This is a genomic window from Klebsiella sp. PK18 (assembly GCF_057784655.1).
In genome coordinates this window covers 1,884,200-1,940,107 of sequence record NZ_CM173493.1, presented here as the reverse complement: position 1 = coordinate 1,940,107, position 55,908 = coordinate 1,884,200, and the positions used below count along the sequence as shown (strand labels likewise).

Here is a 55,908-nt window from a genome sequence, read left to right as displayed (position 1 = left end):
CTTCCAGGACGTCCAGCGGCGTCACCAGCCCCTGTACCATGCCAAACTCGTTGGTCACGATGACAAAGCTGCCGCGCGCACGGCGCAGAACGCCGAGCAGATTGATCGGGTCCAGCGTTTCCGGGACGACAATCGCCGGGGAGGCAGAGGCCAGCGCCGCAACGTTTTCGCCCGCCTCAAGGGCCACCAGCAACTCTTTCGCCCGCACGATACCGATGATTTCATCCAGCTCTCCGCGGCAGACCGGGAACAGACTGTGCGGCGACGAGAGCAGCTGACGACGAATTTCGTCATCACTCTGTTCGGCGTCGACCCAGCTGATTTCACCGCGCGGGGTCATAATACCGCGCAGGGAGCGCTGGGCCAGCGTCAGCACGCCGTTAATCATGTAACGTTCTTCTTCGGCAAACGCCCCTTCCGGCACCGGTATGGCTGCCGGGCTGTCGGCGTCATGGCTGACGGAGGTCTGTTTCCGGCCGCCCATCAGGCGCAGGATCGCATCCGCGGTACGGGCACGCAGCGGCAGCGTCGACTGATGTCGGACAAAGTTGCGTCGCGCCACCTGGTTAAAGAACTCGATGATGATCGAGAAACCGATCGCCGCGTACAGATACCCTTTCGGAATATGGAAGCCAAACCCTTCCGCCACCAGGCTCAGGCCGATCATCAACAGGAAGCTCAGACAGAGCACCACCACCGTCGGGTGCTGGTTGACAAAGCGCGTCAATGGCTTCGACGCCAGCAGCATCATGATCATGGCGATCACCACCGCCGCCATCATCACCGGCAGATGGTTAACCATCCCGACCGCCGTGATCACCGCATCCAGAGAGAAGACGGCGTCCAGCACCACGATCTGCAGTACCACCACCCAGAAACTGGCATACCCTTTACCGTGACCGCTATCGTGCTGGCGGTTTTCCAGCCGCTCATGCAGTTCAGTCGTCGCCTTAAACAGCAAGAAGATCCCGCCGAGCAGCATGATAAGGTCGCGCCCGGAAAAGGAGAAATCAGCGATAGTAATCAGCGGCTTCGTCAGGGTCACCATCCAGGAGATCACCGACAGCAGCCCCAGGCGCATCACCAGCGCCAGCGACAGGCCGATCAGTCGCGCTTTATCGCGCTGCTTCGGCGGCAGTTTGTCCGCCAGGATGGCAATAAACACCAGGTTGTCGATACCGAGCACAATCTCCAGAACGATAAGCGTCAACAGGCCAGCCCAGATTGAGGGATCCATTAACAATTCCATGTACGACTCCGGTTAGCGGCAAGCTGAGTCATCGCCATGTCATGCATGGGCGCGACAATAGGTGCTGAGAGAAAAGCGTGATGCGTGGAGGTGGCAACCAGGTGCCAGAAAGTGAAAAGACGTCGATGACGGTCCATACTGCGGGCTATGCCCTATACTCCTGAGTAATTAAACGGAAGTTAAACATAGCAAAATATAGATCGAAATTGGAAAAAATTTACCTGAATTTGCAATAACTAAGGCTATTTTTTGCGCTGCAAAATTATTACCAGGCGATGCCTGATTAACGGATCTTCATCACATTAATTATTTTTTCACTGTCTAAAATAATTCGCGGTAGTAACTATTTTCTATCTTACACCCTAACTGAATCGATTTTGTCCTCAAGAGTGATTCAGGATGTATCAAAGCAGATGATGCATTCACGATAATAAAGGAGGTAGCAAGTGACGATTGCTATTGTAATAGGCACACATGGTTGGGCTGCAGAACAGCTGCTGAAAACAGCAGAGATGCTGTTGGGCGAGCAGGAAAACGTTGGCTGGATCGATTTCGTTCCGGGTGAAAACGCCGAAACGCTGATCGAGAAATACAATGCCCAGTTGGCAAAACTGGATACCAGTAAAGGCGTGCTATTTCTCGTCGATACATGGGGAGGCAGCCCGTTCAACGCTGCGAGCCGCATTGTCGTCGATAAAGAGCATTACGAAGTTATCGCTGGCGTCAACATCCCGATGCTGGTGGAAACCTTCATGGCCCGCGATGATGACCCTTCGTTTGATGAACTGGTCGCCTTAGCGGTGGAGACCGGTAGCGAAGGCGTGAAAGCGCTGAAGGCCAAACCGGTGGAAAAAGCGGCTCCCGCGCCAGCCCCTGCCGCGGCGCCAAAAGCCGCCGCGCCGGCCAAACCGATGGGCCCGAACGACTACATGGTGATTGGCCTCGCGCGCATTGACGACCGCCTGATCCATGGTCAGGTCGCCACCCGCTGGACCAAAGAGACCAACGTCACCCGCATCATCGTCGTCAGCGACGAAGTGGCCGCGGATACGGTGCGCAAAACCCTGCTGACCCAGGTTGCACCACCGGGCGTCACCGCCCACGTGGTGGACGTCGCCAAAATGATCCGCGTTTACAACAACCCGATGTACGCCGGGCAGCGCGTCATGCTGCTGTTTACTAACCCGACCGACGTTGAGCGTATCGTCGAGGGCGGCGTGAAAATCACCAGCGTCAACATCGGTGGTATGGCGTTCCGCCAGGGCAAAACCCAGGTTAACAACGCGATTTCGGTCGATGCCAAAGATATTGAGGCGTTTAACAAGCTGAACGCACGCGGTATCGAGCTGGAGGCACGTAAAGTGTCCACCGACCCGAAACTGAAAATGATGGATCTGATCGCCAAGGTTGATAAATAACCGGGCCGATCGCGCCCCAGTTTTCACTTTAAGACTTAATCAACAGGAGAAGTACAATGGAGATTACCCTTCTTCAGATTGTGCTGGTGTTCATCGTCGCGTGTATTGCGGGTATGGAGTCGGTGCTTGATGAATTTCAGTTCCACCGTCCTCTGGTCGCTTGTACGCTGATCGGTGCCGTTCTCGGCGATATGAAAACCGGTATTATCATCGGCGGTACGCTGGAAATGATCGCTCTGGGTTGGATGAACATCGGTGCGGCGGTTGCCCCTGATGCCGCGCTGGCGTCCATTATTTCCACCGTTCTGGTTATTGCCGGCCATCAGAGCATCGGTGCCGGTATCGCGCTGGCTATCCCGCTGGCGGCGGCAGGCCAGGTGCTGACCATTATCGTTCGTACCATCACCGTAGCCTTCCAGCACGCGGCAGATAAAGCGGCGGAGAATGGCAACCTGACCGCCCTGTCGTGGTTGCACGTCTCGTCCTTGTTCCTGCAGGCGATGCGTATCGCTATCCCGGCCGTCATCGTCGCCATTTCCGTCGGTACCAGCGAAGTCCAGGGCCTGCTGAACGCGATCCCTGAAGTGGTCACCAGCGGTCTGAACATCGCCGGCGGTATGATCGTGGTTGTCGGTTATGCGATGGTCATCAACATGATGCGCGCAGGCTACCTGATGCCGTTCTTCTACCTCGGCTTCGTCACCGCCGCCTTCACCAACTTCAACCTGGTAGCCCTGGGTGTGATTGGTGCGGTCATGGCTATCCTCTACATCCAGCTGAGCCCGAAATATAACCGCGTCGCCGGTGCGCCGGCTCAGGCGGCTGGTAACAACGATCTCGATAACGAACTGGACTAACAGGTGAGCGAAATGGTTGATATGACTAAAAATACCACCGAGAAAAAACTCACTCAGAGTGATATTCGTGGCGTGTTCATTCGTTCTAACCTGTTCCAGGGGTCATGGAACTTCGAACGTATGCAGGCGCTGGGCTTCTGCTTCTCTATGGTTCCGGCAATCCGTCGCCTGTACCCGGAGAACAATGATGCGCGTAAGCAGGCGATTAAACGTCACCTTGAGTTCTTCAACACCCATCCTTACGTTGCCGCTCCGGTACTGGGCGTAACCCTGGCGATGGAAGAGCAGCGCGCCAATGGCGCAGAGATTGACGATGGCGCCATCAACGGCATCAAAGTCGGTCTGATGGGGCCGCTGGCCGGCGTCGGCGACCCGATCTTCTGGGGTACCGTGCGTCCTGTGTTCGCGGCCTTAGGCGCTGGGATCGCGATGAGCGGTAGCCTGCTCGGTCCTCTGCTGTTCTTTATCCTGTTCAACGCAGTGCGTCTGCTGACCCGTTACTATGGCGTCGCCTATGGTTACCGCAAAGGCGTGGACATCGTTAAAGATATGGGCGGCGGTTTCCTGCAGAAACTGACTGAGGGGGCGTCAATCCTCGGCCTGTTTGTCATGGGGGCGCTGGTTAACAAGTGGACGCACGTGAATATTCCGATGGTGGTGTCAAAAATCACCGGTTCTGACGGACAGGTTCACGTCACCACGGTGCAAACCATCCTCGACCAGTTGATGCCGGGCCTGGTACCGCTGCTGTTGACCTTCGCCTGTATGTGGCTGCTGCGCAAGAAAGTTAACCCACTGTGGATCATCGTTGGCTTCTTCGTCATCGGTATCGCGGGCTACGCTGTCGGCCTGCTGGGTCTGTAATTTCCAGGTTGTACGCCGGGGGCTTGCCCCCGGCTTTTTTTTATCAGGAGGAACGCAAAGCAATGACATTCACGGACCTGGTGATCATCCTGTTTATCCTTGCGCTACTGGCCTACGCGGTGTATGACCAGTTCATTATGCCGAGGCGGAACGGCCCGGTGCTGCTGGCCATCCCCCTGCTTCGCCGCAGCCGCGTTGACGGTCTGATCTTTGTCGGCCTCACCGCCATTCTGATCTATAACAACATTACCCAGCACGGCACCCCGATCACCACCTGGCTATTATCTGCCCTGGCGCTGATGGGTCTCTATTTATTCTGGATCCGTACGCCGAAAATCATTTTTAAACCGCGCGGTTTTTTCTTCGCCAACGTGTGGATAGAATATCAGCGAATTAAAGAGATGAATTTATCCGAGGATGGCGTGCTGGTGATGCAATTAGAGCAACGGCGGCTGCTTATTCGCGTACGAAATATCGACGACCTGGAGAAAATCTACAAACTTCTCGTTTCAACTCAATGAGTTATAAATATAGCCAGCGCTATAATTTCCAGTTTTTTCTGGAAAAACATATAGCCATGGCTATATTTCCCCTGCCTCCTCTTCCCTTTTTTATTAACTATTTATTTACTTATAAATTCAAATGAAAATCGTTATCATTTGGTTATTAAAATAGCCGTCTTCTGTTATTGTTTTATATTCTAAAAATATGTTAAGGTTGCGCCCGTCGTTGGGGAGTAGCCGATTTCCTGTTTGCCAGGAAATGTACGTGTCAACATACTCGTTGCAAAACGTGGCACGTACGGGTTGAAGTGATTCAATCAGGCGAGACCATAGATACATCACTGCTGTACGTATTGCTCAGCCATTGAGCGGCTCCGCGTATATTTACTGGGGGCAGCGATGTGTCATATGGATTATCCCCGGTCAGGACACGCACATGAATTTATCCGCTACCATTCTTCTCGCCTTCGGCATGTCTATGGACGCCTTTGCAGCCTCTATCGGCAAGGGTGCCACCCTGCACAAACCTAAATTCTCAGAAGCCGTCCGCACCGGGCTGATTTTTGGCGTGATTGAAACCCTGACCCCGCTGGTCGGCTGGGGACTCGGCATGTTGGCCAGCCAGTTTGTCCTCGAGTGGAACCACTGGATTGCCTTTATTCTGCTGGTGTTTCTCGGCGGGCGAATGATCGTGGAAGGTGTTCGCGGCGACAGCGACGAGGCGTGTGACGCGCCTCGCCGTCATGGTTTCTGGCTGCTGGTCACCACCGCCTTCGCCACCAGCCTTGACGCGATGGCCGTTGGTGTGGGTCTGGCCTTCCTGCAGGTCAGCATTGTGACCACCGCACTGGCGATCGGCTGCGCGACGTTTCTTATGTCGACGCTGGGGATCATGGTCGGTCGCTTTATTGGCCCGCTATTGGGCAAACGGGCCGAAATCCTCGGCGGTATTGTGCTGATTGGCATCGGCAGCGAAATCCTCTGGAGCCATTTCGCCGGTTAAGCCTTACGCCTCGCGCTGCCAGCAATGGATCATGAAGTCGGTCTGGCAGCCAAACGTCGCCTGCTGACGCAGCGCGGCGTGCACCTCAGGCTTAGCCCGCCACGCGAACGGCGTCATCTGCAGCAGCGCCTGCGCTTCACTTCCCGTCAGGGTCATCGGATAGGCCAGCTGCTGCTGAGCGTCCAGGCGGAATCCCGGCATCGCTTCCGTCTTCAGCTCATGCAGGCGTACCTCATCGTAAATCAGCCCTTTTAGCTCCAGCAGATGGCGGGGTCCCGGCGTGGCGGTGATCACCCATCCGCCAGGCCGCACCACCCGCGCCAGCTCTTCGGCGTTGCAGGGGGCGTAAATGCGCACTACCGCATCGAAGCTGTTATCAGAGAACGGCAGACGCTGGCTGGAGGCGACGCAAAAACTGACCTGCGGGTAGCGTTTTGCCGCCGCGCGGATCGCTGGCTTCGACACGTCCAGCCCCCAGCTATGGCTGGCGATGGTGGCAAACGCGTGGGTGTAATACCCTTCGCCACAGCCGATATCCAGTAAATCCGCAGGGGCGTGGTGCCGCAGCCGTTCGGCGATCGCCTCCCGTAGCGGCTGATAATGACCCGCATCCAGAAACGCCCGCCGGGCCTGCATCATCTCAGCGCTATCGCCGGGATCGCGCGACCGCTTGAACTGCACCGGTAGCAGATTGACGTACCCCTCTTTCGCCAGATCGAACTGGTGCCGCTGCGGGCAGGAATAGTGGTTGTCGCCGCGGCTTAACGGCGCGTGGCAAAGGGGGCAACTGTATGACATGACGGCTCCGGTGTTGCTAAAGGGCGAAAGTGTAGCGCTATTCGCCCCTGCAGACCACTGTTACAGCGCCGGCGCCAGCGGATGGCTGTCGTGCATCACGATCAGATTCTCCGCCCCTTGCGGCATGCCGTCCGGCATGACGTTCTCCAGCCGCAGGACATCCCCCATGATCTGGCTGAAGACCGGCGCGGACACCGCCCCGCCGTAATAGGAGCCATTACTCGGATCGTTCATCACCACCACCAGCGCAAACTGTGGACGACTGGCGGGCGCCACGCCGGCGGTGTAGGCCACATATTTATCGATATATTTGCCGTCCGGACCGATTTTCTTCGCCGTCCCGGTTTTTACCGCCACCCGGTAGTCGCGCACTGCCGCTTTGGTCCCGCCCCCGCCCGGGAGCGCCACGCTCTCCATCATATGCTCTACGCTGTGCACGATGTTCTCCGGCATCACCCGCGTACCTATCACCGGCGGATCGATGCGGGTTATCGATAACGGTCGTTCAATACCGAAACCGCCGATAGTCGCGTAGACGTGCGCCAGCTGGAGCGGCGTCACCATTAACCCATAGCCGAAAGCGAAGGTAGCGCGATCCAGCTGCCCCCAGTAGCGACGATGCGGCATCAGCCCGGCGCTTTCCCCGGTCAATCCCAATCCGGTCGGCTCGCCGAACCCAAATGCCTGATAGGTATCAAGCAGATGCTGCACCGGCATAGCGAGCGAGAGATGCGACACGCCGGTATCACTGGATTTTTGCAGGATCCCGGTCAGACTCAGCTCCGGATAATAGCCCACATCGCGGATGCGGTGGCCGTCGAGGACAAACGGATGGGTGTCCACCACGCTATCCGGCTGGACAATCCCCTGCTGGAGCGCGGTCATGATCACCAGCGGTTTGACGGTCGACCCGGGTTCGAAGGTGTCGCTGATGGCGCGGTTGCGGAAATCATCCAGCGTCGCGCTGTCGCGATTGTTCGGATTGAAGTCCGGGTAGCTGGCCATCGCCAGAATCTCACCGGTATCAATTTTGATCAATACCGCCGCCCCGGATTCCGCCTTATTCCAGCGAACGGCATTATCCAGCGCATCTTCGGTCACCGTCTGCAGACGTTCATCAATACTCAGCTGCAGATTATGCGCCGGGACTGGCGGCACTTCGGTAATATTTTCAATAACATTGCCATGTTTATCTTTGCGCACCAGGCGTCGTCCGGGTTTGCCGGTCAGCTGGGCATTAAAGCTTTTCTCCACCCCTTCGATGCCCTGATTATCGACGTTGGTAAAGCCCAGCAGATTGGCAGCCACATGACCAGCCGGATAGAAACGTCGCGATTCATCGCGCAGATAGACGCCCGGGAGATGCAGTTTATCAATCCACTCCGCCTGCTCCGGATTGATCTGACGCGCCAGATAGAGAAAACGGGCGTGAGGATGACTTTGTACCCGTTGGGCCAGCTCCCCGAGGTTGAGATGCAGTGCTTCGGCCATTGCCTGCCAGCGAGGACCATAACCAACCCCACCCTTCTCCATGGTGGTCTGCGGGTCGATCCAGATAGCGCTGACCGGTACGCTCACCGCCAGCGGTCGTCCTTCGCGGTCGCTAATCATGCCGCGCTCCACCGCCACGGGCTCTTCGCGCAGAGAACGCATGTCTTCTTGTTTTACCAGGTTATCGGGAGAGACAATTTGCAGCCAGCCCACGCGGGCCAACAGCAGTCCCAGACAACCAAGAATGGCCACACAGAGTAACCCGAAGCGAATCGGGGTAAAGCTGGCGGCGGACTTCATTTTTTTCTTTAGCACCATAGCTCCGGCATCATTTTGCAACCATCTGATTTAACAGAAAATTAGCAAAACAGACTGCTACACAATGCTAATAAAGTTGACTATTTGCAACAAGACGCGACGGAAGGGGGTAAAATGACATGCTTTGCAATAAAAACGCAAAAGCCCCGCGCAGGCGAGGCTTTTATACAAGAAGAGTGGTCTTGTATCAGATAGCAGTTACGTTAACTGCAGCCGGACCTTTCTGGCCGTCCTGAATTTCGAACTCAACGTTCTGGCCTTCAGCCAGAGTTTTGAAGCCGTTACCCTGGATAGCGGAGAAGTGTACGAACACGTCTTTGCTGCCATCAGCCGGAGTAATGAAACCAAAACCTTTAGACTCGTTGAACCACTTAACTTGACCTTTAATCTTTGCCATTTGCAAAATTCCTTAGACTGTTTTCTTCGCCTGCTGGCGTTTACATAGATAAAACTGACACATAACTGCATGAGGCACTAATTTAAGGTTCGGCAGAGAAGCGGTATTCAACGACAACGTGTTTACTCAGGACTTCTTTACTGAAAATGCCACACATAAACAGAACTGTACCTCGTTTAACCCGAAACGTGTTATCACATACTACGTAAATAATGGCAAGCCATTTTTAAACGTGTCACGATCGTTCGCACAAATTATAAGGTAATCATTTGATCGCCTGCACATTTATGCGTCTTTGCCGCTCCTGGCAAGGCGTTATAGCATTCGCTAATATCACCTGGTTGCTGCCTCATTACTGCAACTTTTTTACCATAGCTCAACAACTTCGCTTCGTCCAGGTATGTACGTATACGAACCGCCATGCTGACGGCGCTTCGCTGAAGGCGATGAATATTGATGCGCATAATTACTCATAACAGCAGACGAAAAATCGCTAAAGCCGTACCAGTGTAGTGATAATAAAACCTGTTAGTCGTCACGCTAAAAATAGAGCTAATTCTGCACCTTAATAATGAAAAAATGATGACAGTGTCACATTCCAGGGCAATAAACGCGGCGGGAATGACTTTATTTACAGCGTGTAAAAAAGGGAATAATGCGCGGGGAAAGGAATAATGGAATAAGAATAAGCTATTACTGCCAGCTATCATGCAGGTGCGCATCTTATGATGCACACCTGTGGAGGTACTTAGCGCTCTGCCACCAGGCGGATAAACTCATCCTCTCCTTTCGCCTTGCCTGCGACGGTCGACTCGGCCACGTCCTCTTTTTCCGGCGCATTAGCTTCGCAAAGGCGACGTAACAGCGCATTCTGCCGCTTTTGCTGATCCAGCAGCGCTTGCAGCAGTTCTATCTGCTCGTTCGCCCGCGAACTGGCGCGGTTGACGAAGAACCATAACAACAGACCGACAAGCAGCAACGCGACGGATACAGCCAGCGAAGCCAGATTTAAGATCCCAGGATTTAGTAACTCACTCATTTCACCACCTCAAAGAGAAGGCGTTCATTCTACCACCCACACCGCAGAAGGAAATCAGTCGTCAGAAAAATGTCTTACCACGGGATGAATTTATTGATAGTGCAAATGCCGCTGAAAAACTGAACATCCTGGTCGCACATTACGTTAAGCATCTGAGTCCACAGCAACAGGCAGCCTGCTATGATGACTATCAGTAAAACCCACCGTAATTTTTTCACTCCACTCTCCGCATTAGTACTTTATCTCACCAGGATAACACGGCCTTCTTAAACCGCGGCTAACTGTAATACGAACGGCAAGTTTAGGAATCATCGACTTGTTTCAAAACGTGTTCGTGTCAAAATCACGGCAAGGATCATACAAATAATGAGGCATCAATGCGATTAATCATTCGTACTATTGTCGTCGTGGCTATCTTATGGATTGGCGTATTATTAAGCGGCTATGGCGTATTATTCCACAGTGAAGAAAACGTCGGTGGTCTGGGTCTTAAGTGTCAGTATCTCACCGCCCGCGGGGTCAGTACCGCACTTTATGTGCATTCCAATAGCGGTGTGATCGGCGTCAGTAACTGTCCCATTCTGCGCAAAAGCGCAACCGTGGTTGATAACGGTTAAAATCACTCCGGCGAGCGCGACAATAGCACCGCGCTCGCCGGATGTTTCAGCTACCGCGTCAGAACGGGTAGTCGTTGTATCCCATTTGCTCAGAAATCTTGCGCGCCGCCTGATGCAGCATCGCCACATATTCATGCAAACGTTCTTCTGAGAAACGTAGCGTCGGGAAAGAGATGCTCAGTCCGGCGATAACCACGCCGAAACGATCGAACACCGGTACCCCGATGCAGCGTAGTCCCTCTTCCTGCTCTTCGTTATCTTCGCCATATCCCTGCTCGCGTACGCCATCCAGCACCTTCAGCAGCGCTTCCGTGCTGGTGATGGTCCGCTCGGTGCTGCGTTTATACTCCACGCCCTCGAGGATCTGCTCCACTTCGCTGCGATCGCGCCACGCCAGCAGTACCTTACCAATCGCGGTACTGTACAGCGGATTGCGACGGCCGATACGCGAGTACATCCGCAGATTGTACATCGAGTCAATCTTGTGGATGTAGACGATGCTGTCTTCATCCAGCGCCCCGAGGTGAATAGTCTCTTTCGTCAGCCGGGAGAGTTCGCGCATCTGAATATCGGCGCTGCGTACCAGGTCGACGTTCTGCAGCGCACGAGCGCCCAGCTCGAACAGCTTGAGCGTGAGGGAGTATTTCTCTGACTCGCCTTCCTGCGCCACATAGCCCAGTGATTTCATGGTCTGTAAAAAGCGATAAACGGTGCTTTTCGACATCATGACGCGCTGGGACAGTTCGGTAATGCCAATTTCACGCTCTTCACCCAGCGCCTGTAAGATGCCAAAAACCTTCAATACCGAAGAGACAGAATCTGGCTGTTTATCCAAATCTGCACCTGCCATTTATCACCTCGCCGTAACTGTTTTATAAAATTTAGAACCGGTTTTTATTATAAATTCGCCGCCTCTGCGCCGCAATCATTCTTCTGCCACTTCGTTACAAATCTGCGACATACTGCGGAATAATCAATGCTAAACTCATCATTCAAAAAACCGTTTCATTTAAGACTTATATTGACCATGGATAAAAATTCTTCCGATGGCGTGCCGCTGCCGCAACGCTATGGCGCCATTCTGACCATCGTGCTGGGGCTGACCATGGCCGTGCTCGACGGGGCTATCGCCAACGTCGCGCTCCCGACCATCGCCAGCGATCTTAACGCCTCGCCGGCGGCGTCAATCTGGATCGTTAACGCCTACCAAATCGCCATTGTCATCGCCCTGCTACCGCTCTCTTTCCTCGGCGATATGGTCGGCTATCGCCGCATCTATAAGATAGGCCTGATGGTGTTTATCTTTACCTCGCTGGCCTGCGCCCTGTCGCGCAGTCTCGACATGCTGACCTTCGCCCGCGTCGCCCAGGGGCTGGGCGGCGCCGCGCTGATGAGCGTGAACACCGCGTTGATCCGCCTGATTTATCCGCAGCGCTTTCTCGGCCGCGGCATGGGCATCAACTCCTTTGTCGTCGCCGTCTCTTCGGCGGCAGGCCCGACGATCGCCGCGGCGATCCTCTCCCTCGCCTCATGGCAATGGCTGTTTTTAATTAATGTTCCCCTCGGGATCGTCGCTTTTGTTCTGGCCATGCGCTTTCTGCCACCCAACAGCGCGCGCAGCAAAATTATCCGCTTCGATCTGCCGAGCGCCATCATGAACGCCCTCACCTTCGGGCTGCTGATCACTGCGCTCAGCGGGTTCGCCCAGGGACAGTCTGTTCAGCTGGTGCTGGCGGAAGTGGCCGCCATGCTGGTGGTGGGCTTTTTCTTCGTTCGCCGCCAGCTCAGCATGCCCGTCCCCCTGCTGCCGGTCGACCTGCTGCGCATCCCGCTCTTCTCACTCTCTATCTGCACCTCCATCTGCTCCTTCTGTGCGCAGATGCTGGCGATGGTCTCCTTGCCCTTCTTCCTGCAGACGATGATGGGGCGCAGCGAAGTGGAGACCGGCCTGCTGCTGACGCCGTGGCCGCTGGCGACCATGGTGATGGCGCCGCTGGCCGGTTATTTGATTGAGAAATGCCATGCGGGACTGCTGGGGGCCATTGGGCTGCTGGTTATGGCCTGCGGCCTGTTCGGCCTGGCGCTGCTGCCCGCGTCGCCTTCCGATCTGGATATTATCTGGCGTATGGCGCTGTGCGGCGCCGGTTTCGGGCTGTTTCAGTCGCCGAATAACCACACTATTGTCGCCTCGGCTCCGAGCCATCGTAGCGGTGGCGCCAGCGGGATGCTGGGTACCGCTCGCCTGCTCGGTCAGAGCACTGGCGCGGCGCTGGTCGCCCTGCTGTTCAACCTGCTCGGCAACAGCGGCACCCATACCGCCCTGCTGCTGGCCGGCATTCTGGCGACCGTTGCCGCACTGATTAGCGGTCTGCGCGTCACCCAGCCGCGCGCGGCCTGATAAACGGCGGCAAAAAAAATCCGCAGCTTTCGGGCTGCGGATTTTTTATTTTTAGCGTCGAACCGACGGATTACTTCAGATACTCACCGCTACGCAGGGCTTCAATACGTTTATCCAGCGGCGGGTGAGTCATAAACAGCTCGCTCATGGATTTCGCTTTACCATTGATGCAGAACGCCATCATGCTGCTGGCTTCCTGTGGCTCATAGCTGGTTTTCAGACGCTGCAGGGCAGCAATCATCTTCTCGCGGCCCACCAGTCGCGCCGAGCCGGCGTCAGCGTGGAACTCGCGATGACGAGAGAACCACATGGTAATAATGCTGGCCAGAATACCGAACACCAGCTCCAGCACCGTGGCGACAGCGAAGTAGATCAGCGGGTTACCATTGCTGCTCTCCCCTTCATCTTCCCGGTTGCCGCCGAGGAAACCGGCCGCAATCTGGGCAATCACGCGCGAGATAAAGATAACGAAGGTGTTCACCACCCCCTGAATCAGCGTCATGGTCACCATATCGCCATTAGCGATGTGGCTGATTTCATGGGCAATGACCGCTTCCGCTTCATCACGGCTCATGTTTTGTAGCAGCCCGGTGCTGACGGCGACCAGCGAGGCGTCGCGACGCGCGCCGGTAGCAAAAGCGTTAATATCAGGCGCGTGATAGATAGCCACCTGCGGCATGGCAATGCCCGCCTGCTGCGCCTGTTGGGCGACGGTGTGCATCAGCCAGCGTTCCGTTTCGTTGCGCGGCTGCTCGATCACTTCCCCACCCACAGACTTCAGGGCCATCCATTTCGACATCATCAGCGAAACGATAGAACCACCGAAGCCGAACAGCAGGGCCATAATCAACAGACCGGTCATGCTGCTGGATTGGATCCCCGTGAGGCTTAACACCAGCCCGAACACGACCATTACTGCCAGGTTCGTCAGCAGGAAAAGCGCGATTCGCATCATAATTTTCTTTTTACCTCAATTTAACAAAACGCACTAAGCGATTACCCACATCGTATGGGTCAGGCTGCAATTTTCAACCATCAACCCCCGCTAAGTCACGATAAAAACACAACTTTACATTTTGTAGCATCTTGCTGACAGCGGCCGGACAGGTTGACATTTTGTTAGTTGAGCTGAAAGGTGATGACAAAAGCACAAAATAAAACGGGCACCCTCTGAGGTGCCCGTTTGTTATTTATTTACTGGCTGGCGGTTCCACCGCCGGGCGCGCTTTTTCAAGATGCGCCAGGTCTACCGCGATATGGACCGTTTCATCAAGATACGGATCCGGCTCCTGGTAATCCTTCGGCAGGTCATCCAGTTTTTTCAGCAGCGGTTTGCCTTCGCGTTTCAGGCGATCGTTAATCCGCGCCAGACGAATCGCATCATCCTCTTCGTTCTCTTTCTCACGCTGGGCGTAGTTCAGAGAGACGATGTTACGCTTGTCCTTCATCGCGTTATAACGGGCAATATCCTTCATGATGTACTGGAACTCTGGATCCTGCGCGATACGCTCATCATGGCGCTTGAGCAGTTCCGGTCCAAACGGGGTCAGATCCCCGGACTTCACGTAGGTGGCTGCGTTGATGCTATCCCACGGCAGCGCGTTGTCTTCATACTGCTCGCCGGTCTCACGATCTTCATTACCGGTTGGCATCATGATATCCGGCGTCACGCCTTTACGCTGCGTACTGCCGCCGTTAATACGGTAGAACTTCTGGATGGTGTACTGGACGGAACCTAACGCCGGCCAGTCCGGACGCAGCATCTGATCGTAGATACGATTCAACGAGCGATACTGCTGTACCGTCCCTTTACCGAAGGTCGGCTCGCCAACGATCAGCGCGCGGCCATAATCCTGCATCGCCGCGGCGAAGATTTCAGACGCCGAGGCGCTAAAGCGGTCAACCAGCACCACCAGCGGCCCTTTGTAATAGACCACGCCATCGTTGTCGCTGTCTTCGCGGACCTTGCCATTGTTATCACGAACCTGCACTACCGGGCCGGACGGAATAAACAGACCCGAGAGCGATACCGCCTCGGTCAGCGCCCCGCCGCCGTTGCTGCGCAGATCAATGACGATGCTGCTGACGTTCTGTTTTTCCAGCTTCTGCAGTTGCACCTTCACATCATCGGTGAGACCAACGTAAAAGCCCGGAATATCCAGCACGCCGACTCTTTCTTTACCAACGGTTTTCACCGACATCTTCACCGCACGGTCTTCCAGACGGATCCGCTCGCGGGTCAGGGTCACGATACGCGTCTTGGCCCCTTTGCCTGCCGGCAGGATCTCAAGGCGCACTTTGCTGCCCTTCGGTCCTTTAATCAGCGCGACCACGTCATCCAGACGCCAGCCGATGACATCAACCATCGGCTTCCCGGTCTGGCCAACGCCAACGATACGGTCGCCGACGCTGATCGCTTTGCTCTTCGCGGCCGGGCCGCCCGCCACCAGCGAATTGATGACGGTGTAGTCATCATCCATTTGCAGGACAGCGCCGATCCCCTCAAGAGAGAGGCTCATCTCAGTGTTGAACTGCTCGGTATTACGTGGAGACAGGTAGTTGGTGTGCGGGTCGATTTCGCGAGCGAAGGCGGTCATCGCCAGCGAGAAGACATCTTCGCTGTTGGTTTGCGCCAGACGACGGATCGCGAACTTATAGCGACGCGTTAAGGTGTCGCGGATCTCTTTATCGTCTTTACCCGCCAGCTTCAGGCTTAACTGGTCAAACTTCACCTTGGCGTCCCACAGCGTGTTCAGCTCGGCCTCATCTTTTGGCCACGGCGCTTTGGAGCGATCAAGGTTAAAATTATCGTTGCCGGTAAAGTCCATCGGACGTTCCAGCACCTTCAGCGCATACTGATAGCGCTCAAAGCGACGCTGCTGCGCCAGGTTGTAGAGGTCGTAGAAGACGTCCAGTTTCCCGGTGCGCAGTTCGTCGCCGATTTGGTCTTTTTTGGCCGCGAACTTCGCCACATCGCTGGCCAACAGCACATTGTGGCTGTAGTCCAGCAGGTTCAGATAACGGTCAAAAATCTTTGCCGAGAAGGCGTTGTCGAGATCAAACTGACGGTAGTGAGAACGGGTAAAGCGCGACGTCACGCGCTCGCTCACCGTCGCGTGCTGCGGCTCTTCTTTCAGCACGGGTATTTGATCTGCACGGGTTATTTCATCAACAGCGAAAGCATGGCCTGCTATTGCCAGCAGGCCCGCAAGCGCGGTGATTTTAAAAAATGTGTTCATGCCTGGCCCGGCCTCCGTTTCAGAACACCAGGTGTTCTGCGCGTACAATCATTGACATACCAGAAGTCAGCTGTACACGAACGCCATCTTTGGTGATTTCCAGAACGGTGGCGTCCATTGCGTTATTGCCTGCTTTTACCTTCAGCGCCTGGCCGACGGTCAGAACGGAAACATCCGAAACCGGAGTATGACGCTCTTCACGCGGGGCTTTGGCCGCAACAGGACGCGGTTTACGCTGTTCAGCGCCTTCTTTACGACGCGGCTGCTGAGGACGTGGTTTACGCTCGCGGCGAACCCCTTCATCCTGCTGACCTGCGGCGGCGGCGGCTTCGCGTTTTTTCGCCTGCTGGGCAGCGCGCTGCGTCTGAACGCGAGCTTTCGCTTCTTCCAGCTGCTGGCGCGCATGGGCAATGTGCTGTTCTTCCAGTTCGCCGCACGGGTTGCCGTCCAGGTCAACGCGGATAGCGCCGGCTTTCACGCCGTACAGATAACGCCAGCTGGACGTGTAGAGACGTAATGCAGCGCGAAGCTGGGTTTTGCTGAGATTCATCTCACCACCCACTCGCTCAACGAGATCCTGAAAAATACCAATTTTCAGGGGGCGCGCTTCGCCTTCAGCGCTAAAGCACTGCGGGAAACGTTCGGCCAGAAAGGCGATAACTTCTTTACTGCTATTCAACTTAGGTTGATTTTCCATGAAATTTCCTGATTACAACGGACGTAGCCAACAAGCCGCAGGCATGAACAGGCGACATTATAATGACGTCCTCGCTAAATGCTACGTTATCCGTTGATTATCCCACGACACGGGTAAAGATTTTTTGATAATCAGTGGCCGCGATAAGTTTTTCCAGTTGCTCGACCAGCGTGCGCAACCCCTGCTCATCTTCAGCTGTGAAGCGGCCATACGCCGTGCTGTCGATATCCAGCACGCCGATAATCTGGTCGTTCACGCGCAGGGGAAAGACAATTTCTGAATTACTGGCCGCATCGCAGGCAATGTGACCATCAAACGCATGCACGTCCTCTACGCGCTGGACCTGGGCTTGCGCCACCGCGGCGCCGCAGACGCCGCGGCCAACCGGAATGCGCACACAGGCCAGTTTGCCCTGGAACGGCCCCAGTACCAGGGTATCGCCTTCCAGAAGATAGAAACCGGCCCAGTTGACCTCGCTCAGCCGCTCGAACAGCAGCGCGCTGGTATTGGCGATCATCGCCAGAAAACTGGTTTCACCTGCCATTAATGCCTGGAAATCGCGGTTCAGATCCGCGTAAAATTCTGTTTTGCTCATTATATCTTCACTTGGTTGTCTTACTGCCTGATACGTACAGCCTACTAAAATAAGCATTAAATGCGCTTAGGCTCAAGATGAATTCATTCATGGGTTAAGATAGTGGGATACATTCATTCCTGTACGTAATAAATGCCGATAAAAACACCAACGATTAAACCTGCGAAGAAGTTGGTCGTGCATGCCGTCAGCACACCGCTTCCCTATGCGCATTATCAGCGCTGTACGCAGTGTGACATGCTCTTTCGCTTACCGGTGCTTAAACGCAACCAAAGCGCCTGGTGCCCACGCTGCAACGCCAAGGTGCGCGATGGGCGCGACTGGTCGCTGACGCGTTTGGGCAGCATGGCCGTTGCGATGCTGCTGCTCATGCCTTTTGCCTGGTCGGAGCCTCTGCTGCGCCTGCACCTGCTGGGCGTGCGCATCGACGCCAACGTCCTGCAAGGGATCTGGCAGATGACCGCGCAGGGTGACCCGCTTACCGCCGCCATGGTGCTGTTTTGCGCGGTGGTCGCCCCGGTGCTGCTGGTGGTCTCGATTAGCTATCTCTGGCTGGGCAACGTGCTGGGGATGAACCTGCGCCCGGTGCTGCTGATGCTCGGCAAGCTCAAAGAGTGGGTGATGCTGGATATCTATCTGGTGGGTATTGGCGTCGCCTCCATCAAGGTGCAGGATTACGCCTTTCTGCAGCCCGGCATCGGCCTGGTGGCGTTTATCTCGCTGACGCTGCTGAGCATCCTGACGCTTATTCACATGAACGTCGAAGAGCTGTGGGAGCGTTTCTATCCTGAACGGCCAGCGACCCGCGCCGATAACAATTTACAGGTGTGCACCGGCTGCCACTACACCGGCTACCGCGACGCGCGTGGCCGCTGCCGACGCTGCCACTCCCCGCTGCATCATCGCCGGCCGCAGAGCCTGCAGCGCAGCTGGGCGGCGCTGATTGCCTCGCTGATATTTCTCTTACCAGCCAACCTGCTGCCGATCTCGATCATCTATGTTAACGGTGCGCGCCAGGACGATACGATCCTTTCCGGGATCATCTCCCTTGCCAGCAGCAATATCGCCATCGCCGGAGTGGTATTTATCGCCAGTATTTTGGTGCCATTCACCAAAGTTATAGTGTTATTTACCCTATTGGTCAGCATACAATTCAAGTGCGAGCAAGGCTTGCGCACCCGCATCCTGCTGCTGCGGCTGATAACCTGGATTGGCCGCTGGTCGATGTTGGATCTGTTTGTTATTTCACTCACCATGTCGCTAATCAATCGCGATCAGCTCCTCGCTTTCACCATGGGGCCGGCGGCGGTTTACTTCGGCGGTGCGGTAATTTTAACTATTCTTGCAGTTGAATGGCTGGACAGCCGCTTACTTTGGGACGCACATGAGTCAGGAATCGCCCGCTTCGCAGACTGAAGCCAGAATAAAAACTAAACGCCGTATTTCGCCATTCTGGCTGTTGCCGGTCATCGCGCTGCTGATTGCCGCCTGGCTCATCTGGACCAGCTTTGACGACCGCGGATCGACGATTACCATCGATTTCCAGTCCGCTAACGGCATTGTGCCGGGGCGGACGCCTATCCGTTATCAGGGGGTCGAGGTCGGCACCGTCCAGGATATTAGCCTCAGTAAAGATCTGAGTAAGATTGAGGTTTCCGCCAGCATCAAACGCGATATGAAAGATGCGCTGCGCAAAGAGACCCAGTTCTGGCTGGTCACCCCAAAAGCCTCTCTGGCGGGGGTCTCCGGGCTGGATGCGCTGGTGGGCGGGAACTACATTGGCATGATGCCTGGCAAGGGTGAGCCCGAAGATCACTTCGTGGCCCTCGACACTCAGCCGAAATACCGCATCAACAACGGCGAGCTGATGATCCACCTGCAGGCGCCGGACCTTGGCTCCCTGAACAGCGGCTCGCTGGTCTATTTCCGCAAGATCCCGGTCGGGCGCGTGTATGATTTCACCCTGAATGCCAATAATCAGGGGGTCACCATCGATGTCCTGATCGAGCGCCGGTTTACCAACCTGGTGAAAAAAGGCAGCCGATTCTGGAACGTCTCCGGGATCAAAGCCGACGTCGGCCTGAGTGGGGCAAAAGTGCAGCTGGAGAACCTATCTGCGCTGGTGAACGGCGCTATCGCCTTCGATTCACCTGCCGATTCGCAGGTTGCGGCGCAAAACGATGACTATCATCTGTACGAAGATCTGGCGCATAGCCAGCGCGGTGTGCTGGTCACCCTCGACCTGCCGGACGGCGATGGGCTGAAAGCAGGCTCGACGCCGCTGATGTATCAGGGGCTGGAAGTGGGTCAGTTAAGTAAGCTGAATCTTAACCCCGGCGGCAAAGTGACCGGCGAGATGACCGTCGACCCGAGCGTGGTGACGCTGCTGCGTGAGAAGACGCTGATTCAGATGAAGAAGCCGAAAATTTCCCTCGATAACCCCAGCGTCAGCGCCCTGCTCACCGGCAATACCTTTGAACTGGTACCCGGTGAAGGCGAGCCGCGCAACCACTTCTCCGTCATGCCAGCAGATAAAGCGCTGCTGGAGGAGCCCAACGTCGCCACCGTCACGCTCTCGGCGCCGGAAAGCTACGGGATTGACGGCGGCCAACCGCTGGTGCTGCACGGAGTAAAAGTCGGCCAGGTGCTGGAGCGCAAACTGACGGCCAAAGGGGTGACCTTCCAGGTCGCGATTGCCCCCGAATACCGCGATCTCATTCGCGGTGACAGTAAGTTTGTGGTTAACAGCCGTCTGGATGTCAAAGTCGGACTCGATGGCGTGCAGGTGCTGGGGGCCAGCGCCAGCGAATGGGTTAATGGCGGGATCCGGGTCATTCCGGGAGAAAAAGGCGAAATGCAGAGCAGCTACCCGCTGTACGCCAACCTCGAAAAGGCCCAGGAAAACAGCCTGAGCGAAGTGCCGACCACGACCTTAAGCCTCTCAGCCGAGACCCTGCCTGACGTTCAGGCCGGCTCGGTGGTGCTGTATCGTAAATTCGCCGTCGGCGAGATCATCGCCGTCAAACCGCGCAAAGACGCTTTCGATATCGATTTGCATATCAAGCCGGAGTACCGCTACCTGCTGAGCAACAACAGCGTCTTCTGGGCCGAAGGGGGGGCGAAGGTCAAACTTGACGGCAACGGACTCACCGTTCAGGCCTCGCCGCTGGCGCGCGCCATTAAAGGGGCGATCAGTTTCGATAACCTCAATGGCAGCAGCGCCAACGCGCGGCTGAATAACAAACGTATCCTTTACGCTTCGGAAACGGCGGCGCGCGCCGTGGGCGGCCAGATCACCCTGCACGCGTTTGACGCCGGGAAGATGGCGGCCGGGATGCCGATTCGTTATCTCGGCATCGATATCGGTCAGATCCAGTCCCTGGAGCTGATCACCGCCAAAAACGAAGTGCAGGCGAAAGCGGTGCTCTACCCGGAATACGTCGGTACCTTCGCCCGGGCCGGGACCCGCTTCTCGGTGATCACCCCGCAAATCTCCGCCGCGGGCGTCGAGCATCTCGACACCCTGTTCCAGTCCTATATTAACGTTGAGCCGGGACGCGGGCCGGCGCGCCGCGACTTTGAGATCCAGGATACGACGATCAGCGACTCACGTTATATCGACGGCCTGAACATCGTGGTGGAAGCGCCGGAGGCGGGGTCGCTTGGCATCGGTACGCCGGTCCTGTTCCGCGGCCTTGAGGTGGGGACGGTCACTGGCCTGTCGCTGGGGTCAATGTCCGATCGGGTGATGGTGAAACTGCGTATCAGCAAGCGCTACCAGTATCTGGTACGCAATAACTCGGTGTTCTGGCTGGCCTCAGGTTACAGCCTCGACTTCGGCCTGATTGGCGGCGTGGTGAAAACCGGGACCTTCAACCAGTTTATCCGCGGCGGGATCGCCTTTGCCACGCCACCGGGGACACCGCTGGCGCCGAAGGCCCAGGATGGCAAGCACTTCCTGCTGCAGGAGAGCGAGCCGAAAGAGTGGCGGGAATGGGGCACCGCCCTGCCGCAATAACCCTCACAACGCTTTTCCCGCACCGGCCAACGCCGGGACGGGAAGATGACCCACCGCACGCCCCGGTGTCCTGCACCGGGGCGTTTGTGCTAAACTGCGCACCCTTTTTTTCTGTGGTGCGCTGCCTGTGGCTGAAAATACTGTCTATTTCCCTGAAGCGTTTCTCGCTCAAATGCGTGCGGCAATGCCCGCGCATCTCTCTTTCGACGACTTTATCGCCGCCTGCCAGCGCCCGCTACGCCGCAGTATTCGCGTCAACACGCTGAAAATCAGTGTGGCCGATTTTCTGTCTCTGGTCGCCCCGTATGGCTGGCAGCTGACGCCGGTCCCCTGGTGTGAAGAGGGATTCTGGATCGAGCGGGACGGCGACGATGCCCTGCCGCTGGGCAGCACCGCCGAACATCTCAGCGGGCTGTTCTATATTCAGGAGGCAAGCTCGATGCTGCCGGTCGCCGCTCTGTTCGCCGATAACCCGCAGCCTGAACGGGTGATGGATGTTGCCGCCGCGCCGGGGTCTAAGACCACCCAGATTGCCGCCCGAATGGGTAACGCGGGCGGCATTCTGGCCAATGAGTTCTCCGCCAGCCGGGTGAAGGTGCTGCATGCCAACATTAGCCGCTGCGGCATCAGTAACGTCGCCCTGACTCACTTCGACGGCCGGGTTTTCGGCGCGGCGCTACCCGAAGCTTTCGATGCCATCCTGCTTGATGCCCCCTGTTCGGGCGAAGGCGTGGTGCGTAAAGATGCTGACGCACTGAAAAACTGGTCGCCGGAGAGCAACCTCGACATTGCCGCCACCCAGCGCGAACTTATCGACAGCGCCTTCCATGCCCTGCGTCCTGGCGGGACTTTGGTGTATTCGACCTGTACCCTGAATCGCGAGGAAAACCAGTCGGTTGTTCAGTGGCTGCTGTCCCGTTATCCACAGGCGGTGGAGATCCTGCCGCTGGGAGATCTGTTTTCCGGCGCGGCCGATGCCTTAACCGCAGAAGGATTTTTGCACGTGTTCCCGCAGATCTACGATTGCGAAGGCTTCTTTGTCGCTCGCCTGCGCAAGACCGCGGCGATCGATCCGCTCCCGGCGCCAGGCTATAAGGTCGGCAAATTCCCGTTTACGCCGCTGAAGAGCCGGGAGGCCGCCGCGGTAACTGCCGCCGCCAGCGCTGTTGGCCTGGTGTGGGACGCAGGTCATACGCTGTGGCAGCGGGATAAAGAGCTGTGGCTGTTCCCGCAGGCTATGGAGCCCCTGTTTGGTCAGGTGCGTTTTTCACGCATCGGCGTACGCCTGGCAGAGGTGCACAATAAGGGGTACCGCTGGCAGCATGAGGCGGTTATCGCCTTTGCCGCGCCGCAGCGCGCCTTCGAGCTGACCCAGGAGGAAGCGGAGGAATGGTATCGCGGACGCGACGTCTATCCGCAGACCGCGCCGCAGCAGGATGAGGCCATCGTGACCTTCCAGGGTGTCCCGCTGGGTCTGACCAAGCGCGTCGGCTCCCGTCTGAAGAATAGCTACCCGCGCGAACTGGTGCGCGATGGGAAACTTTTTGCCGGCAAGGTGTGACGCCGCGCAAAAAATGCGCACTTTTTGACTGGCGGTTTTCACCCCATTGACTACGCTGAAAAATGACGGCCTCAACTGGTCGTACCACAACTCAGCTGAAAAATGGGGTGAAGCGATGAGTAAAACCAATGTCCGCATCGGCGCGTTTGAGATAGACGATGCCGAACTGCACGGTGAACATCAGGGAGAGCGAACGTTAAGTATTCCCTGCAAATCCGATCCAGATTTATGTATGCAGCTTGACGCCTGGGATGCCGATACCAGCGTGCCCGCTATTCTCAATGGCGAACATTCCGTGCTCTACCGTAAACATTACGACCGCCAGTCTGATGCCTGGGTCATGCGCCTTGCCTGACTCAAATGAACCCGTCGCCTGAGACGGGTTATTTATTTCCCCGTCCCGCCGTCATCCCCTACACTAAAGAGTATGTGAACCCGAGCATGAGGCCAGGATGTTTGCCTTGGTGTTGTTTATTTGCTATCTGGATGGCGGCTGCGAGGACATTGTGGTTGACGTCTACCGCGAGGAAACGCAGTGCTTAGTGGCGATGGAGGATCAGCGGATCCGCCACGGCGGCTGCTATCCGATAGAAGATTTTATTGATGGCTTCTGGCAACCCGCCAGCGAATACAGCGATTTTTAACCTGCCGATTGTAGCGCCACCAGCGTCAGCGTTCCGCCAAACACGGCGCCCGTATCAATATAGTGTTGATTATCGCGTTCATAAGGCGTGCGAAGCGGCGTATGGCCAAACCAGAAATGGTCTGCTCCGGCGATGGCGCCATGACGTCCCGCCAGATGTTCGCTCAGGCGATGACGGCTCCATAACACCCGCTGGGGATCCACCGGCTGCTGCCAGCGATAGACTGGCGCCGGATAATCGGCATGGGCGATCACATGCCGGGCATCTGCACACCCAACTTCAATAATCAACGGTAGCCGCTGACAACGCGCTAACAGCCGGTCGGCCTCGGCGCGCTGCTGCGCGGTGCCCCGGCCATACCAGTCGCCGCCATTCATCTGCCAGAGTGCCATATCCCCGCTCTCCAGCGCCTCCAGCGCCATCTGTTCATGATTCCCCCGAACGGCCCTGAACCAGCGGCAGCGCAGCAGGCCGAGGCAGTCAGCGCTCTGCGGTCCGCGATCGATCAGATCGCCCACGGAAATGAGCAGATCGGCCCAGGGATCAAAGCGCAGCTGACGCAGGCGGCCCATCAGTAGCGCAAAGCAACCATGCAGATCGCCCATCAGCCAGATATTACGCCAGTCGCTACCATTAATACGTTGATACATATAATTACCTCTCTGCTGTAATTATAGGTAATTGCGCCGAATCCCCGGTGATTTTTATTTACACCTCAATCGATTTTAAACAAACGGGAAATATAGTCGGCCAGAGGATTAAGCTTATCAGAAGCTCGCTTTAAAATAGGAGGAAATAACAACGAGGTGTTTATCGTGACAGACAATAGCCTGCATTCAACCAGCGTGCTTGCGCCGCGCTCGCATCTTATTGCCGATCTGGTGATGGGCAGACTAATACCTGCACCTATCTGGCGGCAGAAAAACTTTCGCCTTAAATTTCTGCTGCGTACGGCGTTATTTTATAGCCCCACCAAAGCAATGCTTGAGTCGCTTAGCGCCCGTGATGATTTTAATCAGCTTCTGACCGCGCAGGCGACCTTGCCGGGGAAAGTGCACCGTCAGTACCTGACGCGCGATCTTAACGCCTGGCAGCGGGCGATGGCGGTGATAAGTCATTATCGCTACATCGATACCCTGCAGGGGTCGCTGCTGGCGCATGCCATGACCGCGGTGAGCGAGGTCCCGCTGCTGACGCTGAACGGAAAAGACGACAGCCCGTTCACTCTCTCCGCCTCCTCAGCCGGGAAGGCTGAGCGCGAGGGCGAAACCACATTATGGCTACGCGACGGCGATCACACCCTGTTGGCCAGCGCAACCTTTAGCGTGACCTGGGACGGTGAAGCCTGGCAACTGGTCATCGGCGGCCTGCAGGGGCCACGGCGCCACGTTTCCCATGAGGTGATTAAGCAGGCCACTCGCGCCTGCTTCGGCCTGTTCCCGAAGCGCCTGCTGCTGGAGTTCATTTGGCTACTGGCCGCTCGCAGCGCTATCGAGTCGATTTATGGCGTCAGCGATAACGGCCATGTGTTCCGTGCCCTGCGCTATCGTCTGAGCAAGGGCCGCCATTTCCACGCCAGCTACGACGAGTTCTGGCAGTCCATCGATGGTAAGCCGGAAAGCGCGTGGCGCTGGCGGCTGCCGCAGCGTCTGGAACGAAAATCACTGGAGAGTATCGCCAGCAAAAAACGGGCCGAATACCGGCGTCGGTTCCAGCTGCTGGATCAGCTGGCTGAGCAGGTGGACATCCTGACGCAACCGCGCCATGGTGCGTAAATGTCGCTGCGGATAGCGCCGCGCTGACACGCGGCGTTTGCTTATTCGGTCGTTATTTCGCTACTATCATGGCCCCTGGCGCCATTGGATAGTGGTTGGCATGATGAGTAAAACCGAAATTTTCCTGCTGATTATTCTTGCGGTCATTCTGCTGGGCTGCGTATGGTTTGTTTTTAGTGATGAAATTTGGCTTTTGCTCTGCTATCTCGAAAGTAAAATATATCCCACCTTTAGCGTCCCTGAATAATTTTAGCCGCTGTAAATAGCGGCGCATTCGCTTATTATTTTTAGCGATACGGTCGTTCATTGATAGCTAATCGCATGAATTGCCAAACCTATTAGACTTTGCTTATTTTATTTGTCATACAAATGTGTATACTAGCAGCCTTCCGATGTTGGCCCGCCAGTTAACCTGCACGCCGGGCCTGGTTAGGTGCAGGTTTTTTCTTTTCTCTTTCCACCCCAACTTCAGATCTCTCCTTCCCGACGCAACCCTTCCTCAGGATGCGATTTGTGTGTAAATGGATTGTGTATGCTAAAAACGGTGTGCTATAACGGGACATCCAGAGGCCAGCCTGGGGTTTGACTGACATGATGTCGCTGGCTATTGCGAAAGCAGAAGGTTACCGATAAAAAGAGACCGAATACGATTCCTGTATTCGGTCCAGGGAAATGGCTCTTGGGAGAGAGCCGTGCGCTAAAAGTTGGCATTAATGCAGGCTAAGTCGCCTTGCACTATAAGAATAGTTTAACGCGTCAGCTTTTCCAGTCCGTGGCCAATGTGGTCGTATAATTCCTGGGAAACGGCTGTCAGCCAGTAAAAAACCGCCACTGCCGTTATCCGGCAAGGGCGGTTTTTTTTATGCTATTACAGTAAGATAACGCGGAACGCTAGCAGAGCTTCTGCGCTCGCTCGATAAATGGCGCAAGGCTCATTTTTTGTCCCGGGTGCTGCGGATCGTCGATCTGGATCACCGAGATCGGCTGCGCGGTCGTCTTGCCGGCTTTAACCTGCTGTTCCGCGACGTCATTGAGCGGATACTGGACCAGCGTACTCGGGTTGATGGCGTAAAGCGCGTTACCCGGACGGCAGGTCAACATCACCTCTTCACGGTTGAACGCCCAACTCTCCTTCCCCACTTCAAAGCGGCTCACGGTGATAATTTGCGGCGCCGCCAGAGCAGCCCCGGAGCTTGCCAGTAACAACATGGTCAGAACAATTTTTTTCATGATTTTGCCAGTTAATTCAATAAGGTTCCCAGGTGGCAAACAGACTGACGGCCAGCAGCGCCAGCGCGCCAAGCCCTATCTCAGCCTGCGTGGTTCGCAGGATCAGGCTTTCCGCCCGCGAACCGCTTGCCGACATGCGCGGTACCAGAACATACCTGTTCACTAAGGCAATTACCACCATCCCGGCGACCAGCGCACATTTGATCAACAGCATGCGCCCCCAGGGCGAGGTTCCGATCACCGCCCCCTGGATCAACAGCGCATTGACCACGCCGCTGGCAAGGGTGCCGGCCACCGCCAGATGTCCATAACGCGAAAAGCGCGCCATGGTATAGACCGCAGCCTGACGCCAGCGCCCCTGCGCCAGACGCAGGCAGTAGATGAAGGGCAACAGGCCGCCGAACCAGCTGGCGACGCAGAAGAGGTGGACGGCATGATTAGTGCGCTGCAGGGCGCCGAGTAAGCCATCGTGCATAGCAGCATGCCCAACCCCGGCGGAAAGCAGCAGCTGGGCCGCCAGCAGGGCCATCAGTTGCCTGGCGCCGTGATGGGGGCGGATCCACACCACGGCGAGAGCAGTCAACGCCAGCAGGATCTGCCAGATCCACACCCCGCCGAAGCGGGTACCCGCTACCGCCTGCCAAACGGCGGGCTGCCAGACATCCGCCCAGCCGTCGCCCATTATCCCCCCCTGCAGCAGATACAGCGCCACGGTTGAGAGCGCGCCAATCAACATCAGGGGGCGCAATAGCGGATAAAAGCGGTGCATCAGCACGCGCCTCAGCGGTACCGGCGCCCACCAGGCGCCATACAGCACGCAGCCAAAAGCCAACATCAGGGTGATAAAGTGCCCAAAACGCAGCGTGATATAGAGCCCGGTCAACATCGATCACTTCACGCTAAAAGTGTATTGCCCTTTGGTTTTATGGCCGTCAACCGAGACCACATGCCATGCTACGGTGTACTCCCCCGAAGGCAACGTTTCCGCCAGGGGTAAGGTGACCTGAGCGGGGTTGTCAGCGCTGCGGGTCAGTTTACCGGCGGCTACCGCGTGCTGCTGCGGACCGGTGACGGTCACGCCGCTGAAGGCCGGTTCGATCCCTTCGGAGAAACTGAGCGTCAGCGTCTGAGGGGGCGCGGTCAGTTGGGCACCCGCGGCGGGGATCTGCTGTTGCAGGTGAGCATGGGCGAAGGCGCCTGCCGCGGTTAATATACCGGCAAACGCAACGGAGAGGCGCAACGCGCGTCCAGCGAGGAGTCGCATATTCGTCATTCCCTTTTGTTATGTCTGTAGGACAGAGAATAACCCTGTATAATGGCAGAGTCGAGCTAAGCGTCAGCGCCTCGACCGGGTTTACCAGCACACTGGAGTTAATAATGGAAAGAAATCTGGCCAAAATTTCGCAAGCTGAGATGGATAAGGTCAACGTCGATCTCGCCGCCGCCGGCGTCGCCTTTAAGGAGCGATACAACATGCCGGTGGTCGCTGATTTGGTCGAGCGTGAGCAGCCCGCCCATCTGCGCGACTGGTTCCGCGAACGACTGATCGCCCATCGGCTGGCCTCTGTCTCGCTTTCCCGACTGCCCTGGGAGCCGAAGCAGAAATAATGCGCGCCCGCCTGCTCCCCATCGGTTGGCAAGACCACCCAATTCCTTTACGCTTGTTGTTTTGCTCTGGAGCGAGCCATGCTGCGCGTCATTGATACCGAAACCTGCGGCCTGCAGGGGGGCATCGTCGAAATCGCCTCGGTCGATATTGTCGACGGGCGAATCACTAACCCGATGAGCCATCTGGTGCGTCCTGATCGGCCCATCACGCCGCAGGCGATGGCTATCCACCGTATAACGGAAGAGATGGTCGCCGATAAGCCGTGGATTGAAGAGATTATTCCGTATTATCTTGGCAGCCCCTGGTATGTCGCGCACAACGCCAGCTTTGACCGCCGGGTGCTACCGGAGATGAGCGGCGAGTGGATTTGTACCATGAAGCTGGCCCGCCGCCTGTGGCCGGGGATCAAATACAGCAATATGGGGTTATATAAATCACGTAAGCTGAATGTGGCGACCCCGCCGGGGCTGCATCACCACCGCGCGCTGTATGACTGCTATATCACCGCCGCGCTGCTGCTGGATATCATTAACGTTTCCGGCTGGACGCCTGACGAAATGGCCGATATCACCGGCCGCCCGGCGCTGCTCACCACCTTTACCTTCGGCAAATACCGGGGTAAAGCGGTGGCCGAAATTGCTGAAAACGACCCCGGCTACCTGCGCTGGTTATTCAACAATCTCGACCGGATGAGCCCCGAACTGCGTCTGACCCTCAAACACTACCTCGGGGAATAGTCGTCACACTACCGCTTTTCCCGGCAGTGTCCCCTGCGCCAGGGCAATGAAAAAGGCATACTCCAGGGCCACCCCTTCATAGCTTTTAAAGCGCCCGGATTTGCCGCCATGGCCGGAATCCATATCGGTACAGAGCAGCAGCAGGTTATCGTCGGTTTTCAGTTCCCGCAGTTTGGCCACCCATTTCGCCGGCTCCCAGTATTGCACCTGGGAATCGTGCAGTCCGGTGGTGACCAGCATATGCGGATAAGCCTGCGCCCGGACGCCGTCGTAGGGACTGTAGCTTTTCATGTAGTGGTAATAGGTTTCATCCTGTGGATTCCCCCACTCTTCAAATTCCCCGGTGGTCAGTGGAATAGATTCGTCCAGCATGGTAGTCACCACATCGACGAACGGCACCTGGGCTATCACGCCATGAAACAGCTCAGGACGTTCGTTAACGGCCACGCCCATCAGCATCCCGCCGGCGCTGCCCCCCATGCCATAGCAGAGCTGCGGATCGCCGTACCCCTGGGCCAGCAGCGCGTCACAGACGTCCAGATAGTCGTTGAAGGTATTTTTCTTACTCAGAAATTTGCCGTCCTCATACCACTGCTGCCCCAGCTCGCCCCCGCCGCGGACATGGGCGATGGCGTAGACAAAGCCGCGGTTGAGCAGGCTCAGCCGGCTGGCGCTGAAATCGGCATCGATACTCTCGCCATACGAGCCGTAGCCATAGACCAGCAGCGGATTGCTCCCTTTACGGAAATGGTCGCGATGGTAGACCAGCGATACCGGAACCTCGACGCCATCGCGGGCGGTCACCCACAGGTGTTCGCTCTGGTAGCAGCTCGTGTCCAACCCCTTCACCTCCTGCTGCTTGATAACCCGCCGCTCGCCGGTATCCATGTCCAGTTCAAACAGGGTGTCTGGCGTAGTCATGGAGGAATACCCGTAGCGCAGGCGCGACGTTTCAGGTTCCGGATTATAGGCAAGCCAGGTGACATAGGCCGGATCGTCAAAGGCGATCCCTACCACCTCCCGGGTCTTGCGGTTAATTTGCCGCAGGCTGGTCAGGCCGCGCTGGCGCTCCTCGACGACCAGCCAGTCAGTAAACAGGGTAAATCCTTCGAGCATCACGTCGTGACGCGGCGGGATCAGCGTGGTCCACTGATCTTCATCGCGCAGCACAGTACGGTAGAGGCCAAAATTCTTCCCCTCGCGGTTGGATCGCAGATAGAACGCGTGCTGATAGTGATCGAGGCTGTATTCGTGATCTTTCCGCCGCGGCAGGAAGCAGACCGGCTCGGCGTCAGTGAGTTCGGCGTTGAGCAGTAATGCTTCACTGGTGGTGGCGCTGGAGAGATAAATCACCACGAACTGCTGGGAAGTGGTCTTATGTACGCTGACGTAGAAGGTCTCATCTTTTTCTTCATAGACCAGCACATCACTCTGCGCCGCGGTACCCACCGTGTGGCGCCAGACCTGATAAGGCAGCAGTGTGGTGGGATGTTTACGCACGTACCACACAAAGCGGGAATCATTGCTCCAGGCAAACCCGGAGGTAACATTTTCCAGGATCTCCGGGTACCATTCACCGCTGCTAAGGTTGCAGAAGCGCAGGCCATACTGGCGGCGGGAAAGATAATCCTCCGCCACCGCCATCAATTGGTTATTCGGCGCGACGCCCAGTCCGCCAAGGGTGTAGAACTCACTCTTCGCCGCCCGCTGGTTGCCGTCGAGCAGGATCTCCCACTCGTCCCACTCCTCTTTGAGCACCGACTGGCGCTGATAGATGGCGTATTCACAGCCCGGCTCGTAAACCTGACGGTAGCGAAAACCATTTTTACTGTAAGGGGCGGAGACTTCCCGTTGCGGAATGCGGTCGATAATTTCTTTCAGCAGACGTTCCTGCAGGCTGAGCTGCGAATCCATCACCCGCTTGCCATAGGCGTTCTCCGCGTGCAGGTACTCCAGCACGTCAGGTCGCGCGCGCTCATCGTCGCGCAGCCAGTAATAGTTATCGATGCGTGTATCGCCATGCAAGGTCATGGCGTGAGGGATCCGTTTGGCTTTAGGTGGCATGTTGTTCTTCTGCTGCTTTATCGTGACACAAGAGCATTCAGGTCACACGGCGGCGCCTGAATGATGACGTGTCTATAAGGGTGGCAAAAGACGCGGGCGATGCAAGCGAAACGTGATAATTTAGACGCTTAGCGCTTGTTTTTGTGACTGGATATCCTGTTCTATATCGGCCCGGACATCCTTTGGCAGTGACAAAGCGTCTCCCAGCGCGTTCAGATAACTGCGTTCCATAAAGTGGTCGATATCAATGACCGCGCAGCTGACGTAGTAGATCTCCAGTGCCTCCTGCGGATCAACGATGCCCTCCGCCAGACGCTGAGGATCCAGCGGTTGGGCCAGCGCCTGGTCGATCAGCACCCGGGCCTGAACGTCGATATTGGCCGCCCGCAGCTGGGCTTCAATATTAGCCCGTTCGTGGTCATCTATATGACCATCGCTCCTGGCGGCAAAAACCAGCGCGGTGATCAGTCGCACGCTGCGCGGATCAACGTCCGCCGGCACGGCAGCCGGCGTGTTCGCCCCGGGGACAGGCGCGTTTTGAGCGCGCATCTTCTGCTGATACTTGTTCCATAACACCGTACCCGCCACCGCCCCACCGCCAGCCAGCAGCGCGCTGGTGCCGTACTTCGCCAGCAGTTTGCGTGAGGATTTACTGGCCACCAGCAACCCGGCCAGCCCGCCAATCGCGCCGGGCAGCAGTGCGCTCCCTTTTGACGACTCGCCTGTCGATGACGCGCCCTGCTGCCCGAGCAGCGACTGCAGTTGATTAAGCCAGTTAGCCATGGTTTTCCTCTCAGGTGATAAAACACTGCTATCAGCCTAAACGACGCGATGTCAGGAAATGTTAGATCTGGCTAAAGATGCGCAAAGGTGGGCGCGGCAGACAAATCCCTGCCCAGCCAGGCCATAGCTGGCTGCCGCCAGTCAGGCCACTTTCGCCTTACGCGCTTTGGTCGCTGGCGCCGCGGCGTCTTCCGCTGAAGAAGCCTCTTCTGCCGCCGACGGCGCGGGTGAGTCGTGCGCGGACGCATCCTGCTCCGGCAATCGGCCGACGCGCAGGATATGCTGCAGCGCCTCTTTTCGCTCTGCCAGCCACATCGCCATGGTGTCACGCTGGGCGTCATCCATCTCCAGCGGCGATGCCACCAGCCAGTCATTCAGCACCTCTGCCAGATCGAGCATTTTGTCGTAAGCGTCGGCCTCTTTTTTGCTGGCAAAAGACATTTTTTCCTCACCTTCGCGGATCACAACATATTTAATTTCAACCGCCATGCTGCAGCCTCTCAATACTGTATTTTTATACAGTATAACAAATTTCCTCTCCGGACTCAACTCACGCGCGTAAAGACAGACGCAAACGTTTTCGTTTATAATCGGCAGCATCTTTTTTTACTGCGGAAGAGAGTTATGACTGTATTAGGCACCGCGCTGCGCCCGGCAGCCACCAAAGTAATGCTGTTAGGTTCCGGCGAGCTGGGCAAAGAAGTCGCTATTGAATGTCAGCGTCTGGGCATTGAAACTATCGCCGTCGACCGCTACCCCGATGCCCCGGCGATGCAGGTCGCCCACCGCGCCCATGTCATCAATATGCTGCACGGCGAGAGCCTGCGCGCTCTGATTGAACAGGAAAAACCCGATTACATCGTGCCGGAGATCGAAGCTATTGCTACCGATACCCTGGTTGAACTGGAACAGGCCGGGCAGAAAGTAGTCCCCACGGCGCGGGCGGCTAAGCTCACCATGAACCGCGAAGGCATTCGCCGCCTGGCGGCAGAAGAGCTGCAGCTCCCCACCTCCAGCTATCGCTTTGCCGACAGCGAAGAAGGCTTCCGCGCGGCGGTCACCGACATCGGTTTGCCGTGCATCGTCAAACCAGTGATGAGCTCCTCCGGCAAAGGTCAGAGCTTTATCCGCTCGGCTGACCAGCTCAGCGAAGCCTGGCGCTATGCGCAGCAGGGCGGCCGCGCCGGCGCCGGGCGGGTGATCGTCGAGGGGGTGGTGAATTTCGATTTCGAAATCACCCTGCTCACCGTCAGCGCCGTCGACGGCGTGCATTTCTGCGCCCCGGTTGGCCATCGCCAGGAAGACGGCGATTACCGTGAGTCCTGGCAACCGCAGCAGATGAGCGACCTGGCCCTCGAACGTGCCCAGGCCATCGCCCGCAAGGTAGTGCTGGCGCTGGGGGGTCATGGCCTGTTTGGCGTGGAACTGTTCGTATGCGGCGACGAGGTGATCTTCAGCGAAGTTTCCCCGCGCCCACACGACACCGGCATGGTAACGCTGATCTCGCAGGATCTCTCGGAATTCGCCCTGCACGTTCGTGCCTTTCTTGGACTGCCCGTCGGCGCTATCCGCCAGTATGGTCCCGCCGCTTCCGCAGTGATCCTTCCGCAACTGACCAGTCAGAACGTCAGCTTTGGCCAGCTGCAATCGGCCGTCGGGGCTGGCCTGCAGCTGCGTCTGTTCGGCAAGCCCGAGATTGACGGTACCCGCCGCCTGGGGGTGACCCTCGCCGTTGCCGATTCGGTTGAAGAGGCCGTAGCGCGGGCTAAAACCGCCGCCGCGGCGGTCATCGTCGAAGGCTAAAGACAAAAAAACCCGGTCGCGTTGCCGCTGACCGGGTTGTCGACCCTGAGGCGCGGTTTACTTCGCGCCTTCCACCGCTTCACGCGCCAGGGTGGTGATGCGATCGTAGTCGCCGGCCTCCAGCGCGTCGGCTGGCACCAGCCAGGAACCGCCGATGCACAGCACGCTATTCAGCGCCAGGTAGTCACGGTAGTTGGCCGGAGAAATACCGCCGGTCGGGCAGAAACGAATGTGGCCGAACGGACCCGCAATCGCCTGCAGGGCTTTCACGCCGCCGTTGGCTTCCGCCGGGAAGAATTTAAACTCTTTCAGACCATACTGCATACCCAGCATCAGCTCGGAAACCGTGCTGATCCCCGGGATCAGCGGAATGGTGCCGTCTTCGGTCGCCGCTTTCAGCAGGGATTCGGTCAGTCCCGGGCTGATAGCGAACTGCGCGCCAGCTTCCGTTACCGCTTTCAGTTGCTCGACGTTGGTGACCGTGCCCGCGCCGACAATCGCGTCCGGCACTTCTTTAGCAATCGCGCGGATCGCTTCCAGGGCGCACTCGGTGCGCAGGGTGACTTCCAGCACGCGCACGCCGCCCGCGACCAGCGCTTTCGCCATCGGTACCGCATGCTCCAGCTTTTTCACCACGATAACCGGGACAACCGGACCGGAGGTGAGGATTGCTTCTGCTGTTGTTTTCCAGTTTTTCATCAGGATTTTCTCTCGCCAGATCTAGAAATAAAATCGTCTTAAAAAGTGATGCAGGTTGCGCCCTGCTCCGCGCCAGAGAGCTTCTCACGCAGCGCCCCAAACATCTCCCTACCGGTTCCCACGCGCGACGCGCTGAGGTCAGGGATATGCGGCTGACGCGCCGCCAGTTCGGCATCGTCCACCAGCAGCGTCAGTTCTCCCGTCTGCCCGTTCACGCGAATCACATCGCCATCGCGCACCTTCGCCAGCAACCCACCATCATAGGCTTCAGGCGTGACATGGATTGCTGACGGGACTTTACCGGAGGCGCCAGAGAGTCGGCCATCGGTCACCAGCGCTATTTTGAAACGGCGGTCCAATAATACACCAAGTGGCGGCATAAGTTTATGTAATTCTGGCATCCCGTTCGCTTTTGGCCCCTGATGACGGACCACCACCACACAATCTTTATCCAGCAGGCCCGCTTCAAAGGCCGGCAATACGTCGTGTTGGCTCTCGAACACCACCGCCGGCGCTTCGATCACCTGATTCTCCACCGGGACAGCCGAGGTTTTCATTACCGCGCGCCCCAGGTTGCCGCTCAGCACCTTGGTGCCGCCGTGACGGGAGAACGGTTTCTCGAAGGTCGCGATGACCTGATCGTCAAGCGGCGCTGTCGCCCCTTCACGCCAGTCCAGCTCGCCGTTGTTGAGCCACGGCTCCAGGGTATAACGCGACAGACCAAAGCCAGCGACGGTGTGAACATCCTCATGCAGCAGGCCGCCTTTCAGCAGCTCGCGCACCAGTACCGGAACGCCGCCCGCCGCCTGGAAGTGGTTGATATCCGCCGGGCCGTTGGGATAGAGGCGCGCCAGCAGCGGCACCACGTCTGACAGGTCGGAGAAATCGTCCCAGTTAATGATGATCCCCGCCGCGCGGGCCATCGCCACCAGGTGCATGGTATGGTTGGTGGAGCCACCGGTCGCCAGCAGCGCCACGATGCCGTTGACCACCACTTTTTCGTCGAACATTTTCCCCAGCGGCATCCACTCGTTGCCATTGCCGGTCATGCGGGTGACCTGGCGTGCGGCAGCGGCGGTCAGTGCGTCCCGCAGCGGGGCATCCGGATGGACGAAGGACGAGCCTGGCAGTTGCATGCCCATAAACTCGACCACCATCTGGTTGGTGTTCGCCGTCCCGTAGAAAGTACAGGTCCCCGGCGCGTGATACGAGGCAGCTTCAGACTCCAGCAGCGCCATACGATCCACTTTACCTTCCGCGTACAGCTGGCGAATGCGGACCTTCTCTTTATTAGCCAGGCCGCTGGCCATTGGGCCGGAGGGAATAAAGACCGACGGCAGATGGCCGAAAGAGAGTGCCGCCATGGTCAGGCCAGGAACAATTTTATCGCATACCCCGAGGTATAGCGCGCCGTCGAACATGTTATGCGACAGGCCGATTGCGGCGGACATGGCGATCACTTCGCGGCTCAGCAATGAGAGCTCCATACCATCCTGCCCCTGGGTTACGCCGTCGCACATTGCCGGCACGCCGCCGGCCACCTGGCCGACCGCATTGGCGCTATGCAGTGCTTTACGGATGATGTCCGGATAGTGTTCATAGGGCTGGTGAGCGGACAACATATCGTTGTAGGAGGTGATGATGGCGATGTTGTTGCGCAACATGCTTTTCAGAGAGGCTTTGTCGTCAGCCTGACAGGCCGCGAAACCGTGAGCCAGATTGCCGCAGGCCAGTTGCGCACGATGCACGGTGTCGGTTTTGGCCTGGTTAATCCTTGCGAGGTAAGCCGCGCGGGTGTCACGCGACCGTTCGATAATGCGATTTGTTACCCGTAACATTGTCGAATTCATAAAGGCTCCTCAAATTTGTATCTGTCCGGCCGCTGCGTGATGACGTATTTTTGTGCTAAAGGCCAACAACACCAGCGCTCAGGGGCAAAATGTCTGAAAGCAGTGTAATAAAAAAAGCCCCGTGGGTGAATCCTCACGGGGCTTAAAAGATTAAAAAGCGTGCGACTTTCTGCGTCAGATCATGTTACCGGTAAAATAACCCTGACGGATTAGGCGGCGAGCTTACTCGAACTCGTTCCATGAGCGGCCGTCACGGGTGATCATCGCCACCGACGCAACCGGTCCCCAGGTCCCTGCCTGATACGGTTTCGGCGCATCGCGGTCGGCAGCCCAGGCTTCGGTGATGGAATCCACCCATTTCCACGCCTCTTCCACTTCATCACGGCGCACGAACAGCGCCTGGATACCGCGCATGGTCTCCAGCAGCAGACGCTCATAAGCATCGGCCAGGTGCGTCTGGTTGAAGGTCTCGGAGTAGCTCAGATCCAGCTTGGTGATCTGCAGATTATGCTTATGGTCGAGGCCCGGCACTTTGTTCAGCACCTGGATATCCACCCCTTCGTCCGGCTGCAGACGAATGGTCAGCTTGTTCTGCGGCAGCTCCTGCCAGGTCTCTTTAAACAGGTTCAGTTCCGGGGTTTTGAAGTAAACCACTACCTCAGAGCATTTGGTCGGCAGACGTTTGCCGGTGCGCAGATAGAACGGTACGCCGGCCCAGCGCCAGTTATCGATATCGACGCGGATCGCCACGAAGGTTTCGGTGTTACTGGTTTTGTTGGCGCCCTCTTCTTCCAGGTAACCCGGGACTTTTTTGCCCTGGGCAAAGCCGGCGGTGTACTGGCCGCGAACGGTTTTCTCACGCACGTTGGAGCGATCAATGCGGCGCAGGGATTTCAGGACCTTGACCTTTTCATCACGGATGCTGTCGGCGCTGAGATCGGACGGCGGTGACATGGCAATCATGCAGAGGATCTGCAGCAGGTGGTTCTGGATCATGTCGCGCATCTGCCCGGCCTGGTCGAAGTAACCCCAGCGCCCTTCAATACCCACCTCTTCCGCGACGGTGATTTCGACATGATCGATAGTGCGGCAGTCCCAGTTATTGACGAACAGAGAGTTGGCAAAGCGCAGCGCCAGCAGGTTGAGGACCGTCTCTTTACCGAGGTAGTGGTCGATACGGTAGACCTGGCACTCTTCAAAAAACTCGCCGACCTGGTCGTTGATTTCACGCGAGGTTTCCAGAGAGGTACCCAGCGGTTTTTCCATCACCACGCGCGCAGGCTTGGCATTGAGCTTCGCTTCGCCCAGACCTTTGCAGATCGCGCCAAAGGTGCTCGGCGGCATGGCGAAATAGTTGATGGTGACACGGTTCTGTTGATCCAGCATCTCACCCAGACGCGTGAAGCCGCTGGTGTCATTGACGTCAAGATTACAGAACTCCAGGCGTCCGCTCAGGGAATCCCACAAACCCTCATCAATTTTTTCCTTCATGAAGGTTTCCAGCGCTTCGCGCACGACTTTGGTGTAAGCCGCTTTATCCCAATCGGCACGGCCGACGCCAATGATGCGGGTGTCGGCGTGGATCTGGCCCGCTTTTTCAAGCTGATACAGGGAAGGCAACAATTTACGTCGCGCCAGGTCGCCCTTCGCGCCGAAAATGACCAGGTCGCATGCCTGGGCCGTTTGCGTTACCGCCATGTCATTCTCCTCAGTTGATAGTCTGGTGCTTCTGCCAGGCTATATTTGTAATTTTCTTACACTGCACTGTACTGTGTTTACGTATTTCCCGAAAGCCTTCCCCTTCGTTTGCGGCGGTAAAACCGCACAGGGTGAAAACATTCGGCGATGATTTGGGCATCTGGCTGATATTGTTCGTTGTTTGTACCTGTTTTAGGTCAGTAAAATACGACTCTGATCATGTAATGAAAAAAAACAACATTATTTCACGTCATTCCTCACCGCTTGCGCTTGCGGAGGGGTATATTCTTGCTAAAACGCCCGATGATTTCACCCATTAATGAAATCGTTTCCATTGATGAGCGCCCTGTTACTAATGAACATGCTGGAAAAAATCCAGTCCCGACTGGAACACCTTAGCAAATCTGAACGCAAAGTGGCGGAAGTGATCCTCGCCACCCCCGCGCAGGCCATTCATTCGAGCATCGCCGCCCTCGCCCTTGAGGCCGGGGTGAGCGAACCGACCGTCAATCGCTTCTGCCGCAGTCTCGAAACCCGCGGGTTTCCTGATTTTAAACTGCACCTTGCCCAGAGCCTCGCGCACGGCACGCTCTATGTTAACCGGAATGTTGATGAAGACGACAGCGTTGAGTCATACACGGGAAAAATATTCGAATCGGCCATGGCGAGTTTAGATCAGGTCCACCATTCTCTCGACATGTCGGCGGTGAATCGCGCGGTGGATCTGCTGACTCAGGCCAAAAAAATCGCCTTTTTCGGCCTCGGTTCCTCGGCGGCGGTCGCCCATGATGCGATGAACAAATTTTTCCGCTTTAACGTGCCGGTCATCTATTCCGACGACATTGTCCTGCAACGCATGAGCTGTATGAATTGCGATGACGATGATGTGGTGGTGATTATCTCGCATACCGGAAGAACCAAGAGCCTGGTGGAGCTGGCGCAGCTGGCCCGTGAAAACGATGCCATGGTGATCGCCCTCACCTCCGCCGGTACCCCCCTGGCCCGGGAAGCCACGCTCGCCATCACCCTCGATGTGCCGGAAGATACCGACATCTATATGCCGATGGTCTCCCGTCTCGCCCAGCTGACCGTCATCGACGTATTGGCGACGGGGTTTACGCTGCGTCGGGGAGCAAAATTCAGAGATAACTTGAAGAGGGTCAAGGAAGCGCTGAAGGAATCGCGTTTTGATAAAGAACCGTTCGTACCCAGTGATAATCAATAAAAGTTGATAACAAGCAGTACCCCATTACACCTTCGATAACGATCCGGCTGTGCGACGTTGCAGGCTGGCGCTACCGAATCCATGTTCACGCAACACCAAAGTTGTATCAGTCAACGGAGTATTACATGTCCAGAAGGCTTCGCAGAACCAAAATCGTTACTACCTTAGGCCCGGCAACTGACCGCGATAACAACCTGGAAAAAGTTATCGCCGCGGGCGCAAACGTAGTGCGTATGAACTTCTCTCACGGCACCCCGGAAGATCATCAGCTCCGTGCCGACAAAGTGCGTGAGATTGCGGCAAAACTGGGCCGTCACGTGGCCATCCTCGGCGACCTCCAGGGACCAAAAATTCGCGTATCGACCTTCAAAGAAGGCAAAATTTTCCTCAACGTCGGCGATAAATTCCTGCTCGACGCTAACCTTGGTAAAGGTGAAGGCGACAAAGAGAAAGTCGGGATCGACTACAAAGGCCTGCCGGCGGATGTCGTGCCGGGCGATATCCTGCTGCTCGACGATGGTCGCGTGCAGCTGAAAGTCCTCGAAGTTCAGGGAATGAAAGTGTTTACTGAAGTGACCGTCGGCGGTCCGTTGTCTAACAACAAAGGGATCAACAAGCTGGGTGGCGGTCTGTCTGCCGAAGCGCTGACCGACAAAGACAAGGCTGATATCGTCACCGCCGCCAAAATCGGCGTCGACTACCTGGCGGTCTCTTTCCCGCGCTGCGGCGAAGACCTGAACTACGCCCGTCGCCTGGCGCGCGATGCCGGCTGCGATGCGAAAATCGTCGCCAAAGTTGAGCGTGCGGAAGCGGTCTGCGATCAGGATGCGATGGACGACGTGATCCTCGCCTCCGATGTGGTCATGGTTGCGCGCGGCGACCTCGGCGTCGAAATCGGCGATCCAGAGCTGGTGGGTATCCAGAAAGCGCTGATTCGTCGTGCCCGTCAGCTGAACCGTTCCGTCATTACCGCCACCCAGATGATGGAGTCGATGATCACCAACCCGATGCCGACTCGTGCTGAAGTCATGGACGTGGCCAACGCCGTGCTGGATGGTACCGATGCGGTGATGCTCTCTGCGGAAACCGCTGCCGGTCAGTACCCGTCGGAAACCGTGGCCGCGATGGCGCGCGTGTGTCTGGGCGCCGAAAAAATCCCCAGCCTCAACGTCTCCAAACACCGTCTGGACGTCCAGTTTGACAACGTAGAAGAAGCGATTGCTATGTCGGCGATGTATGCCGCCAACCACCTGAAAGGCATCACGGCCATCATCACCATGACCGAATCGGGCCGCACCGCGCTGATGACCTCGCGCATCAGCTCCGGTCTGCCGATTTTCGCCCTTTCCCGCCACGAGCGCACCCTGAACCTGACCGCACTCTACCGAGGGGTGACCCCGGTGTTCTTCGACAGCCAGAATGACGGGGTAGCCGCTGCGCACGATGCCGTCAATCTGCTGCGGGACAAAGGCTACCTGGTCTCTGGTGACCTTGTGGTCGTTACCCAGGGTGACGTGATGAGCACCATCGGCAGCACCAACACCACCCGTATCCTCACCGTCGAGTAAGCCTCGGTGTCGACCTGCCAGCGATGCGCTGGCAGGTATTTTTTTGCCCACTATCTGGCAGATTACACCACCCAGCTCAACAACAGCGTCGCGGCGATCACCGTCGACGCCCCGCCGATCCGCGTCGCAATCTGGGCAAACGGCATCAACCCCATCCTGTTTGACGCCGAGAGGATGGCCACATCTCCGGTTCCTCCAAGGCCGCTATGGCAGCTGGTCACGATAGCGGCTTCCACCGGATACATATTCAGGCGAGTAGCGATAAAGAAACCGCTCAGCGCCATGGCAATAACGATGGAGCCGCAAACCACGACGTAGCCAATGGAGAAGACCGAGACCACGCTCTCCAGCGGCACATACAGCATGCCCAGGCCGATCATCAGCGGCCACACCAGCGCGGCGGAGACAAACTTGTAGCAGCTATGCGCCCCCAGCTCCATCGCCGCCGGGATAACGTTGGTATATTTGCAGAAGACGGCCGCCAGAATCATCAGCACCGGCCCGGGAATATGCACCACCTTCTCCAGCAGACCACCGACGATGAAAAATGCACAAATCATCAGCAACCCGGCGCCCATCAGCTGAAAATCGGTGGGTTGGGTACTCTGATGTTGCGCAAAGACGCTATTATCGTCATGGCTGCGGATCAGCATCCCATTGCCGGAGAGCGCCGGACGACGTGCGCCCATGCGCGCCAGAAAACCAGCGCAGATAATGGCGAAAATATTCCCAACCACCGCGGCCGGCGCCAGCTGGGCAACATAGACATCAGGTGTTTGCCCGAGAATGGCCGAATAAGCCAGCGACAAAGGCAGGATCCCTTCGCCAATGCCGCCGCCGATAATCGGCACGATGATAAAAAAGAAGGTGTGGTAAATACTGTAGCCAAATAAGCTGCCCACCAGCAGGCCGGTTAATATTGCCGCCCCGGTCCCGGCCACCAGCGGGACAAACATACGCACCATCCCCTGGATCAGAATAGTGCGGTTCATTCCCAGAATACTCCCAACGACCAGGCAGGCGATGACGAAATAGAGGAGATTGGCCTCCTTCATCAGCAAATGCACGGTATCGAGCGTATGGGCTTCAAACACGCCAAAGTAGACCAATACTGAGGGCATCATCAGACACAATATGGCCGGCCCGCCAATGTCTTTTAGTACTGGCACCATGCGGCCAATCTTAGCCAGCGCGAATCCCAGGGTCATAATGACCGCCAGTCCGCCAATCATATTTTTCGGCAGCAGGCCCGCGCTCGCAGAGAGCGCGACGATCGCAGCGATACCAATAAAGAGCGTTAAAGGCACGGCACCAACGTCGATATTGGATAAAAGTCGTGTCGATTGGCCGTTCGGTTGCGTTTTATCTATCGGGTGGTTGAGTGAATTATTTTCCATATTTTTACCTGAATGATAAGGAGGTAGCGTAGGGTAGTAACGCAATATTAAAATTTGCGTAGCAACATAAATGAAATAGCACTAAACACCGGCTCACCAAAATACACTCAAAACGGTAGCACAGGCGTTTAAAACAAAAAATGACAAACGGATTTCTTCTGTTGGCTTTGTGACTAAACTATAAAATTGATTTTAAGTAATTTAATTTATCGTCATAAAGCTAAAGTTTTCATCAATAGTGAAATTTAAATGCCATAGATACAACCCCATGATTTAACCCTGTTTTCTTTATTTGTAAGTAAAGTATCCGAGACGAAATTATTTAAAGGCAGGCGACTGTGATGACTATCACCTTTTGAATATTACGGGATCGCTAGATTGGCGACACAACAACCCGATAAAATATGTCAGGACATCTTATGCCTTCACTACTCTTACAATCTCTTTTCCCATTGGTATTTATCATGCTGCTGGGATGGCTTAGCGGTAAACTAGGCTATACCCGGCGCGAGGATGCCTCCGTTCTGGCCACGGTGGTGATCCGCTTTGCGCTTCCGTTCCATCTTTTTATCGGCGCGTTAAATACCCATCCCGATAAAATTAAAAACTTCACCTTTATGGCGGTGTTAGTCATTGGCCTGATGGGGTCCTATTTTCTCACGCTGCTGATCTCACGCTATGTTTTCCGTCATGATATTAAAACCAGCGCGATTCAGTCGCTGGTTTGCGCCTTCCCCGATATGGCCTACTTTGGCGCGCCCGTGCTGGCGGTACTGATAGGTCCGGAGGGTTTTCTCGGCGTGCTTATCGGAAACCTGGTGACCAGCGTATTGATGATCCCCCTGACTATTATCCTGATTCGCATGGGAGACAAGCACCGGAGCGCGGATGAACCCCAGCTTCACGCCGGGCAGCTGATCCTGCAAAACCTACTGAAGGCCGTGAGAAACCCCATCGTCTGGATCCCAATTTCCGGCGTATTGCTCAGCCTGGCGGGAGTCCAGCTGCCACCTATGCTCAGTATGCCTATTGAAATGGTGGGTAAAATCGCCGGCGGTCTGTCACTGTTCGCCCTGGGACTGCTGTTTTACGGCGAACGCCCGACGGTCAATATTCAAACCTGTACCAATATCAGTATCAAAAATCTGATCCAACCGGCAATGATGGCCCTGGCCGGACTGGCCTTTGGGCTCAGTCATACCTTAATGCAACAGGTTATTATCATCGGCGCGACGCCTTCCGCCATCGCGGCAGGGATGTTTGCGCTGCGCAGCGATACCTATATTGAGCCGGCCTCATCCTCTATTTTGCTGGGTACCGCCATCGGCGTCGTCACCGAAGGCATCATGATTTATCTCATTTCGTAATCACGGAAATAAAACACCAAGACATCAGGCAATGTTTTAATTTGATATTCAGGAGTCATCCAATGTTAGCCACAGAAACCTTATACACTCCCTATAACGGTGCCGTCCTGCTGGAAAATCCGTTATTAAATAAAGGCCTTGCTTTTACCGAAAGTGAACGCACGGCATTTAATCTTCAGGGACTGTTACCCCATAATGTTGAAACCATTGAAGAACAAACCGAGCGCGCATGGGGCCAGTTTTGCCAGTTCAAAAAGAGTATTTCGCGCCATATCTATCTCAGGAATATTCAGGATACTAACGAGACATTATTCTATAACCTGCTGCGTAGTCATATGAAAGAAACGCTGCCGGTGATCTATACCCCGACGGTGGGTGAAGCGTGTGAACATTTCTCAGAAATATATCGCCGGGGACGCGGTTTGTTTATTTCCTGGCCCAACCGTCACCAGATTGACGAAATGCTGCAGGGATTTTCCCGCAATGATATCAAAGTCATTGTCGTGACCGATGGCGAGCGCATTCTGGGGCTGGGCGACCAGGGGATTGGTGGCATGGGGATCCCCATTGGCAAACTCTCGTTATATACCGCCTGCGGGGGCATTCACCCGGCATCCACGCTGCCTATCATGCTAGATGTCGGCACCAACAACCCGCAGCATCTGGAGGATCCGCTGTATATGGGCTGGCGCCATCCGCGCATCAGCGACGAGCAGTACCTAGAGTTTATGGACATGTTTGTCCATGCCATTCAGCAACGTTGGCCGAATGTATTACTTCAGTTTGAAGACTTTGCCCAAAAGAATGCCACGCGACTGCTCAACCGCTATCGTCACCAGCTGTGCTGTTTTAACGATGATATCCAGGGCACCGCCGCCGTGACCTCAGGGACGCTGATCGCCGCCGCGGCCGCGGCCGGGACGCCGATCCGCGACCAGCGGGTAGTTTTCCTTGGCGGCGGTTCGGCCGGATGCGGCATTGCGGAAAAAATCATTGCGCTGATGGTGGATGATGGTCTCTCGGAGGAGGAAGCGCGCCGCCGTATCTTTATGGTTGACCGCTTTGGCCTGCTGACGGATGAGATGCCCAATCTGCTCGATTTTCAGCGCGACCTCGTCACGCCGCGAGCCAGTATTGCCCACTGGGATACCGAGTCCGCCCAACTGTCGCTGATGGATGTCGTACGCAACGTCCACCCTACCGTACTGATTGGCGTGTCTGGTCAGCCGGGGTTGTTTAGTGAAGAGATAGTGAAGGAGATGCATCGGCACTGCCCGCGTCCGATTATTATGCCGCTCTCTAACCCCACCTCCCGGGCCGAAGCCCAGCCGAAGGATTTGCTGGAGTGGACCCGGGGAAGCGCGCTGATCGCCACCGGCAGCCCGTTCGAACCCGTCTTCTACGACGGCAAAACCTACGATATCGCTCAGTGCAACAACGCCTATATTTTTCCCGGTCTGGGGCTGGGGATCCTCGCCAGTAAAGCGCAGCGCGTCACCGAAGCGATGCTGATCACCTGCAGTAAAACCCTGGCAGCCCACTCGCCTTTGGCGAGCCGTGAAACCGGTGCTTTACTGCCGCCGGTTGAAGAGATCGAAATGATTTCCCGGGCTATTGCCGCAGAGGTCGCTCGCGCCGCGCAGCGGGACGGCGTTGCGCCGCAGATTGACGAGGCACAGCTGGCGGCGAATATCGATAAAACCTTCTGGCGAGCGCGCTACACCGCCTATAAACGATCGTCATTCTGATCGTCATTGCTCCGCTCATCTTACGGGAGGCCGGCTGGCTTCCCGCCACACCGGGGAACCACGCATGTTCAATGTGCTGATCGTCGATGATGATCCCATGGTAGCCGACCTGAACCGGCTGTTTATCAGCCGGGTAGCTGATTTTCACTGCTGCGGGGTGGCGGCGACGATCGGCGACGCCAAAGCGATGCTAAGCCATCTGGCGCAGGTCGATCTACTGCTGCTGGATGTCTATATGCAACAGGAGAATGGCCTGGACCTGCTGCCGGCGCTTCGCGCAGATGGGCGGAATATTGACGTCATCATGATGACGTCTGCCGCCGATACGCTCACGCTACAAACGGCGCTGCACTATGGCGTGGTGGATTACCTGATTAAACCGTTTCAGTTTTCGCGCTTTGAGGAGGCCCTGCAGGCATGGCGCAAAAAGCGTGAGGTGACGCAGGCGAAATCCTGTTATGCCCAAGCGGATATCGACACCCTGCTGCGCCGCGGGATCCCGCAACAGGAAAGCGCCCGCCGCCTGCCGAAAGGGCTGACGCCGCAAACCCTTCGCCTGGTGTGCCAGTGGATTGACGACCATCAGGCGCGCGATTTTTCGACAAACGAGCTGGCGGCGGCGCTGCAGATATCCAGGGTGTCATGCCGTAAATACCTGATTTGGCTGGAGCAGATAAACGTGCTCTTCACGACCAATCACTACGGTATCACTGGCCGCCCGGAGTATCGCTACCGGCTTGTCGTCGAGAACCTGATGTTACTGACGCAATATAGCCAGTGAGCCAGGAACGCCCACTGGCTCTCTTTTAGACTACTTCTTTGGGAACAGCTCTTTGCGTTTGTAGGGCTCGATTTCACCCGGCTTGCGCGTTTTCAGCAGCTTCAGGATCCAGGTGTACTGCTCGGTGTGCGGCTTAACAAACACTTCCACTTCTTCGTTCATCCGCCGGGCGATCGTCGTATCGTCTGCGTCCAGCAGGTCGTCCATCGGCGGGCGGACCAGCACCGTCAGGCGATGCGTTTGGCCATCATAGACCGGAAACAGCGGTACGACGCGGGCGCGGCATACCTTCATTAAACGGCCAATCGCGGGCAGCGTCGCCTTGTAGGTGGCAAAGAAATCCACAAATTCACTGTGCTCAGCGCCGTGATCCTGATCGGGCAGATAGTAACCCCAGTAGCCCTGGCGCACCGACTGAATAAACGGTTTGATCCCGTCGTTGCGCGCGTGCATACGCCCGCCAAAACGACGGCGCACGGTATTCCACACGTAATCAAAGACCGGGTTACCCTGGTTGTGGAACATCGCCGCCATCTTCTGCCCACCGGAGGCCATCAGCATCGCCGGGATATCCACGCCCCAGGCATGCGGAACGAGGAAAATCACTTTCTCGTTATTACGCTGCATCTCGTCGATGATCTCTTTCCCCTGCCAGTCGACGCGGGCAAGGATTTTCTGCGGATCGCGCAGGCCCAGCTCGGCCATCATCACCATCGCCTGCGGCGCCGAGGCATACATGGCGTCGATGATCGCTTCCCGTTCGTGCTCGCTTTTTTCCGGAAAACAGTAGAGCAAATTAATCTGCGCCCGGCGCCGCGAGCTTTTCGCCAAACGCCCTACGAAGCGGCCGAGTTTTCCGAGGATCGGATCGCGAAAGGAAGGCGGCGTCAGCGCGATGCCTGCGAAGGCAAAGACGCCCAGCCACGCGCCCCAGTAGCGCGGCAGTAAAAAGGATTTCTCAAACTTAGGGATAAACTCAATATTATTTTTTTTCGTTTCCATGCCCAATCCGCAGGTCGACTGCTTAATCAAGATAATGGGATAGTGTAGCGAGACGTTAGGTAACCTACAAAAGAAAAAGCCGGCGCCCTGGGGCACCGGCTTTCCACTGACCGGTGGTTAGTCAAACCGCAGCTGCGGGACGACCTCTTTGACCTGCGCCAGGTAATCGGTACGGTCGGAACCGCTCAGCCCTTCGGTACGCGGCAGCTTAGCCGTCAACGGGTTGACCGCCTGCTGGTTGATCCACACTTCATAGTGCAGGTGCGGCCCGGTAGAACGGCCGGTATTCCCCGACAGCGCGATACGATCGCCGCGCTTCACTTTCTGCCCCGGTTTCACCAGCAGCTTACGCAGGTGCATATAGCGGGTGGTATAGGTGCGACCGTGGCGGATAGCAACATAATACCCGGCAGCGCCGCTGCGCTTGGCCACTACCACTTCGCCATCACCCACTGCCAGCACCGGCGTCCCCTGCGGCATCGCGAAATCGACGCCACGATGCGGCGCGACGCGCCCGGTGACCGGATTCAGACGACGCGGGTTAAAGTTAGAGGAAACGCGGAACTGACGCGCCGTCGGGAAGCGCATAAAGCCTTTCGCCAGCCCCGTCCCGTTACGATCGTAGAATTTGCCGTCTTCGGCACGGATAGCATAGTAATCCTTACCGTCGGAGCGCAAACGCACGCCCAGCAGCTGACTTTGCTCGCGCTTGCCGTCGAGCATTTCGCGCGACATCAATACCGAGAACTCGTCGCCTTTTTTCAGCTTACGGAAATCCATCTGCCACTGCATGGCCTTGATCACCGCGCTGATTTCGGTACTGGTCAGGCCGGCATCGCGCGCGCTGGAGACAAAGCTGGCGCCGACGGTGCCCTTCAGCACATTGTTGACCCAGTCGCCTTTCTGCAGCTCGCTGCTCATTTTAAAACCGTTGTCCACACGGGTATAAGTGCGGGTTTCGCGGCGGGACATCTCCCAGGTCAGGCTCTGCAGATCGCCGTCCGCGGTCAGGGTCCAGGAGAGCTGCTGGCCAATCTTCAGATTACGCAGCTCTTTATCGGCGGAGGAAAGCTGGGCGATATCGCCCATATCGATACCGTACTGGTTCAGGATGCTGCTGAGCGTATCGCCAGTCGACACCACATATTCATGACCGCCGGCATCGGTATCGGCCTTCTCGTCGAGTTCATCCTGAGGAATGGCTTCTTCTTCCTGCGGGGCCTGGTCGATCGGCTCGGAGGCTTCCGGCAGCAGGGAACGGATCTCGCTTTTTTCCAGTTCAATGGTTCTGACGATGGGGGCGGATTCCGGGTGGTAAATGTAGGGTCGCCAGACGGCGACCGCTAAGGTAAGAACGCTAAGCGACCCCAACATGACGCGATGAGGTCGTGGCAGATTGTTGAATGCCTGAGTGACAGCGCGGGCTATCTGTTGCACGTATTCACTTCCTCGTTAATCTCCTTTCAGGCAGCTCGAATACTGATTCGCCAGCTGGGTCAGGAATTGCGGGTAACTCGCTTTACCCAACGTAATTCCAGTACCCAGCGGATCCAGGGTTCCCATGCGCACAGACGTGCCCCGGGCAACAGCTTCGATAACCGCTGGCCTGAACTGTGGCTCAGCAAAAACGCACGTGGCCTTCTGCTCAACCAGTTGTGTTCTGATTTCGTGTAAACGCTGCGCACCAGGCTGTATTTCAGGGTTGACGGTAAAGTGCCCCAGCGAGGTCAAACCGTAGTGTTTTTCAAAGTAACCGTAGGCGTCATGAAAAACGAAATAGCCCTTCCCTTTCAGCGGTGCCAGCTCATTGCTAACCTGCTTGTCAGTCGCCGCCAGCGCGGCCTCGAACTGCTGCAGGTTGCTGTCGAGTTTGGCTCGACTCTGCGGCATAAGTTCTAATAATTTATCGTGGATTGCAACCGCCGAAAGCCGCGCTATCTCTGGGGATAACCACAGATGCATATTGTAAATACCGTGATGGTGATCGCCGTCACTTTTTTCTGCTGCGCCGTGGTCATGACCATCATGATCGTCATCGTCATCCGCCCCGGTCATCAGCAGCGGCTTCACCCCTTCCAGCTCCGCGATGGTCACCTTTTTATTCGCCGCAATGCTTTGCGTCGACCTATCCATAAAGGCTTCCATTTCCGGCCCAATCCATACCACTAAGTCTGCGTTCTGTAAGCGTTTTACATCAGAAGGCCGCAGTGAATAGTCATGCTCTGAGGCGCCGTCGGGCAATAGCACCTGAGTATCTGTCACCCCATCGGCGATGGCGGCTGCGATAAAGCCCAGCGGTTTCATGGAAGTCACTACGGCGGCGCTGGCCAGCGGAACCTGCGCGAACAAAAAAACAGCGCCAAGTCCAGCGCAAAGAAGCGTATTTTTATGTAACATAATGCGTCTAGTCATCGAAACGAGTGAATGTGATGTGATATTATAACATTCACTAGCTTGTGCAACCCTAAATTACTATGACAAACCTTGTTACGCTGGAAAATGTGTCGGTGGCCTTTGGCCAACGCCGCGTGCTGTCTGACATTTCGCTGGCACTCACGCCAGGCAAAATATTAACCCTGCTGGGCCCGAACGGCGCCGGTAAATCGACCCTTGTGCGAGTGGTTCTGGGGCTGGTAGCACCAACAGAGGGTGTCATCAAGCGGGATGACCGCCTGCGGATTGGCTACGTGCCGCAGAAGCTGCATCTTGACGCCACGCTGCCGCTGACCGTCAGCCGCTTCCTGCGTTTGCGCCCGGGTACCCGCAAAGACGACATCCTGCCGGCACTGAAACGTGTGCAGGCCGGGCATCTGATCGACGCGCCGATGCAAAAACTCTCCGGCGGCGAAACCCAGCGCGTACTGCTGGCCCGCGCCCTGCTCAACCGCCCACAGCTGCTGGTGCTGGATGAACCGACCCAGGGTGTTGACGTCAATGGCCAGGTGGCGCTTTACGATCTTATCGACCAGCTGCGCCATGAACTGGACTGCGCAGTGCTGATGGTATCGCACGACCTGCATCTGGTGATGGCCAAAACCGACGAAGTCCTGTGCCTGAACCAGCATATCTGCTGCTCCGGCGCGCCGGAGGTGGTCTCCATGCATCCGGAGTTTATCTCCATGTTCGGCCCGCGCGGCGCGGAACAGCTGGGGATTTACCGCCACCACCATAATCACCGCCACGACCTTCAGGGGCGAATTGTACTGCGTCGGGGAAACAGCCGCTAATGATTGAACTTCTGTTACCTGGCTGGCTGGCCGGGATGATGCTGGCCTGCGCCGCCGGTCCGCTGGGCTCCTTTGTGGTCTGGCGCCGCATGTCCTATTTCGGCGACACGCTGGCGCATGCGTCGCTGCTCGGCGTCGCTTTTGGCTTATTACTTAACATCAATCCGTTTTATGCGGTGATCGCCGTGACTTTGCTGCTGGCCGGCGGGCTGGTGTGGCTGGAAAAACGCCCCCATCTGGCGATCGATACCCTGCTGGGCATCATGGCGCACAGCGCACTGTCGCTGGGGCTGGTGGTGGTCAGTCTGATGTCTAACGTCCGCGTCGATCTGATGGCGTACCTGTTCGGCGATCTGCTGGCAGTGACGCCGCAGGATTTGATTGCCATCGCCATTGGCGTAGTGATTGTGATTGGTATCCTGCTCTGGCAGTGGCGACCGCTGCTGGCGATGACCATCAGTCCGGATCTGGCGTTTGTCGATGGCGTGAAGCTGCAGCGCGTGAAGTTGCTGTTGATGCTGGTCACCGCTCTGACTATCGGCGTGGCGATGAAGTTCGTCGGCGCGCTGATCATCACTTCCCTGCTGATTATCCCGGCCGCCACCGCCCGCCGTTTTGCCCGCACGCCGGAGCAGATGGCCGCCGTGGCAGTGGGCGTGGGCATGCTGGCCGTTACCGGCGGGTTAACCTTCTCGGCCTTCTACGACACCCCGGCCGGGCCGTCGGTAGTGCTGTGCGCCGCCGTGCTGTTTATTCTCAGCATGACAAAAAAAGCCGCCAGCTGAAAATGAAAAAGCCCGGTCGCGCTGCTGACCGGGCCTCATAATGAACGACACATCCGTCGCGAACTAGGGCATTTCCGGCGGCGTGATCCCGAAATGATTCCAGGCGCGCACCGTCGCCATTCTTCCCCGTGGCGTACGCTGCAGAAAACCCTGCTGAATTAAGTAGGGCTCCAGCACATCTTCAATGGTTTCCCGCTCTTCGCCGATCGCGGCGGCGAGGTTATCCAGCCCCACCGGCCCACCAAAGAATTTATCTATCACCGCCAGCAGTAGTTTACGGTCCATATAGTCGAACCCTTCCGCATCGACATTCAGCATATCCAGCGCCTGGGCAGCAATGTCGGCAGAGATGCTGCCGTCGTGGCGCACTTCCGCGAAGTCGCGCACCCGGCGCAGCAGACGGTTGGCAATACGCGGCGTGCCGCGTGAACGACGGGCCACTTCCAGCGCGCCTTCGTCGCTCATCTCCAGCCCCATATGGCGGGCGCTGCGGCTGACGATATGCTGCAGATCGGGTATTTGATAGAACTCCAGACGCTGCACGATGCCAAAGCGGTCGCGCAGCGGCGAGGTCAATGAACCGGCCCGGGTGGTGGCGCCGATCAGGGTAAACGGCGGCAGATCGATTTTGATGGAGCGCGCCGCCGGACCTTCGCCAATCATAATATCCAGCTGATAGTCTTCCATCGCCGGGTAGAGCACCTCTTCCACCACCGGCGAGAGGCGATGGATCTCATCGATAAACAGCACGTCGTGCGGTTCGAGGTTGGTGAGCATCGCGGCGAGATCGCCCGCTTTCTCCAGCACCGGGCCGGAGGTGGTGCGCAGATTCACCCCCATCTCATTGGCGACAATGTTCGCCAGGGTGGTTTTCCCCAACCCAGGCGGGCCAAAAATCAGCAGGTGATCGAGGGCGTCGCCGCGCAGTTTCGCCGCCTGGATAAAGATCTCCATCTGCGAGCGCACCTGCGGCTGGCCGACATACTCTGCCAGCAATTTTGGGCGGATGGCGCGGTCAACGGCCTCTTCTGCGCCGCTGCTGTCTGCCGATACCAGCCGGTCTGCTTCAATCATCCCTTACCTCACAACGCGGCGCGCAGCGCTTCGCGGATTAGCGTTTCACTGTTGGCGTCCGGACGGGCAATCTTGCTTACCATCCGGCTGGCCTCCTGCGGTTTATAGCCCAGCGCGACCAGCGCGGCAACCGCTTCCTGTTCGGCATCATCTGCCGTCGGGCCTGCCGGCGAGGTCAGCACCAGATCGGCCGCCGGAGTGAACAGGTCGCCGTGCAGCCCTTTGAAACGGTCTTTCATCTCGACGATCAGGCGTTCTGCGGTTTTTTTGCCAATCCCCGGCAGCTTCACCAGCGAGGCGACTTCTTCCCGCTCAACGGCATTGACGAACTGCTGCGCCGACATGCCGGAGAGGATCGCCAGCGCCAGCTTTGGCCCCACGCCGTTGGTTTTAATCAGCTCTTTAAACAGCGTACGTTCCTGTTTGTTGTTAAAACCATACAGCAGCTGGGCATCTTCACGCACCACAAAGTGGGTAAAGACTATCGCCTCCTGACCGGCCTCCGGCAGCTCATAGAAGCAGGTCATTGGCATATGCACTTCATAGCCGACGCCCGCCGTTTCCAGCAACACCAGCGGGGGTTGTTTTTCGAGAATGATGCCTCTGAGTCTGCCTATCACGTGGGGCTCCTGCGTTATGGTCTAAGTATCTGGCGGTATCATAAAAAAAGGCTGGATAGATATCCAGCCTGATTTGCGATTATCGTAAGCGCCCTCGCGCCAGATTGAGCCGGGTCTCGCTGACCTGAGCAACATTCTGGCTGATATGGCAATGGGTGATGGCAATCGCCAGCGCATCCGCCGCATCCGCTTGCGGATTGGCAGGCAGTTTGAGCAAGGTGCGCACCATGTGCTGAACCTGGCTCTTTTCGGCACTGCCGATCCCGACAACGGTCTGCTTGACCTGACGGGCGGCGTATTCAAACACCGGCAGCGACTGATTGGTCGCTGCAACGATCGCCACTCCGCGCGCCTGCCCAAGCTTTAACGCCGAATCGGCGTTCTTCGCCATAAAGACCTGCTCAATGGCGAAATAGTCGGGCTGAAACTGGGTGATGATTTCCGTCACCCCGGCGTAGATCAGCTTCAGCCGCGACGGCAGATCGTCCACTTTGGTGCGGATGCATCCGCTGCCAAGGTAGCTCAACTGCCGTCCAACCTGGCGGATCACGCCATAACCGGTGACGCGCGACCCCGGGTCAATGCCGAGAATAATAGCCATCACGCGCCTCCGGTTAACCGTGGATGCGACTGCATCACAGGGTGGCCGCGACCTCGTCGGAGATCTCGCCGTTATGGTACACTTCCTGCACGTCGTCGCAGTCTTCCAGCATATCGATCAGACGCAGCAGCTTCGGCGCCGTCTCGGCATCCATATCCGCTTTGGTGGACGGGATCATCGAGACTTCGGCAGCGTCGGCTTTCAGGCCAGCGGCTTCCAGCGCGTCGCGCACAGCACCCATCTCTTCCCACGCGGTGTAGACGTCGATGGCGCCGTCGTCATAGGTCACCACGTCTTCTGCGCCAGCTTCCAGCGCCGCTTCCATAATGGTGTCTTCATCGCCTTTCTCGAAGGAGATGACGCCTTTCTTGCTGAACAGGTAGGACACGGAGCCGTCGGTACCGAGGTTACCACCGGTTTTGGTGAAAGCGTGACGCACTTCCGCAACGGTACGGTTACGGTTGTCGGACAGACATTCCACCATTACCGCGGTACCGCCAGGGCCATAGCCTTCGTAAATGATGGTTTCCATGTTCGCGTCTTCATCACCGCCGACGCCGCGCGCGATGGCGCGGTTCAGGGTGTCGCGCGTCATGTTGTTTGACAGCGCTTTATCAACGGCCGCACGCAGGCGCGGGTTGGAAGCCGGATCGCCGCCGCCCAGACGCGCCGCAGTCACCAGCTCGCGAATGATTTTCGTAAAGATTTTACCGCGTTTAGCATCCTGTGCCGCTTTGCGGTGTTTGGTGTTGGCCCATTTACTATGACCTGCCATAAAAAACTCTCCAAAAAGCGCGCCCTTTCAGGCGGCGTTAATTACAAATTCTTCAATCGCCTGCCGGTTGCTCCACGACTTGGTCAGCGCAGCGGCTTCCGTCGCGCTGACCCAGCGGTAGGCCAGATGTTCGGTGAAGGTAATCTCCCGCTCATGAGGCAGCGCAAGACAGAACCAGAATTCTGTATTGCGCTCTACACCCGGCGCATAGCGATGACGCAAATGAGAAAATATCTCGAATTCCACCGTGCGCTGACAGTCAATTAAGGTCAGTTGCTCGCAGGCAACATCAATGGCGACCTCTTCCTTTACTTCACGCGCGGCGGCCTGCAGCGCGGTCTCTCCTGCTTCCAGGCTGCCGGTCACCGACTGCCAGAACGCGGGATCGTCGCGCCGCTGTAACATCAGCACCCGTTTCGTATCTTCGGCGTAAATCACCACCAGCACCGAAACGGGCAGCTTAAATGACATATTACTTGTTCTCCAGAGACGCTTTCGCCTCTTTCTCCACAACCTGAATACCCAGTTCACCGAGCGCAGCCGGATTGGCGAAGCTTGGCGCTTCGGTCATCAGACAGGCCGCGGCGGTGGTTTTCGGGAAGGCGATAACGTCGCGGATGTTATCGGTACCGGTCAGCAGCATGGTCAGACGGTCAAGACCGAACGCCAGACCCGCGTGCGGCGGCGTACCGTATTTCAGCGCATCCAGCAGGAAGCCGAATTTTTCACGCTGCTCTTGTTCATTAATGCCCAGAATACCAAATACGGTCTGCTGCATGTCGCCACGGTGAATACGAACAGAACCGCCGCCGACTTCATAACCGTTAATGACCATATCATAGGCGTTCGCTACGGCCTCTTCCGGCGCAGCTTTCAGCTCGTTCGCGGTCATATCTTTTGGCGAAGTGAACGGATGGTGCATCGCCGTCAGGCCGCCTTCGCCGTCGTCTTCGAACATCGGGAAGTCGATCACCCACAGCGGCGCCCATTTGCTCTCGTCAGTCAGGCTCAGGTCTTTACCGAGCTTCAGACGCAGCGCGCCCAGCGCGTCCGCCACCACTTTCTTGTTGTCGGCGCCGAAGAAGATCATATCGCCGTCCTGCGCGCCGGTGCGTTCGAGGATCGCTTCCACGATCTCAGCGGTGAGGAATTTCGCCACCGGGCTGTTGATCCCGTCCATGCCTTTCGCACGCTCGGTCACTTTAATATAGGCCAGTCCCTTCGCGCCGTAGATCTTCACAAAGTTGCCGTATTCGTCAATCAGCTTGCGGGTCAGAGAGGCACCGCCCGGGACGCGCAGCGCCGCCACGCGCCCTTTCGGATCGTTGGCCGGGCCGGCAAAGACCGCGAATTCCACGGACTTCAGCAGGTCGGCGACGTCCACCAGCTCCATCGGGTTACGCAGATCCGGTTTATCGGAGCCATAACGACGTTCGGCTTCGGCGAAGGTCATGATCGGGAAATCACCCAGGTCGACGCCTTTAATTTCCAGCCACAGCTGACGCACCATTGCTTCCATGATCTCACGCACCTGCGGCGCGGTCATAAAGGAGGTTTCCACATCGATCTGGGTAAATTCAGGCTGACGGTCGGCACGCAGGTCTTCATCGCGGAAACATTTAACGATCTGATAATAGCGATCGAACCCGGACATCATCAGCAGCTGTTTGAACAGCTGCGGAGACTGCGGCAGCGCGTAGAATTTGCCTTTATGCACGCGGGAAGGCACGAGGTAATCGCGAGCGCCTTCCGGGGTGGCTTTGGTCAGCATCGGAGTTTCGATG

General features: G+C 56.8%; 56 protein-coding genes, 2 pseudogenes and 1 riboswitch (2 of these 59 only partly in view). Of the genes and pseudogenes, 24 read left to right on the top strand and 34 right to left on the bottom strand.

The genetic code is table 11. The features are described from left to right. Nucleotides 1-1,249: the 5' portion of a CNNM family cation transport protein YoaE gene (yoaE, locus tag AC3EMD_RS09450; protein WP_302074044.1), read on the bottom strand. Its footprint begins 311 nt before the window's first position; only the first 1,249 of its 1,560 coding nucleotides appear in the window; it begins with the start codon at nt 1,247-1,249; the stop codon falls past the left edge of the window. 446 nt (nt 1,250-1,695) lie between these two features. Here yoaE and manX point away from each other — a divergent pair, with 446 nt between their 5' ends. The 5 genes from manX to mntP all read left to right on the top strand — a co-directional run bounded on the left by manX (nt 1,696) and on the right by mntP (nt 5,894). Then, on the top strand, nt 1,696-2,667 hold the full coding sequence (gene manX / locus AC3EMD_RS09445; protein ID WP_008804289.1) for a PTS mannose transporter subunit IIAB: 972 nt from the start codon (nt 1,696-1,698) through the stop codon (nt 2,665-2,667). Between the two features lie 56 nt (nt 2,668-2,723). After that, a complete protein-coding gene (locus tag AC3EMD_RS09440; RefSeq protein WP_004203359.1) occupies nt 2,724-3,524 on the top strand; it encodes a PTS mannose/fructose/sorbose transporter subunit IIC in 801 nt (266 codons plus the stop codon). A 12-nt stretch (nt 3,525-3,536) separates the two neighbouring features. Next, the gene (locus AC3EMD_RS09435) at nt 3,537-4,388 is read left to right on the top strand and encodes a PTS mannose transporter subunit IID (protein ID WP_004145526.1); all 852 of its coding nucleotides are present in this window, start codon (nt 3,537-3,539) and stop codon (nt 4,386-4,388) included. 62 nt (nt 4,389-4,450) lie between these two features. Then, the gene (locus AC3EMD_RS09430) at nt 4,451-4,909 is read left to right on the top strand and encodes a DUF986 family protein (protein ID WP_008804288.1); all 459 of its coding nucleotides are present in this window, start codon (nt 4,451-4,453) and stop codon (nt 4,907-4,909) included. 198 nt (nt 4,910-5,107) lie between these two features. Then, nucleotides 5,108-5,210, top strand: a riboswitch (yybP-ykoY riboswitch). Between the two features lie 117 nt (nt 5,211-5,327). Further along, nucleotides 5,328-5,894: a manganese efflux pump MntP gene (gene mntP / locus AC3EMD_RS09425; RefSeq protein ID WP_008804287.1), complete on the top strand. Its 567-nt coding sequence runs from the start codon at nt 5,328-5,330 to the stop codon at nt 5,892-5,894. Nucleotides 5,895-5,897: 3 nt separating this feature from the next. Here mntP and rlmA read toward each other — a convergent pair whose 3' ends face one another. The 7 genes and pseudogenes from rlmA to mgrB all read right to left on the bottom strand — a co-directional run bounded on the left by rlmA (nt 5,898) and on the right by mgrB (nt 10,155). Beyond that, nucleotides 5,898-6,692, bottom strand: a complete 795-nt coding sequence (gene rlmA, locus AC3EMD_RS09420) for a 23S rRNA (guanine(745)-N(1))-methyltransferase (RefSeq protein ID WP_008804286.1) — start codon at nt 6,690-6,692, stop codon at nt 5,898-5,900. 60 nt (nt 6,693-6,752) lie between these two features. Continuing rightward, nucleotides 6,753-8,501, bottom strand: a complete 1,749-nt coding sequence (gene ftsI / locus AC3EMD_RS09415; protein ID WP_008804285.1) for a peptidoglycan glycosyltransferase FtsI — start codon at nt 8,499-8,501, stop codon at nt 6,753-6,755. Nucleotides 8,502-8,688: 187 nt separating this feature from the next. Then, a complete protein-coding gene (cspE, locus tag AC3EMD_RS09410) occupies nt 8,689-8,898 on the bottom strand; it encodes a transcription antiterminator/RNA stability regulator CspE (protein ID WP_001062678.1) in 210 nt (69 codons plus the stop codon). Nucleotides 8,899-8,983: 85 nt separating this feature from the next. Continuing rightward, nucleotides 8,984-9,055, bottom strand: a pseudogene (locus AC3EMD_RS09405) (DUF2627 domain-containing protein); the annotation flags it as partial. Between the two features lie 97 nt (nt 9,056-9,152). Beyond that, a complete protein-coding gene (locus AC3EMD_RS09400; protein ID WP_153242727.1) occupies nt 9,153-9,362 on the bottom strand; it encodes a hypothetical protein in 210 nt (69 codons plus the stop codon). 284 nt (nt 9,363-9,646) lie between these two features. Further along, nucleotides 9,647-9,937 carry a YebO family protein gene (locus tag AC3EMD_RS09395; RefSeq protein WP_038421452.1) on the bottom strand — a complete coding sequence of 97 codons (291 nt, stop codon included), beginning with the start codon at nt 9,935-9,937 and terminating at the stop codon, nt 9,647-9,649. Nucleotides 9,938-10,011: 74 nt separating this feature from the next. Continuing rightward, nucleotides 10,012-10,155: a PhoP/PhoQ regulatory lipoprotein MgrB gene (mgrB, locus tag AC3EMD_RS09390; RefSeq protein WP_002911375.1), complete on the bottom strand. Its 144-nt coding sequence runs from the start codon at nt 10,153-10,155 to the stop codon at nt 10,012-10,014. Nucleotides 10,156-10,314: 159 nt separating this feature from the next. Between mgrB and AC3EMD_RS09385 the strand changes: the two genes are divergently transcribed. Then, entirely contained in the window at nt 10,315-10,554 is a 240-nt protein-coding gene (locus tag AC3EMD_RS09385) for a YobH family protein (protein WP_008804283.1), read from the top strand. Nucleotides 10,555-10,612: 58 nt separating this feature from the next. Here the strand turns inward: AC3EMD_RS09385 and kdgR are convergent, their stop codons facing one another. Then, nucleotides 10,613-11,404: a DNA-binding transcriptional regulator KdgR gene (gene kdgR, locus AC3EMD_RS09380; RefSeq protein ID WP_008804282.1), complete on the bottom strand. Its 792-nt coding sequence runs from the start codon at nt 11,402-11,404 to the stop codon at nt 10,613-10,615. A 177-nt stretch (nt 11,405-11,581) separates the two neighbouring features. Between kdgR and AC3EMD_RS09375 the strand changes: the two genes are divergently transcribed. Beyond that, the gene (locus tag AC3EMD_RS09375) at nt 11,582-12,952 is read left to right on the top strand and encodes an MFS transporter (protein WP_101139842.1); all 1,371 of its coding nucleotides are present in this window, start codon (nt 11,582-11,584) and stop codon (nt 12,950-12,952) included. Between the two features lie 70 nt (nt 12,953-13,022). On the opposite strand, the gene htpX is transcribed toward AC3EMD_RS09375, so the two are convergent. The 4 genes and pseudogenes from htpX to AC3EMD_RS09355 all read right to left on the bottom strand — a co-directional run bounded on the left by htpX (nt 13,023) and on the right by AC3EMD_RS09355 (nt 17,483). After that, nucleotides 13,023-13,907, bottom strand: a complete 885-nt coding sequence (gene htpX, locus AC3EMD_RS09370) for a protease HtpX (RefSeq protein WP_008804280.1) — start codon at nt 13,905-13,907, stop codon at nt 13,023-13,025. Between the two features lie 235 nt (nt 13,908-14,142). Then, nucleotides 14,143-16,191 (bottom strand): carboxy terminal-processing peptidase, encoded by a 2,049-nt coding sequence (prc, locus tag AC3EMD_RS09365; protein WP_302074043.1) that lies wholly within the window; start codon nt 16,189-16,191, stop codon nt 14,143-14,145. A gap of 19 nt (nt 16,192-16,210) precedes the next feature. Then, a complete protein-coding gene (proQ, locus tag AC3EMD_RS09360) occupies nt 16,211-16,888 on the bottom strand; it encodes an RNA chaperone ProQ (RefSeq protein WP_008804278.1) in 678 nt (225 codons plus the stop codon). A gap of 81 nt (nt 16,889-16,969) precedes the next feature. After that, a pseudogene (locus AC3EMD_RS09355) lies at nt 16,970-17,483 on the bottom strand (GAF domain-containing protein). A 132-nt stretch (nt 17,484-17,615) separates the two neighbouring features. On the opposite strand from AC3EMD_RS09355, the gene yebS reads away from it, so the two are divergent. From yebS to AC3EMD_RS09330, 5 genes are all read left to right on the top strand, one after another. Beyond that, nucleotides 17,616-18,899, top strand: a complete 1,284-nt coding sequence (yebS, locus tag AC3EMD_RS09350; protein WP_008804276.1) for a membrane integrity lipid transport subunit YebS — start codon at nt 17,616-17,618, stop codon at nt 18,897-18,899. Beyond that, entirely contained in the window at nt 18,868-21,501 is a 2,634-nt protein-coding gene (locus AC3EMD_RS09345; protein WP_016161386.1) for a PqiB family protein, read from the top strand. Before yebS ends, AC3EMD_RS09345 begins: the two co-directional genes overlap by 32 nt. Nucleotides 21,502-21,628: 127 nt before the next feature. After that, nucleotides 21,629-23,062 (top strand): 16S rRNA (cytosine(1407)-C(5))-methyltransferase RsmF, encoded by a 1,434-nt coding sequence (gene rsmF / locus AC3EMD_RS09340; protein WP_080930221.1) that lies wholly within the window; start codon nt 21,629-21,631, stop codon nt 23,060-23,062. A gap of 115 nt (nt 23,063-23,177) precedes the next feature. After that, complete coding sequence (locus tag AC3EMD_RS09335; RefSeq protein ID WP_002911393.1) at nt 23,178-23,417, top strand: YebV family protein; 240 nt, start codon at nt 23,178-23,180, stop codon at nt 23,415-23,417. Nucleotides 23,418-23,514: 97 nt separating this feature from the next. Beyond that, on the top strand, nt 23,515-23,706 hold the full coding sequence (locus tag AC3EMD_RS09330; RefSeq protein WP_002911395.1) for a YdfD/YebW family protein: 192 nt from the start codon (nt 23,515-23,517) through the stop codon (nt 23,704-23,706). On the opposite strand, the gene pphA is transcribed toward AC3EMD_RS09330, so the two are convergent. Then, nucleotides 23,703-24,356 carry a protein-serine/threonine phosphatase gene (gene pphA, locus AC3EMD_RS09325; protein ID WP_008804273.1) on the bottom strand — a complete coding sequence of 218 codons (654 nt, stop codon included), beginning with the start codon at nt 24,354-24,356 and terminating at the stop codon, nt 23,703-23,705. The two genes, AC3EMD_RS09330 and pphA, sit on opposite strands and share 4 nt — an antisense overlap. Before the next feature lie 156 nt (nt 24,357-24,512). Between pphA and AC3EMD_RS09320 the strand changes: the two genes are divergently transcribed. Continuing rightward, on the top strand, nt 24,513-25,481 hold the full coding sequence (locus tag AC3EMD_RS09320) for a VirK/YbjX family protein (RefSeq protein WP_162493241.1): 969 nt from the start codon (nt 24,513-24,515) through the stop codon (nt 25,479-25,481). A gap of 103 nt (nt 25,482-25,584) precedes the next feature. Next, nucleotides 25,585-25,728, top strand: coding sequence for an Ecr family regulatory small membrane protein (locus AC3EMD_RS09315; RefSeq protein ID WP_046621074.1), 144 nt, complete (start codon nt 25,585-25,587; stop codon nt 25,726-25,728). Nucleotides 25,729-26,372: 644 nt separating this feature from the next. Here AC3EMD_RS09315 and AC3EMD_RS09310 read toward each other — a convergent pair. The 3 genes from AC3EMD_RS09310 to yobA are packed head-to-tail and all read right to left on the bottom strand — an operon-like array spanning nt 26,373 to nt 27,975. After that, entirely contained in the window at nt 26,373-26,711 is a 339-nt protein-coding gene (locus tag AC3EMD_RS09310; RefSeq protein ID WP_008804271.1) for a YebY family protein, read from the bottom strand. 16 nt (nt 26,712-26,727) lie between these two features. Continuing rightward, complete coding sequence (copD, locus tag AC3EMD_RS09305; protein WP_012541262.1) at nt 26,728-27,597, bottom strand: copper homeostasis membrane protein CopD; 870 nt, start codon at nt 27,595-27,597, stop codon at nt 26,728-26,730. Between the two features lie 3 nt (nt 27,598-27,600). Beyond that, nucleotides 27,601-27,975 carry a CopC domain-containing protein YobA gene (yobA, locus tag AC3EMD_RS09300; protein WP_064142124.1) on the bottom strand — a complete coding sequence of 125 codons (375 nt, stop codon included), beginning with the start codon at nt 27,973-27,975 and terminating at the stop codon, nt 27,601-27,603. A 113-nt stretch (nt 27,976-28,088) separates the two neighbouring features. Between yobA and AC3EMD_RS09295 the strand changes: the two genes are divergently transcribed. Continuing rightward, the gene (locus AC3EMD_RS09295) at nt 28,089-28,319 is read left to right on the top strand and encodes a DNA polymerase III subunit theta (protein ID WP_012541260.1); all 231 of its coding nucleotides are present in this window, start codon (nt 28,089-28,091) and stop codon (nt 28,317-28,319) included. 78 nt (nt 28,320-28,397) lie between these two features. Further along, the gene (gene exoX, locus AC3EMD_RS09290; protein WP_012541259.1) at nt 28,398-29,057 is read left to right on the top strand and encodes an exodeoxyribonuclease X; all 660 of its coding nucleotides are present in this window, start codon (nt 28,398-28,400) and stop codon (nt 29,055-29,057) included. Between the two features lie 3 nt (nt 29,058-29,060). Here exoX and ptrB read toward each other — a convergent pair whose 3' ends face one another. From ptrB to AC3EMD_RS09275, 3 genes are all read right to left on the bottom strand, one after another. Beyond that, the gene (ptrB, locus tag AC3EMD_RS09285; protein WP_302074042.1) at nt 29,061-31,121 is read right to left on the bottom strand and encodes an oligopeptidase B; all 2,061 of its coding nucleotides are present in this window, start codon (nt 31,119-31,121) and stop codon (nt 29,061-29,063) included. A 120-nt stretch (nt 31,122-31,241) separates the two neighbouring features. Next, nucleotides 31,242-31,904 carry a tellurite resistance TerB family protein gene (locus AC3EMD_RS09280; RefSeq protein ID WP_012541257.1) on the bottom strand — a complete coding sequence of 221 codons (663 nt, stop codon included), beginning with the start codon at nt 31,902-31,904 and terminating at the stop codon, nt 31,242-31,244. 141 nt (nt 31,905-32,045) lie between these two features. Then, nucleotides 32,046-32,393: a YebG family protein gene (locus AC3EMD_RS09275; protein WP_048964808.1), complete on the bottom strand. Its 348-nt coding sequence runs from the start codon at nt 32,391-32,393 to the stop codon at nt 32,046-32,048. A 135-nt stretch (nt 32,394-32,528) separates the two neighbouring features. Here AC3EMD_RS09275 and purT point away from each other — a divergent pair, with 135 nt between their 5' ends. Continuing rightward, the gene (gene purT / locus AC3EMD_RS09270; RefSeq protein WP_012541255.1) at nt 32,529-33,707 is read left to right on the top strand and encodes a formate-dependent phosphoribosylglycinamide formyltransferase; all 1,179 of its coding nucleotides are present in this window, start codon (nt 32,529-32,531) and stop codon (nt 33,705-33,707) included. A 57-nt stretch (nt 33,708-33,764) separates the two neighbouring features. Here the strand turns inward: purT and AC3EMD_RS09265 are convergent, their stop codons facing one another. The 4 genes from AC3EMD_RS09265 to AC3EMD_RS09250 all read right to left on the bottom strand — a co-directional run bounded on the left by AC3EMD_RS09265 (nt 33,765) and on the right by AC3EMD_RS09250 (nt 38,114). Next, on the bottom strand, nt 33,765-34,406 hold the full coding sequence (locus tag AC3EMD_RS09265) for a bifunctional 4-hydroxy-2-oxoglutarate aldolase/2-dehydro-3-deoxy-phosphogluconate aldolase (RefSeq protein ID WP_002911423.1): 642 nt from the start codon (nt 34,404-34,406) through the stop codon (nt 33,765-33,767). 38 nt (nt 34,407-34,444) lie between these two features. Next, a complete protein-coding gene (gene edd / locus AC3EMD_RS09260; protein WP_008804261.1) occupies nt 34,445-36,256 on the bottom strand; it encodes a phosphogluconate dehydratase in 1,812 nt (603 codons plus the stop codon). 222 nt (nt 36,257-36,478) lie between these two features. Next, nucleotides 36,479-37,954: a glucose-6-phosphate dehydrogenase gene (zwf, locus tag AC3EMD_RS09255; protein WP_008804260.1), complete on the bottom strand. Its 1,476-nt coding sequence runs from the start codon at nt 37,952-37,954 to the stop codon at nt 36,479-36,481. 10 nt (nt 37,955-37,964) lie between these two features. Continuing rightward, on the bottom strand, nt 37,965-38,114 hold the full coding sequence (locus tag AC3EMD_RS09250; protein ID WP_004145554.1) for a hypothetical protein: 150 nt from the start codon (nt 38,112-38,114) through the stop codon (nt 37,965-37,967). 159 nt (nt 38,115-38,273) lie between these two features. Between AC3EMD_RS09250 and AC3EMD_RS09245 the strand changes: the two genes are divergently transcribed. Further along, nucleotides 38,274-39,179: a MurR/RpiR family transcriptional regulator gene (locus AC3EMD_RS09245; RefSeq protein WP_162493240.1), complete on the top strand. Its 906-nt coding sequence runs from the start codon at nt 38,274-38,276 to the stop codon at nt 39,177-39,179. A 125-nt stretch (nt 39,180-39,304) separates the two neighbouring features. Further along, a complete protein-coding gene (pyk, locus tag AC3EMD_RS09240; RefSeq protein ID WP_002911440.1) occupies nt 39,305-40,747 on the top strand; it encodes a pyruvate kinase in 1,443 nt (480 codons plus the stop codon). A 62-nt stretch (nt 40,748-40,809) separates the two neighbouring features. Here pyk and AC3EMD_RS09235 read toward each other — a convergent pair whose 3' ends face one another. Then, nucleotides 40,810-42,144: a 2-hydroxycarboxylate transporter family protein gene (locus AC3EMD_RS09235; protein ID WP_012967679.1), complete on the bottom strand. Its 1,335-nt coding sequence runs from the start codon at nt 42,142-42,144 to the stop codon at nt 40,810-40,812. A gap of 419 nt (nt 42,145-42,563) precedes the next feature. On the opposite strand from AC3EMD_RS09235, the gene AC3EMD_RS09230 reads away from it, so the two are divergent. The 3 genes from AC3EMD_RS09230 to dcuR all read left to right on the top strand — a co-directional run bounded on the left by AC3EMD_RS09230 (nt 42,564) and on the right by dcuR (nt 46,040). Beyond that, complete coding sequence (locus AC3EMD_RS09230; protein ID WP_012541253.1) at nt 42,564-43,511, top strand: AEC family transporter; 948 nt, start codon at nt 42,564-42,566, stop codon at nt 43,509-43,511. A gap of 62 nt (nt 43,512-43,573) precedes the next feature. Next, the gene (locus AC3EMD_RS09225; protein WP_044612998.1) at nt 43,574-45,259 is read left to right on the top strand and encodes an NAD-dependent malic enzyme; all 1,686 of its coding nucleotides are present in this window, start codon (nt 43,574-43,576) and stop codon (nt 45,257-45,259) included. A gap of 64 nt (nt 45,260-45,323) precedes the next feature. Next, the gene (gene dcuR / locus AC3EMD_RS09220) at nt 45,324-46,040 is read left to right on the top strand and encodes a two-component system response regulator DcuR (RefSeq protein ID WP_016161392.1); all 717 of its coding nucleotides are present in this window, start codon (nt 45,324-45,326) and stop codon (nt 46,038-46,040) included. Nucleotides 46,041-46,070: 30 nt separating this feature from the next. Here dcuR and lpxM read toward each other — a convergent pair whose 3' ends face one another. The 3 genes from lpxM to znuA all read right to left on the bottom strand — a co-directional run bounded on the left by lpxM (nt 46,071) and on the right by znuA (nt 49,439). Further along, nucleotides 46,071-47,042 (bottom strand): lauroyl-Kdo(2)-lipid IV(A) myristoyltransferase, encoded by a 972-nt coding sequence (lpxM, locus tag AC3EMD_RS09215; protein ID WP_008804253.1) that lies wholly within the window; start codon nt 47,040-47,042, stop codon nt 46,071-46,073. A gap of 117 nt (nt 47,043-47,159) precedes the next feature. Further along, a complete protein-coding gene (mepM, locus tag AC3EMD_RS09210; protein ID WP_012541251.1) occupies nt 47,160-48,479 on the bottom strand; it encodes a murein DD-endopeptidase MepM in 1,320 nt (439 codons plus the stop codon). A 15-nt stretch (nt 48,480-48,494) separates the two neighbouring features. After that, a complete protein-coding gene (gene znuA, locus AC3EMD_RS09205) occupies nt 48,495-49,439 on the bottom strand; it encodes a zinc ABC transporter substrate-binding protein ZnuA (RefSeq protein WP_008804251.1) in 945 nt (314 codons plus the stop codon). Between the two features lie 77 nt (nt 49,440-49,516). Between znuA and znuC the strand changes: the two genes are divergently transcribed. Together znuC and znuB are read left to right on the top strand one after the other, a co-directional pair. After that, a complete protein-coding gene (gene znuC, locus AC3EMD_RS09200) occupies nt 49,517-50,269 on the top strand; it encodes a zinc ABC transporter ATP-binding protein ZnuC (protein WP_071582981.1) in 753 nt (250 codons plus the stop codon). Beyond that, complete coding sequence (gene znuB / locus AC3EMD_RS09195; protein WP_008804249.1) at nt 50,269-51,054, top strand: zinc ABC transporter permease subunit ZnuB; 786 nt, start codon at nt 50,269-50,271, stop codon at nt 51,052-51,054. The genes znuC and znuB overlap by 1 nt, the downstream gene beginning before the upstream one ends. A 63-nt stretch (nt 51,055-51,117) precedes the next feature. On the opposite strand, the gene ruvB is transcribed toward znuB, so the two are convergent. The 6 genes from ruvB to aspS all read right to left on the bottom strand — a co-directional run. Next, the gene (ruvB, locus tag AC3EMD_RS09190) at nt 51,118-52,128 is read right to left on the bottom strand and encodes a Holliday junction branch migration DNA helicase RuvB (RefSeq protein WP_012541250.1); all 1,011 of its coding nucleotides are present in this window, start codon (nt 52,126-52,128) and stop codon (nt 51,118-51,120) included. Nucleotides 52,129-52,136: 8 nt separating this feature from the next. After that, entirely contained in the window at nt 52,137-52,748 is a 612-nt protein-coding gene (gene ruvA / locus AC3EMD_RS09185) for a Holliday junction branch migration protein RuvA (protein ID WP_002911454.1), read from the bottom strand. Between the two features lie 79 nt (nt 52,749-52,827). Next, the gene (gene ruvC / locus AC3EMD_RS09180) at nt 52,828-53,349 is read right to left on the bottom strand and encodes a crossover junction endodeoxyribonuclease RuvC (protein WP_008804247.1); all 522 of its coding nucleotides are present in this window, start codon (nt 53,347-53,349) and stop codon (nt 52,828-52,830) included. 34 nt (nt 53,350-53,383) lie between these two features. Then, on the bottom strand, nt 53,384-54,124 hold the full coding sequence (locus AC3EMD_RS09175; protein ID WP_002911459.1) for a YebC/PmpR family DNA-binding transcriptional regulator: 741 nt from the start codon (nt 54,122-54,124) through the stop codon (nt 53,384-53,386). Between the two features lie 27 nt (nt 54,125-54,151). Then, the gene (nudB, locus tag AC3EMD_RS09170; RefSeq protein WP_002911477.1) at nt 54,152-54,595 is read right to left on the bottom strand and encodes a dihydroneopterin triphosphate diphosphatase; all 444 of its coding nucleotides are present in this window, start codon (nt 54,593-54,595) and stop codon (nt 54,152-54,154) included. 1 nt (nt 54,596) lies between these two features. Then, on the bottom strand, nt 54,597-55,908 hold the 3' portion of the coding sequence (aspS, locus tag AC3EMD_RS09165) for an aspartate--tRNA ligase (protein ID WP_008804246.1). It continues 476 nt past the right edge of the window; 1,312 of the gene's 1,788 nt are visible here — the last part of the coding sequence; its start codon lies beyond the right edge, outside the window; it ends in the stop codon at nt 54,597-54,599.

Bases quoted from the DNA above. Each gene is read 5' to 3' on its own strand.
- AC3EMD_RS09440 (WP_004203359.1), top strand. From the start codon at position 2,724: ATGGAGATTACCCTTCTTCAGATTGTGCTGGTGTTCATCGTCGCGTGT.
- AC3EMD_RS09435 (WP_004145526.1), top strand. From the start codon at position 3,537: ATGGTTGATATGACTAAAAATACCACCGAGAAAAAACTCACTCAGAGT.
- AC3EMD_RS09430 (WP_008804288.1), top strand. From the start codon at position 4,451: ATGACATTCACGGACCTGGTGATCATCCTGTTTATCCTTGCGCTACTG.
- mntP (WP_008804287.1), top strand. From the start codon at position 5,328: ATGAATTTATCCGCTACCATTCTTCTCGCCTTCGGCATGTCTATGGAC.
- rlmA (WP_008804286.1), bottom strand. From the start codon at position 6,692: ATGTCATACAGTTGCCCCCTTTGCCACGCGCCGTTAAGCCGCGGCGAC.
- ftsI (WP_008804285.1), bottom strand. From the start codon at position 8,501: ATGGTGCTAAAGAAAAAAATGAAGTCCGCCGCCAGCTTTACCCCGATT.
- cspE (WP_001062678.1), bottom strand. From the start codon at position 8,898: ATGGCAAAGATTAAAGGTCAAGTTAAGTGGTTCAACGAGTCTAAAGGT.
- AC3EMD_RS09400 (WP_153242727.1), bottom strand. From the start codon at position 9,362: ATGCGCATCAATATTCATCGCCTTCAGCGAAGCGCCGTCAGCATGGCG.
- AC3EMD_RS09395 (WP_038421452.1), bottom strand. From the start codon at position 9,937: ATGAGTGAGTTACTAAATCCTGGGATCTTAAATCTGGCTTCGCTGGCT.
- AC3EMD_RS09385 (WP_008804283.1), top strand. From the start codon at position 10,315: ATGCGATTAATCATTCGTACTATTGTCGTCGTGGCTATCTTATGGATT.
- kdgR (WP_008804282.1), bottom strand. From the start codon at position 11,404: ATGGCAGGTGCAGATTTGGATAAACAGCCAGATTCTGTCTCTTCGGTA.
- AC3EMD_RS09375 (WP_101139842.1), top strand. From the start codon at position 11,582: ATGGATAAAAATTCTTCCGATGGCGTGCCGCTGCCGCAACGCTATGGC.
- htpX (WP_008804280.1), bottom strand. From the start codon at position 13,907: ATGATGCGAATCGCGCTTTTCCTGCTGACGAACCTGGCAGTAATGGTC.
- prc (WP_302074043.1), bottom strand. From the start codon at position 16,191: ATGAACACATTTTTTAAAATCACCGCGCTTGCGGGCCTGCTGGCAATA.
- proQ (WP_008804278.1), bottom strand. From the start codon at position 16,888: ATGGAAAATCAACCTAAGTTGAATAGCAGTAAAGAAGTTATCGCCTTT.
- yebS (WP_008804276.1), top strand. From the start codon at position 17,616: ATGCCGATAAAAACACCAACGATTAAACCTGCGAAGAAGTTGGTCGTG.
- AC3EMD_RS09345 (WP_016161386.1), top strand. From the start codon at position 18,868: ATGAGTCAGGAATCGCCCGCTTCGCAGACTGAAGCCAGAATAAAAACT.
- AC3EMD_RS09335 (WP_002911393.1), top strand. From the start codon at position 23,178: ATGAGTAAAACCAATGTCCGCATCGGCGCGTTTGAGATAGACGATGCC.
- AC3EMD_RS09330 (WP_002911395.1), top strand. From the start codon at position 23,515: ATGTTTGCCTTGGTGTTGTTTATTTGCTATCTGGATGGCGGCTGCGAG.
- pphA (WP_008804273.1), bottom strand. From the start codon at position 24,356: ATGTATCAACGTATTAATGGTAGCGACTGGCGTAATATCTGGCTGATG.
- AC3EMD_RS09315 (WP_046621074.1), top strand. From the start codon at position 25,585: ATGAGTAAAACCGAAATTTTCCTGCTGATTATTCTTGCGGTCATTCTG.
- AC3EMD_RS09310 (WP_008804271.1), bottom strand. From the start codon at position 26,711: ATGAAAAAAATTGTTCTGACCATGTTGTTACTGGCAAGCTCCGGGGCT.
- copD (WP_012541262.1), bottom strand. From the start codon at position 27,597: ATGTTGACCGGGCTCTATATCACGCTGCGTTTTGGGCACTTTATCACC.
- yobA (WP_064142124.1), bottom strand. From the start codon at position 27,975: ATGCGACTCCTCGCTGGACGCGCGTTGCGCCTCTCCGTTGCGTTTGCC.
- AC3EMD_RS09295 (WP_012541260.1), top strand. From the start codon at position 28,089: ATGGAAAGAAATCTGGCCAAAATTTCGCAAGCTGAGATGGATAAGGTC.
- exoX (WP_012541259.1), top strand. From the start codon at position 28,398: ATGCTGCGCGTCATTGATACCGAAACCTGCGGCCTGCAGGGGGGCATC.
- ptrB (WP_302074042.1), bottom strand. From the start codon at position 31,121: ATGCCACCTAAAGCCAAACGGATCCCTCACGCCATGACCTTGCATGGC.
- AC3EMD_RS09280 (WP_012541257.1), bottom strand. From the start codon at position 31,904: ATGGCTAACTGGCTTAATCAACTGCAGTCGCTGCTCGGGCAGCAGGGC.
- AC3EMD_RS09275 (WP_048964808.1), bottom strand. From the start codon at position 32,393: ATGGCGGTTGAAATTAAATATGTTGTGATCCGCGAAGGTGAGGAAAAA.
- purT (WP_012541255.1), top strand. From the start codon at position 32,529: ATGACTGTATTAGGCACCGCGCTGCGCCCGGCAGCCACCAAAGTAATG.
- AC3EMD_RS09265 (WP_002911423.1), bottom strand. From the start codon at position 34,406: ATGAAAAACTGGAAAACAACAGCAGAAGCAATCCTCACCTCCGGTCCG.
- edd (WP_008804261.1), bottom strand. From the start codon at position 36,256: ATGAATTCGACAATGTTACGGGTAACAAATCGCATTATCGAACGGTCG.
- zwf (WP_008804260.1), bottom strand. From the start codon at position 37,954: ATGGCGGTAACGCAAACGGCCCAGGCATGCGACCTGGTCATTTTCGGC.
- AC3EMD_RS09250 (WP_004145554.1), bottom strand. From the start codon at position 38,114: ATGCCCAAATCATCGCCGAATGTTTTCACCCTGTGCGGTTTTACCGCC.
- AC3EMD_RS09245 (WP_162493240.1), top strand. From the start codon at position 38,274: ATGAAATCGTTTCCATTGATGAGCGCCCTGTTACTAATGAACATGCTG.
- pyk (WP_002911440.1), top strand. From the start codon at position 39,305: ATGTCCAGAAGGCTTCGCAGAACCAAAATCGTTACTACCTTAGGCCCG.
- AC3EMD_RS09235 (WP_012967679.1), bottom strand. From the start codon at position 42,144: ATGGAAAATAATTCACTCAACCACCCGATAGATAAAACGCAACCGAAC.
- AC3EMD_RS09230 (WP_012541253.1), top strand. From the start codon at position 42,564: ATGCCTTCACTACTCTTACAATCTCTTTTCCCATTGGTATTTATCATG.
- AC3EMD_RS09225 (WP_044612998.1), top strand. From the start codon at position 43,574: ATGTTAGCCACAGAAACCTTATACACTCCCTATAACGGTGCCGTCCTG.
- dcuR (WP_016161392.1), top strand. From the start codon at position 45,324: ATGTTCAATGTGCTGATCGTCGATGATGATCCCATGGTAGCCGACCTG.
- lpxM (WP_008804253.1), bottom strand. From the start codon at position 47,042: ATGGAAACGAAAAAAAATAATATTGAGTTTATCCCTAAGTTTGAGAAA.
- znuA (WP_008804251.1), bottom strand. From the start codon at position 49,439: ATGTTACATAAAAATACGCTTCTTTGCGCTGGACTTGGCGCTGTTTTT.
- znuC (WP_071582981.1), top strand. From the start codon at position 49,517: ATGACAAACCTTGTTACGCTGGAAAATGTGTCGGTGGCCTTTGGCCAA.
- znuB (WP_008804249.1), top strand. From the start codon at position 50,269: ATGATTGAACTTCTGTTACCTGGCTGGCTGGCCGGGATGATGCTGGCC.
- ruvB (WP_012541250.1), bottom strand. From the start codon at position 52,128: ATGATTGAAGCAGACCGGCTGGTATCGGCAGACAGCAGCGGCGCAGAA.
- ruvC (WP_008804247.1), bottom strand. From the start codon at position 53,349: ATGGCTATTATTCTCGGCATTGACCCGGGGTCGCGCGTCACCGGTTAT.
- AC3EMD_RS09175 (WP_002911459.1), bottom strand. From the start codon at position 54,124: ATGGCAGGTCATAGTAAATGGGCCAACACCAAACACCGCAAAGCGGCA.
- nudB (WP_002911477.1), bottom strand. From the start codon at position 54,595: ATGTCATTTAAGCTGCCCGTTTCGGTGCTGGTGGTGATTTACGCCGAA.